47 protein-coding genes are annotated in these 50086 nt (G+C 68.8%); 17 read left to right on the forward strand and 30 right to left on the reverse strand.

Annotated elements, in window-relative coordinates; all coding sequences use genetic code 11:
- Nucleotides 1-254: 254 nt before the first annotated feature.
- Nucleotides 255-2909, forward strand: a complete 2655-nt coding sequence (locus ACZ7L4_RS42315) for an SUKH-4 family immunity protein (protein ID WP_472110530.1) — start codon at nt 255-257, stop codon at nt 2907-2909.
- Between the two features lie 43 nt (nt 2910-2952).
- On the opposite strand, the gene ACZ7L4_RS42320 is transcribed toward ACZ7L4_RS42315, so the two are convergent.
- On the reverse strand, nt 2953-4215 hold the full coding sequence (locus ACZ7L4_RS42320; RefSeq protein ID WP_472110532.1) for a hypothetical protein: 1263 nt from the start codon (nt 4213-4215) through the stop codon (nt 2953-2955).
- A 469-nt stretch (nt 4216-4684) separates the two neighbouring features.
- Here ACZ7L4_RS42320 and ACZ7L4_RS42325 point away from each other — a divergent pair, with 469 nt between their 5' ends.
- The 4 genes from ACZ7L4_RS42325 (at nt 4685) to ACZ7L4_RS42340 (ending at nt 8455) form a co-directional block, all read left to right on the forward strand.
- A complete protein-coding gene (locus ACZ7L4_RS42325; protein WP_472110534.1) occupies nt 4685-6073 on the forward strand; it encodes a hypothetical protein in 1389 nt (462 codons plus the stop codon).
- Nucleotides 6070-7590 (forward strand): outer membrane protein assembly factor BamB family protein, encoded by a 1521-nt coding sequence (locus ACZ7L4_RS42330; protein WP_472110536.1) that lies wholly within the window; start codon nt 6070-6072, stop codon nt 7588-7590. The genes ACZ7L4_RS42325 and ACZ7L4_RS42330 overlap by 4 nt, the downstream gene beginning before the upstream one ends.
- Nucleotides 7591-7805: 215 nt before the next feature.
- On the forward strand, nt 7806-8027 hold the full coding sequence (locus ACZ7L4_RS42335) for a type II toxin-antitoxin system VapB family antitoxin (protein ID WP_472110538.1): 222 nt from the start codon (nt 7806-7808) through the stop codon (nt 8025-8027).
- The gene (locus tag ACZ7L4_RS42340; RefSeq protein ID WP_472110609.1) at nt 8024-8455 is read left to right on the forward strand and encodes a PIN domain-containing protein; all 432 of its coding nucleotides are present in this window, start codon (nt 8024-8026) and stop codon (nt 8453-8455) included. Before ACZ7L4_RS42335 ends, ACZ7L4_RS42340 begins: the two co-directional genes overlap by 4 nt.
- A 131-nt stretch (nt 8456-8586) precedes the next feature.
- Here the strand turns inward: ACZ7L4_RS42340 and ACZ7L4_RS42345 are convergent, their stop codons facing one another.
- The 14 genes from ACZ7L4_RS42345 to ACZ7L4_RS42410 form a co-directional block, all read right to left on the reverse strand.
- The gene (locus ACZ7L4_RS42345) at nt 8587-9924 is read right to left on the reverse strand and encodes a S8 family serine peptidase (protein ID WP_472110540.1); all 1338 of its coding nucleotides are present in this window, start codon (nt 9922-9924) and stop codon (nt 8587-8589) included.
- A gap of 278 nt (nt 9925-10202) precedes the next feature.
- Entirely contained in the window at nt 10203-11576 is a 1374-nt protein-coding gene (locus tag ACZ7L4_RS42350) for a S8 family serine peptidase (protein ID WP_472110542.1), read from the reverse strand.
- A 93-nt stretch (nt 11577-11669) separates the two neighbouring features.
- Nucleotides 11670-13061: a WXG100 family type VII secretion target gene (locus tag ACZ7L4_RS42355; RefSeq protein WP_472110543.1), complete on the reverse strand. Its 1392-nt coding sequence runs from the start codon at nt 13059-13061 to the stop codon at nt 11670-11672.
- A 61-nt stretch (nt 13062-13122) separates the two neighbouring features.
- Nucleotides 13123-13503 carry a hypothetical protein gene (locus tag ACZ7L4_RS42360; protein WP_472110545.1) on the reverse strand — a complete coding sequence of 127 codons (381 nt, stop codon included), beginning with the start codon at nt 13501-13503 and terminating at the stop codon, nt 13123-13125.
- Between the two features lie 429 nt (nt 13504-13932).
- Nucleotides 13933-14592 (reverse strand): hypothetical protein, encoded by a 660-nt coding sequence (locus tag ACZ7L4_RS42365; protein WP_472110547.1) that lies wholly within the window; start codon nt 14590-14592, stop codon nt 13933-13935.
- Between the two features lie 60 nt (nt 14593-14652).
- Entirely contained in the window at nt 14653-15762 is a 1110-nt protein-coding gene (locus ACZ7L4_RS42370; RefSeq protein WP_472110549.1) for a hypothetical protein, read from the reverse strand.
- Between the two features lie 23 nt (nt 15763-15785).
- Nucleotides 15786-17042 carry a putative T7SS-secreted protein gene (locus ACZ7L4_RS42375; protein WP_472110551.1) on the reverse strand — a complete coding sequence of 419 codons (1257 nt, stop codon included), beginning with the start codon at nt 17040-17042 and terminating at the stop codon, nt 15786-15788.
- A gap of 24 nt (nt 17043-17066) precedes the next feature.
- Nucleotides 17067-17357, reverse strand: a complete 291-nt coding sequence (locus tag ACZ7L4_RS42380; protein ID WP_450815204.1) for a WXG100 family type VII secretion target — start codon at nt 17355-17357, stop codon at nt 17067-17069.
- Nucleotides 17358-17819: 462 nt separating this feature from the next.
- Nucleotides 17820-18461: a hypothetical protein gene (locus ACZ7L4_RS42385; protein ID WP_472110553.1), complete on the reverse strand. Its 642-nt coding sequence runs from the start codon at nt 18459-18461 to the stop codon at nt 17820-17822.
- Between the two features lie 16 nt (nt 18462-18477).
- Entirely contained in the window at nt 18478-19119 is a 642-nt protein-coding gene (locus ACZ7L4_RS42390) for an SMI1/KNR4 family protein (RefSeq protein ID WP_472110555.1), read from the reverse strand.
- A gap of 6 nt (nt 19120-19125) precedes the next feature.
- Nucleotides 19126-19935 (reverse strand): hypothetical protein, encoded by an 810-nt coding sequence (locus ACZ7L4_RS42395; protein ID WP_472110557.1) that lies wholly within the window; start codon nt 19933-19935, stop codon nt 19126-19128.
- Between the two features lie 31 nt (nt 19936-19966).
- The gene (locus ACZ7L4_RS42400; RefSeq protein ID WP_472110559.1) at nt 19967-20356 is read right to left on the reverse strand and encodes a hypothetical protein; all 390 of its coding nucleotides are present in this window, start codon (nt 20354-20356) and stop codon (nt 19967-19969) included.
- On the reverse strand, nt 20356-21606 hold the full coding sequence (locus tag ACZ7L4_RS42405) for an amidase domain-containing protein (protein ID WP_472110561.1): 1251 nt from the start codon (nt 21604-21606) through the stop codon (nt 20356-20358). Before ACZ7L4_RS42405 ends, ACZ7L4_RS42400 begins: the two co-directional genes overlap by 1 nt.
- A 2-nt stretch (nt 21607-21608) precedes the next feature.
- Nucleotides 21609-21932, reverse strand: coding sequence for a type VII secretion target (locus ACZ7L4_RS42410; protein ID WP_472110563.1), 324 nt, complete (start codon nt 21930-21932; stop codon nt 21609-21611).
- 292 nt (nt 21933-22224) lie between these two features.
- On the opposite strand from ACZ7L4_RS42410, the gene ACZ7L4_RS42415 reads away from it, so the two are divergent.
- Together ACZ7L4_RS42415 and ACZ7L4_RS42420 are read left to right on the forward strand one after the other, a co-directional pair.
- Nucleotides 22225-22581 (forward strand): hypothetical protein, encoded by a 357-nt coding sequence (locus tag ACZ7L4_RS42415; protein WP_472110565.1) that lies wholly within the window; start codon nt 22225-22227, stop codon nt 22579-22581.
- 229 nt (nt 22582-22810) lie between these two features.
- Nucleotides 22811-24136: a hypothetical protein gene (locus ACZ7L4_RS42420; RefSeq protein ID WP_472110567.1), complete on the forward strand. Its 1326-nt coding sequence runs from the start codon at nt 22811-22813 to the stop codon at nt 24134-24136.
- 16 nt (nt 24137-24152) lie between these two features.
- Here ACZ7L4_RS42420 and ACZ7L4_RS42425 read toward each other — a convergent pair whose 3' ends face one another.
- The 5 genes from ACZ7L4_RS42425 to ACZ7L4_RS42445 form a co-directional block, all read right to left on the reverse strand.
- Entirely contained in the window at nt 24153-24773 is a 621-nt protein-coding gene (locus ACZ7L4_RS42425; RefSeq protein WP_472110569.1) for a hypothetical protein, read from the reverse strand.
- Nucleotides 24774-24868: 95 nt separating this feature from the next.
- Nucleotides 24869-25159: a WXG100 family type VII secretion target gene (locus ACZ7L4_RS42430; RefSeq protein ID WP_399228447.1), complete on the reverse strand. Its 291-nt coding sequence runs from the start codon at nt 25157-25159 to the stop codon at nt 24869-24871.
- 107 nt (nt 25160-25266) lie between these two features.
- Nucleotides 25267-25593: a WXG100 family type VII secretion target gene (locus tag ACZ7L4_RS42435; RefSeq protein WP_356389436.1), complete on the reverse strand. Its 327-nt coding sequence runs from the start codon at nt 25591-25593 to the stop codon at nt 25267-25269.
- 286 nt (nt 25594-25879) lie between these two features.
- Nucleotides 25880-27091, reverse strand: a complete 1212-nt coding sequence (locus tag ACZ7L4_RS42440) for a WXG100-like domain-containing protein (protein WP_472110572.1) — start codon at nt 27089-27091, stop codon at nt 25880-25882.
- Nucleotides 27092-27165: 74 nt separating this feature from the next.
- Nucleotides 27166-27519, reverse strand: a complete 354-nt coding sequence (locus ACZ7L4_RS42445) for a WXG100 family type VII secretion target (protein WP_472110574.1) — start codon at nt 27517-27519, stop codon at nt 27166-27168.
- A 287-nt stretch (nt 27520-27806) separates the two neighbouring features.
- On the opposite strand from ACZ7L4_RS42445, the gene ACZ7L4_RS42450 reads away from it, so the two are divergent.
- The gene (locus tag ACZ7L4_RS42450) at nt 27807-28472 is read left to right on the forward strand and encodes a hypothetical protein (RefSeq protein WP_472110576.1); all 666 of its coding nucleotides are present in this window, start codon (nt 27807-27809) and stop codon (nt 28470-28472) included.
- Between the two features lie 18 nt (nt 28473-28490).
- Here ACZ7L4_RS42450 and ACZ7L4_RS42455 read toward each other — a convergent pair whose 3' ends face one another.
- From ACZ7L4_RS42455 to ACZ7L4_RS42465, 3 genes are read right to left on the reverse strand one after another with little or no spacing between them, the layout of a single operon-like run.
- Complete coding sequence (locus tag ACZ7L4_RS42455) at nt 28491-29123, reverse strand: hypothetical protein (protein ID WP_472110578.1); 633 nt, start codon at nt 29121-29123, stop codon at nt 28491-28493.
- 3 nt (nt 29124-29126) lie between these two features.
- Nucleotides 29127-29771 (reverse strand): hypothetical protein, encoded by a 645-nt coding sequence (locus tag ACZ7L4_RS42460; RefSeq protein ID WP_472110580.1) that lies wholly within the window; start codon nt 29769-29771, stop codon nt 29127-29129.
- 14 nt (nt 29772-29785) lie between these two features.
- A complete protein-coding gene (locus ACZ7L4_RS42465; RefSeq protein WP_472110582.1) occupies nt 29786-30139 on the reverse strand; it encodes a hypothetical protein in 354 nt (117 codons plus the stop codon).
- 170 nt (nt 30140-30309) lie between these two features.
- Between ACZ7L4_RS42465 and ACZ7L4_RS42470 the strand changes: the two genes are divergently transcribed.
- Nucleotides 30310-30984 carry a hypothetical protein gene (locus tag ACZ7L4_RS42470; RefSeq protein ID WP_472110584.1) on the forward strand — a complete coding sequence of 225 codons (675 nt, stop codon included), beginning with the start codon at nt 30310-30312 and terminating at the stop codon, nt 30982-30984.
- A gap of 64 nt (nt 30985-31048) precedes the next feature.
- Here ACZ7L4_RS42470 and ACZ7L4_RS42475 read toward each other — a convergent pair whose 3' ends face one another.
- From ACZ7L4_RS42475 to ACZ7L4_RS42490, 4 genes are all read right to left on the reverse strand, one after another.
- A complete protein-coding gene (locus ACZ7L4_RS42475; protein WP_472110586.1) occupies nt 31049-31687 on the reverse strand; it encodes a glycoside hydrolase family protein in 639 nt (212 codons plus the stop codon).
- A gap of 2 nt (nt 31688-31689) precedes the next feature.
- Entirely contained in the window at nt 31690-32040 is a 351-nt protein-coding gene (locus ACZ7L4_RS42480; RefSeq protein ID WP_472110588.1) for a hypothetical protein, read from the reverse strand.
- A 55-nt stretch (nt 32041-32095) separates the two neighbouring features.
- Complete coding sequence (locus tag ACZ7L4_RS42485) at nt 32096-33319, reverse strand: WXG100-like domain-containing protein (protein ID WP_472110611.1); 1224 nt, start codon at nt 33317-33319, stop codon at nt 32096-32098.
- 103 nt (nt 33320-33422) lie between these two features.
- Nucleotides 33423-33761, reverse strand: a complete 339-nt coding sequence (locus ACZ7L4_RS42490; protein WP_450815182.1) for a WXG100 family type VII secretion target — start codon at nt 33759-33761, stop codon at nt 33423-33425.
- Between the two features lie 374 nt (nt 33762-34135).
- Here ACZ7L4_RS42490 and ACZ7L4_RS42495 point away from each other — a divergent pair, with 374 nt between their 5' ends.
- Both ACZ7L4_RS42495 and ACZ7L4_RS42500 read left to right on the forward strand, forming a co-directional pair.
- A complete protein-coding gene (locus ACZ7L4_RS42495; protein ID WP_472110590.1) occupies nt 34136-34699 on the forward strand; it encodes a hypothetical protein in 564 nt (187 codons plus the stop codon).
- Nucleotides 34700-34848: 149 nt separating this feature from the next.
- Nucleotides 34849-35592 (forward strand): sporulation protein, encoded by a 744-nt coding sequence (locus ACZ7L4_RS42500; protein ID WP_472110592.1) that lies wholly within the window; start codon nt 34849-34851, stop codon nt 35590-35592.
- A gap of 85 nt (nt 35593-35677) precedes the next feature.
- Here ACZ7L4_RS42500 and ACZ7L4_RS42505 read toward each other — a convergent pair whose 3' ends face one another.
- The 3 genes from ACZ7L4_RS42505 to eccE form a co-directional block, all read right to left on the reverse strand.
- The gene (locus ACZ7L4_RS42505) at nt 35678-38254 is read right to left on the reverse strand and encodes an AAA family ATPase (protein WP_472110594.1); all 2577 of its coding nucleotides are present in this window, start codon (nt 38252-38254) and stop codon (nt 35678-35680) included.
- Between the two features lie 263 nt (nt 38255-38517).
- On the reverse strand, nt 38518-40167 hold the full coding sequence (locus ACZ7L4_RS42510) for a hypothetical protein (protein ID WP_472110596.1): 1650 nt from the start codon (nt 40165-40167) through the stop codon (nt 38518-38520).
- Nucleotides 40167-41570 (reverse strand): type VII secretion protein EccE, encoded by a 1404-nt coding sequence (gene eccE / locus ACZ7L4_RS42515; protein ID WP_472110598.1) that lies wholly within the window; start codon nt 41568-41570, stop codon nt 40167-40169. Before eccE ends, ACZ7L4_RS42510 begins: the two co-directional genes overlap by 1 nt.
- Before the next feature lie 257 nt (nt 41571-41827).
- Here eccE and eccB point away from each other — a divergent pair, with 257 nt between their 5' ends.
- The 6 genes from eccB (at nt 41828) to ACZ7L4_RS42545 (ending at nt 49841) form a co-directional block, all read left to right on the forward strand.
- Entirely contained in the window at nt 41828-43330 is a 1503-nt protein-coding gene (eccB, locus tag ACZ7L4_RS42520; RefSeq protein WP_472110600.1) for a type VII secretion protein EccB, read from the forward strand.
- Between the two features lie 82 nt (nt 43331-43412).
- Nucleotides 43413-44648, forward strand: a complete 1236-nt coding sequence (mycP, locus tag ACZ7L4_RS42525; protein ID WP_472110613.1) for a type VII secretion-associated serine protease mycosin — start codon at nt 43413-43415, stop codon at nt 44646-44648.
- A 120-nt stretch (nt 44649-44768) separates the two neighbouring features.
- Complete coding sequence (locus ACZ7L4_RS42530) at nt 44769-45113, forward strand: hypothetical protein (RefSeq protein ID WP_472110602.1); 345 nt, start codon at nt 44769-44771, stop codon at nt 45111-45113.
- 44 nt (nt 45114-45157) lie between these two features.
- Nucleotides 45158-46705 (forward strand): hypothetical protein, encoded by a 1548-nt coding sequence (locus tag ACZ7L4_RS42535; RefSeq protein ID WP_472110604.1) that lies wholly within the window; start codon nt 45158-45160, stop codon nt 46703-46705.
- An 88-nt stretch (nt 46706-46793) separates the two neighbouring features.
- Complete coding sequence (locus ACZ7L4_RS42540; protein ID WP_472110606.1) at nt 46794-48170, forward strand: S8 family peptidase; 1377 nt, start codon at nt 46794-46796, stop codon at nt 48168-48170.
- A gap of 264 nt (nt 48171-48434) precedes the next feature.
- Entirely contained in the window at nt 48435-49841 is a 1407-nt protein-coding gene (locus ACZ7L4_RS42545) for a S8 family serine peptidase (protein WP_472110608.1), read from the forward strand.
- The last annotated feature ends 245 nt before the right edge of the window (nt 49842-50086 follow it).

A 50086-nucleotide genomic window follows, 5' to 3' on the forward strand; every position in this document is an offset into this window, starting at 1 on the left:
GGCCGTCGGCCAATCGAACCCCAACATCTCCAACAACCACGCCAGCTCGTCCGGCAGCATCATCGCCATGGCGGCATCTCCCCCGTGTCGCCGAACATCCGCAGGACCACGCGTGCCTCAACAGACGTAATTTTGCGCGGAGTTTACCAAGCAACCCTGACGCCCGGGCAACCCCCGCCAGCCTCACGTACCCCGTTGTCAGAGCTCGCCCGTAGAGTGAGCAGGCACGTGAATACGGGGAACCAGGGAGAGTCGTGAGCTGGCAGAACAGCCCCATGGCGGCGCCGCAGCAGCACCCCATGGCAGCGCCGCAGCAGGTCGCCTACGAGCCGCATCCGTTCATCGGCGGCCGTGCCTCCGCCCTGCGCGCGCTCGCCGCCTGGCGGGCCGCCGTGCCGGAGGCGCCGCGCGTCGCGCTCCTCACCGGCTCCCGGGGGTGCGGCAGTTCGCGCCTGCTGACCGGTTTCCTGATGCTCTGCGACCCCGGCCACCGCGAGCGCATCGACCTCGCGCGCCTGGACCCGTGGACCGTTCCGCCGCCGCTGCCCGCGCCCGCGGTGCCGAGCGCCGCGGGGCGCACGCCCGCGCAGGTGCTGTGGCTGCTCGCCGACCATTACGGGATCGACGTCGCGCGCGACGCGGAGGTCTACGAGGCCCTGGGCGCGAGCGAACACGTGATCGTCGTGCCTGACGTGGCCGAAGCCGGTCCCGTACGGGCCGGGCGCGGGGCCGAGCGGATGGCGCGCGAGCTGCTGGTGCCGCTCGCGGGGCTCCCCTCCGTACGACTGCTCGCCGAGGTCCCGCGCGCGGTGGCCGCCGAGATCGCCGCCGCGCTCCCCGCCGGGACGGCGCAGGTCATCGATCTCGACGCCCCCGAGCACGCCGACCCGCACGGCCTCACCCTGCAGACCCAGATCGCGCTCGACCCGAACTTCGGGGCGCCCCGACTGCCGTTCACCGACGACCCGCAGATGCGGCTCTGGCTCGCGCAGGGCATCGCGTCACGGACGGCCGCGGGCCCCGGCGGCAGCCGCCTGACCGCCCAACTGACGGTCAACGCACACCTGTTGGCCCCGGAGCCGCCTCCCAACCCCGCGCTCCTCCCCGCCGGTCCGGCCGAGGCGGTCGCGATGCACGCCCAGCGCCTCGGCGCCGACCCGGCCCTGCTGACCGCGATGCTCGCACCGCTGGCCCTCGCCGAGGGCGAGGGGCTGCCGCTGCCGTTGTGGGCGCCGCTGGCCTCGGCGCTGGCCGCACGGGACCTGTCGCAGGACATCGCGGCCGGAATGCCCCTGGCGGGCCCGTTCGTCACCACGGTGAACGACGAGGACGAAGCGGAACCCACCCTCGTCGCCCTCACGCACCCGGCGCTCGCCGAGGCCCTCCGCGCCACCCTCCCCGACGTACGCGCCGCCCACCTCTGCCTCGCGATGGAGCTGGCCGACCGGGTGCCCGACGAGGGCTGGGAGCAGGCCGACCCCTACGTACGGGACGGCATCGTCGGCCACCTCCTGGGCGCGGGCGAGCTGCCGCGCCTGCTCAAGGACCCGTGGCTGCTTGTGCACGCGGACCCGGTGGTGCTGCGGGCGGCGCTGGAGGAGATCGCCCCGGACGACCGGGCGCGCGCGTCGCTGCCCGCTCCGGGGCGTACGTATCTGCGGATCGCCCCGTTGATGACGCGTTCGCAGGCGGGGCCCGCCCAGCGCGCGCGGATGCTGGCATCGGCGTTCGAGGAGGACGGGCTCACGCAGTACGCGGGCGCGCTGCGCTCGACGGCCCGCGACACGGCTGCCCCCACTGCCTCCCGGCCCACGCCCACCGTGGTGGATTACCCGCTGGCCCCGCCGGCGCCATCACCGCAGCCGCGCCAGTCGGCCCCTGCTCCGGCCCCCGCCGACCCACCACCCGGCCGCCCGGCGACCGGCCCGGGCAACACCGCCGTGTTCACCTACGTCGACCCGCGCACCGGCCAGGAGGCCTACGTCACCGCCGTCTCGGCCCCCGGCAAGCCGCCGGTCGAGTACCAGGGCATGGCGCAGCTGGGCGAGTTGCGGGTGCCCGTGGACAACGTCGTGGCGATCCACACGGACCTGTCCCCCGGCTACTTCCCGGGCGGCTACACGGCGAACGTCCTGCTGTCCACGTTCCCGAAGGCCTCCCACTCGCATGCGCACCCGTACGGCCGGGACCAGGCCTCCCGCACGGAGGGCATCACCGCGCTCACCTCTCACGCGCAGATGATGGCCCAGCTCGCGGGCCAGCAAGCACCGCCGCAACCGTCCCGGGCCCCGCTCCCCCACCCCGTACCGCCCACGCATGTCCTGCCGGACGCGGAGCTCGGCCCGCTGCTCGTCCAGGTCTTCGGCGAGCAGCAGGTACGTCGTTACGCTCCCCCGCTCCTGACCACCGCGGCCCTCCCGGACGCGGCGCGCGCAACCCTGGCCACCGCCGGCCTCCCCGCCGACGTCCCCCTCTTCTTCCTGGCGGACACGGACGCGCCCGGCGTCCCGCCGGTCATGGGCGGCATGTTCGCGGACGCACGCACCCACCTCATCGGCACGGGCGTCCAGTTGTCCCCCGACGCGGCCAACACCCTCGCGACACACACCCGCATCGGCACGGATGGCATGTGCGTGATCACGGTGCAGCGCGACACCGGCCAGGTCTGGGCGGCCCTGCCCCTGGACGGCCGCCTCCAGTACGTGAACTCCTCGGTCGCCGCCTTCGCGTACTCCCTCGCCACCCTGTACGCGACGCGCGGCCACATGATCGACGCGACCCCGCACACGGCGGGCAACATCGTCGCCGACCTCCAAACCCGCCTCCTGACCATCGACCCGAACGCCCTGTCGGAGCCGGACCATTGGTGGTCACTGGTCATCGAGCAGATGTGGCATGGGTTGTTCTGAGAACGGGGCGCCGCCGCACGGCTGCCCCGATTCGCGGCCGTATTCAGGCCTTCGTCGTGGCCGCCCCGGTCGCGGCGGAGGAACCCTTCCGAGACCTGCCGGAAGCCAAGTAACTGACGCACGCCCCCAGTAGCGCAACAGCCGCGACGAATCCCGCCGCCCAGCGAGGGCGGCCTCCCGTGTCGGTCAGAAGCAGGGCGGTGGCAACCACCGTGACTGTAAGGAACAGCACACTCCACCCACGGAGGCGCAGCGGCCAGGACGTCACCGGGAGCCACAACGACACCGCCCGGCGGGGGTCGACCGGCGCTTGCGACGTGCCCACGGCGGACGAGTCGCGATCGACCCGCGCGACCTGGGCGGTCAACACCTCACCCGGCAGGCACCATCCACCGTCACCGACCAAGGCGGCACACCGCCTCTTGCCCGCACCCTTGACGGCGTGGCTGTCGGCCACGCCCCAGCAGACCCAGACCTCCTCGGACCGCAGGGAGGCCGCGATGGCCTGGTTGTTCTGCTCCGCCCAGAAGTGGACCTCACCGTTGGCGGTACGCACCCGAAGCGCGGTGCCGCCGCCGTCCCATCGCGCAACACCCCAAACGGTCCCCCGTACCGCACGCGCACCGCCTTCGAGGCGGGAGAGCCCCCGGAAACTGCCGCCGAAGACCGACATCAGCACCACAAGGAGCGACACCCCTGCCCAGATGCCGAAGAAGACCCAGGTCGCGACGGTCGTCAAGGCGGTACCGGCCTGCAGCCGATCGAGCGTCGCCATGTCACCGTGCACGGCGCCGAGTTCGGGGCGCCCCGGGGAGTACAGGACCCTCAACTGACCGCCCTCGTGCGGCTCTTCGTGCGTACGCGCCCGGAGCGTGGTCCGGACACCCGGTTCGCCCCCTCGCCCCGGCAGGACCACCGTCAGGTCGGCTCCGAAGTCCGTATCCGAGCGACCTGCGAACCGCTCGAGTTCGCGCACCTGCACGACCCGCGCACTGCCCCGCACGGCCCCGGCCTCGACGAGGTCAGCCGCTCGCCCGGCGTCCGCGCCGTCTCCCGCGGCAACGGCCAGAATCCCGGCCAGCGCCGCCAGGAACGCGACGATGCCGACCAGTCCGCGTACCTTCACCCGCCGCCCGACGGGCAACACCGCGGGCAACCCCGGAGGCGCCCCGTCCACCGGAATCCCCGGCCTGACGGCCTTGTACTCCGCGCTCTCGCCACCGTCACCCACGGGCAGCCCGCGCCGCCCGAGCAGCAGGGCGACCAGACACCCCAGCACAACCACCAAGCACGCGACGACCACCATGCGCCGCCACGCCAGGACCGGCAGAAAGAGCCACCCCAGAAAGCCGAGCAGACACGCACTCGAAGCCGTCCAACTGGCCGGCGCCAGCCCGCGCACGCGGCACCGGACAGGCACCCCCGAAGCCCTACTCGTCACCATGCCGCCGTGACCCCGTCCCCGTTTGAGTGGCTCTTGAACAGGGCGCCGACTCTACTGAACTGCCGGTTGTCCCCAGCGTCACGGGAGTGACCAGCGTGACCGGTATAAGCATCTGATAAGAATGAGGTTCGCGTCCCCTAAGTCGGATGCATGACAAGCGTCGTCACGGGGGACGGACGTGTGTCCCCCCTATAACGAGGGATCCATGTCGTTTCAACCGCCGCAGGGATACGGGCAGTCGTATCCCCCGCAACAGCCACCCGGGCCGCCGTCCCCGCCGCCTGCGCCCCCTAGACCGCCGAACACGCCGCGGAGCGCTACGCCGCGCGGAGTGAACCCGGTCCTCAAGTGGGTGACCGTGGCCTTCGGCGGAATCGCTGTCCTCGCGCTCGGCCTGATGGTGTTCGGCATCGCGCAGGCGGTGAGCGACGACCCGTTGCCCGTGGCGGGCAAGGGCGGGCAGGCCACCGAGATCACCCAGGCCGACATGTCCGCGCTCCTCAAGAACCACTCCAAGGCGCTCACGGGCGGCGACAAGGGCGCCTACCTCGCGCCGTTCGAAGGTGGTTCTCCGGCCCTCAAGACCAAGCAGGCCTCGCTGTTCGCGAACCTTCGCAAGGTCCCGTTCGCGGTGTCCGAGTACCAGTACCTCAATATCGACGGGCGGGCCGTCGACCACTACGGGGCGGGTGCCTCCGCCACGGTCGAAGTGGCGTTCGTGCACCAGGTGAAGGGGGCTGACGCCAGCCCCGTCGCCGAGTTGTACCGCTGGACGGTCGAGAAGAAGACCGAGGACGCGGACCTGAAGGTCACCGCGGTGGGCCCGTCCACTCCGGAGATCCCCGGCTACGGCGAGATGACCAACTACCCGGCGCCCTGGGACGCGTACGACTCGATGGCCGTCACCGTCAAGCCGCACACCGTGATCATGTCGGACTCCGCCCAGGCGGCCGACGCCCGTCGCTTCGCCCCGTACATCGAGAAGGCGGCGACGGACAATCTCGCGGTCTGGGCCGCCAAGGGCCCCAAGAGCGGCCACACCATGCCCGGGTTCGTCGTCACGCTCGAGAAGAACCGCAAGGTGTACAAGCACATGTACCGGGAGGGCTCCGGCGACGAGGAGGACGAGTCGATCGCCGAGGCCGGCGTCTCGATCCAAATGCCGGCGGTGCAGGAAGGCGGAACCAAGGCCAAGGTGAACGTCCAGAACGGTGGCGCCCGCATCGTCATGGACACCGCGCAGAGCCGGTTCCAGCGCCCCGACTACGCCGCGAGCGTCCTCGAGATCAGCCACCACGAACTGGCGCACACCATGGTGGAGCCGCTGACGGGCCCTGACGGCCAGTCCCAGTTGTGGGTCGTGGAAGGCTTCGCCGAATACATGGCCATGCGGAACACCCCCTCGGCGGCGGCCAAGGAAGTGCGCAACCTGAAGAGGTACTACGCGGGCAGCTACGTCGATCCCTTCGACGGCAAGCTCCCCCTCAGCGAGGACTTCCACAGCACGATCGACGCGGAGAACAGCGCGCACTACACCCTGGGCTGGCTCGGCATCCAGTTCATCGCCGAGAAGTACGGCGAGGACAAGGCTCTCGCCTTCGTGGCCGAGCAGTACAAGAACCCCAAGGGGATGGACGCGCAGCTGACGAAGGCCACCGGTATGGGTACGGACGAGTTCCAGAGCGCCTGGGCCGACTACGTGAGGAAGCAGATCTCATGACGACGCCCGGCTACTCCAACGGCATGCCGCCCGCTCCGGGACAGCAGCCCTACAACTCTCCGTACGCCCCGCCGCAACAACAGCCCTACGCACCACCGCACCCCCAACAGGGCTTCGCACCACAGCAGTTCACGCCAATGCATCCGGCGTCCTCCGCGCCCGGGAAGAAGCGGGGCCAGGGACTCACGATCTTCCTCCTGGTCCTGAGCGTCATCATGTCGGGCGTCTTCGGCTCGGTGGCCTGGATCCTGCTCGACCCCGCCAAGACCGAGGTCGAGTGGAGCCTTCCGTACTACGGAGGCGAATCCGACACGCAGAACTACCTCGGCACGTGGTTCACGGGGAACAACGTCGTCCGCGCCCAGACGGACGGCATCAGCGCCCTCGACGCCGACAGCGGCGACCTTCAGTGGGGCATGGCCGCCCCCGGCAAGGGAGCCTCCACGATCTGCCACGCCTCCTCCGTCTCCAGCGAGAACATCGCGGTCCTCGCGGTCGGCGCGGTCCACGACTGCAACGGCCTCTTCGCCGTCGACCTCAAGACCGGCAAGAAGCTGTGGCAGCACACGGTCCCGAAGCGCCAGGACGGCCCCGCCACCGCGGTGAGCGGCGGCACGGTCGTCGTCAACGACAAGACCGCGTACGACCTGCGCACCGGCAAGGTGCTCTGGAAGGACAGCAAGAAGGAGACGTACGGCGGCAAGGCGTGCAAGGGCGAGGGCTACGTCGGCGGCAAGCAGCTGGTCCGCGTGCAGATCTGCACCACCCGCTGGGCCTACGGCTCCCCGGACGGCCAGAGCTCGACGGCGGCCGGCGTCGACCCGGCCACCGGCAAGGCGAAGTGGACCTACGCCATGGGCGACGGTGAGTGGGACTACGGCGAGGACGCGACGGTCGTGTCGACCTCTCCCGTCATCGTCGGCGTCCCGCAGGACGTGAAGAAGAACGGGTACGCCGTCCTGGAAGATGACGGCAAAGCAAGAAACACCCTGGTCCTTGGAGAGAACCTCGAGGAGTACTCCTCCGCCGACATTTACTTCTCGCAGCAAGAAGCCGCGACGGAGGGCGACCCACGGGCCGCACTGAAGGTCATCGGCAATACGCTGTACATCGCCGAAAAGCACGACGGCTCGAGCCTGGGGTCGGCGATCGACGCCTACGACCTCGACAGCGGCAAACGCGTCTGGTCCACCGGAACCAGCGAGGACGTGCAGTACTCACTCGTCCAGGGTTCCGGGAACGAGCTCCTGGCGCTGAAGCAGGACGACACCGGCTGGCGGGAGGAGACCTTCGGCGGCGACGGCTCCCCCATGTATCTCGTCAGCCTCGACCCCAAGTCCGGCTCCGAGACGCAGGAGCAGTACTACGGACACTTGGACGGGGCCCTCGGCCACGACGCCTGGGCGATGCCCTACATGCACGACGACCGCATGTTCCTGGCCTCGGTCTCCAACACCGGCAAGAGCTCGGTGGTGAGCGAGGCGCATGAGGCGTCCCTCATCAAGATGGGCGACTGACGCTTCGGGGGTGAGGCGGGCGACTTCGAGGAGGTCGTCCGCCCCACCTCACGGTCGGTGGCATGCCGTCGACCGGCGCGCCGCCGCATGGGAAGACATGACGCCACTCACCCAGGACACGCGAGCTGTGACAGCGAGTGCCATCTGGATTGCAGTCCCCACCCCCATGGAGATATCATCTCAACAAGAATTTGATATCAGCCTGGGAGGTGCGCATGTCCAGAACCGTGATCGACGTCAATGACGAACTGTTGGCCCAGGCCGCCGAGCTACTCGGTACGCAGACCAAGGTGGCGACCGTGAACGGCGCACTGGAGGAACTGATCAAGCTTCGCAAACGGGAGTCGTTCACCGAGTGGCTGAAGTCAGGGGGCCTCCCCGACCTCACCGGCCCGACGGAGAATCCGGACGGCACCGGCCGCGAACAGGTCGCCTGAGCGTGCGCTACCTCCTGGACAAGTCGGCGTTCGCCCGCTGGCCGAAGCCGAACGTCGCACCCCGCCTCGACAGTCTGTCCCGCCAAGGACTGCTGGCCATCTGCGGGGCCATCGAAATCGAGATCGCTCACAGCGCCCGCTCCAAAGCAGACGTCGATCGCATCCAGGAAGGCCTCCGCGGATTCGACTGGCTGCCCACTCCGGACGAGGTCTGGGACCGGGCAGCCGAGGTCCAGCGGACCCTCGTCGCGAACGGCAACTGGCGGGCCGTCTCCAGCACGGACCTCGTCATCGCCGCGACCGCGGAGCGCCACGGCGCGACAGTCCTCCACTACGACGGCGACTACGACATGATCGCCGAAGTAACCGGACAGCCGACGGAATGGGTAGCCCCAGCGGGTACGGCCGACCTCACGCTTCCTGGTTGATCGGCTGCACCTGAGTCACGGCTGAACGCGCCCACGACACGAAGGCTGCGACCCCGCCTCATTTCCAATCCCAAAACGCGAACCGCCCGCCCGGCACTTGGGCCAGGCGGGCGGTGGTGGTGCGAGGGCTACTACTGCTGCCCGTACGGCGGTTGCGAAGGGGCCTGAGGGTACGAACCACCCGGGGCAGGGGGCGCCTGCTGCTGATACGGGTTCGGGTGCTGCTGCCCGGGATACGGAGCCTGACCACCACCGCCCCAGCCACCGCCAGGGGGCGGGGGCGGGCCGCCGCCGTTCTTCTTGCGGCTGAGGACGATCACTACGACGACGATCACCAGGACGACCAGGACGCCGACGGCAATACCGATGATCAGGCCGGTACTCATGCCGCCGGAGTCCGAGGAGTCGGAGGCGGCATCAGGAGCCGAAGAAGAGGGCGCCGAGGCGTCGCCACTCTTGCCAATGACGGAGTTCAGCTCGTCGATCTTCAGCGGACCATTCTTGGGGCCCGCCGGAACATTCTTCGTGAGCGCGGCCAGCGGCTGGATGAAGCCGTAGCCATAGTGCTCATCGGGAAGCGACGCGCCCTTCTCGGAAGCGGGGAGGCCGGCGGTCTTGACGAGGCGGTTGACCAGTTGGCCTGCGGAGAGGTCGGGGAACTTCTGCTGGAGGAGCGCTAGGGCGGCGGAAGCGAAGGCGGCGGAGTCGGACGTACCGTTCGTCTTGCTGTATCCCGTAGATCCTGCCGCCGCGTTAACGATCGCTTCGCCGGGCGCGGACAAAAGTAGGGTCTTGCCGTAATTAGACTTTCCCCAAATCTCACCACTACTTGTCACAGCCCCTACTGAGACAACGCCAGGGTAGCTGTTGGGCAGCTTATCGTCCGCGTTCACTCCTTCATTTCCAGAAGCGACGACAATCGGGGTTCCCTTTTCGTTGGCATAGGCAATCGCCTCATGCTCCGCACGGACATCGGCGCACTGGCTGACGCCCTGCGAGATGTTGATGACCTGGGCACCGTGATCGACTGCGTAACGAATCGACCGCGCGAAGCATCCCTGGTCACCTCCGTAGTCACGAAGCGGAAGAATCTTGGCTTCTGGAGCCAGGCCCTTGGCACCCTCCGCCCCGTTCGCTCCATGGCCGTGCGCCGCGATGATGCCTGCCATGTGCGTCCCGTGATCGTCATCACCTTCGGGCGAGGCATCGTCGTCCCCGGACATAAAGTCCTTGCCTGCCAGCACGCTGCCCTTGAGGTCAGGATGGTTCGCGTCGACGCCGTCATCAATCACGGCGACCTTGACACCCTTGCCGGTTGCGACGTTCCAAATCTTGTCCGCCGAGAAGGCTGACAATGGCCACTGGGCATCTCTGACTTGGTCCGCCGACGCCGTGGGCGCGGCCGCGAAAAGCAGCGCTCCCGCCGCTGCTGCAGCGCCCACCGCGCGCAGCGCTCGCGTGAAGCTCATGCCGTAACACCTTCCCTCGCAGAGTGTGGCCACAACCCGTGCAGGCCAGCCTTGTCCCCACCGCGTACCTGACCAGCAGTCCTGACCACCTCATGCCCCTGCCTCAACCACCGGGCTCAGAGCCAGGGCAAAGGTTGCATTCCGGCACCTGTCTGTCGCTGCTCCCGCCTCAACGACAAGGGGGCAGTCCAGCTCCTGACGCACACAGACCATGCGCCCCACATCCGGAAGGAGGCAGGGCGCGTGGTACGCGCGCAGTCACACTGCTTCCAGAGGAACTACCCCTGGCCGTACGGCGGTTGCGTCGGCGTCTGGGGGTAGCCCCCCGGCGCAGGGGGCCCCTGCTGCTGGTACGGGTTCGGGTGCGGCTGCTGCCCGGGATACGGAGCCTGGCCACCGCCACCACCCCAGCCACCGCCAGGGGGCGGCGGCGGACCGCCACCGTTCTTCTTGCGGCTGAGGACGATGACTACAACGACGATCACCAGGACGACCAGGACGCCGGCCGCGATACCGATGATCATGCCCATGCTCATGCCACCGGAGTCCGAGGAATCGGAGGCGGCATCAGGAGCCGAAGAAGAGGGCGCCGAGGCGCCGCTGCCCTTGGCCTTGGCGATGGCGGAGTTCAGCTCATCGACCTTCAGCGGGCCGTTCTTGGGACCGGCCGGGATGTCCTCGGTGAGCGCGGAGTACGGCTTGATGAAGCCGTAGCCGAAGTGCTGGTCAGGAAGCGATGCCCCCTTGGCAGAGGCAGGGAGTCCAGCGGTCTTGGTGAGGCGGTTCACCAACTGACCTGCGGAGAGGTCGGGGAACTTCTGCTTGAGGAGAGCAATGGCGGCAGAGACGTAAGCGGTGGAGCCGGAGGTGCCATTGGCCTGGTCGTAGCCGTCGGCATCGATACCGGCGACTACGTTCTTCACACCGGGCGCAGCGAGCATGAGTTGAGGGCCGTAATTGGACTTGTTCCAGATCTCGCCCCCCGAATCGACTGCGCCGACAGTCACCACGCCTGGCTGGCTTGCGGGGTAGGACAGGTTGTCGACACCAGTCCTACCCTCGTTTCCAGATGCAGCTACAACTGGCACACCGTGATTCAACGCATAGGCGATGGCTTCGCGCTCTGCCTTGATCGCCTCCACCTCGCCGCTCGTATCATCCACTGCACGAGAGATATTGATGACATCCGCGCCGTGATCCACAGCATACTTAATCGGCTTCGCGAAGAATGTGGAGTCTCCGCCGATCGACTGGATGGGGAGAATCTTGGCATCAGGCGCGAGTCCCTTCACGCCACTCGCACCCCCCGCGCCATGGCCATGCCCAGCGATGATGCTGGCCATGGCGGTGCCATGCCCCGCATCCTCCTGATCCGCACCTGACGAGCCCGCCGTATCCTCAGCCAGGAAATCTTTACCCTTGAGGAATTGGCCAGTGAGGTCGCGGTGGTCAGTCTTGAAGCCAGCATCGACGACGGCGACCGTGACACCCTTTCCAGTCGCCTCACTCCAGACCTTCTCGGCGGCGAACGCCGTCAACGGCCACTGGTCATCTCTGACCTGGTCCGCCGACGCCGTCGGCGCGGCCGCGAAAAGCAGCGCTCCCACCGCTCCTGCAGCGCCGACCGCGCGCAGCGCTCGCGTGAAGCTCATGCCGTAACACCTTCCCTCGCAGGGCGGGGCCCACAGCCCTGAAGGCTGTGGGCCCCGTCTCGTCTTCACCGCATACTTAACCAGCAGGCCTGACTATTCCACGACCTTGGGGTTAACAGTGCGGTCGCTGGCCCAGGTCTGCTCGTCCTCGACCAGGTAGTCCGGACGAGAATTGTCGCGCCGCTTCTTGTCCTTGCCGCCCGTCTGGGCGCCGTGCCCACCAAGACCATTGCGGCCGGCGTTCTTGCCTGTACCGCCCGTCGCGGTCTTCGGCTTCTGGCGAAGGGCAGAGCCGCCCTGCTGCCCGGAGCCCGGCTTGACGACGGACTTCCCGATCTCGCCCCCCTTGGCGCGAGCAAGCGAGTTGCCCTTCATGCCCTTCGCCGCCCCCTTGCCCGCAGCTCCGGAACCCGCGCCGCCTGCACCGAGGCCACCGCGGCCCGCAGCACCCGCGCCAGCACGGCTTGCAGCGCCCGCGCCGAGGCCCGCACCAGCACCGATCCCGCCGCCAATCCCTGCACCGTTGGCACCGCCGGCGCCAGCACCGGAACCCGTCATGCCGCCACCGATGCTTCCAGCGCCAGCACCGGAACCCGCGCCGATACCACCGGCCCCGCCTCCCGAGCCACCGCCGAAGCTGAGGTTGCCAGCACCGATCTGTGATCCCGCCGTCGGCTTCTGCGAGCCGATACCGCCGCTGATGCCGCTGGTGGTTGGCGACTTCACACTCTTGATCGACGAGCCCGAGCCGCTGGAGCGACTGAGGTTACCTGCTCCCACACTGCTGGAAGGAGCAGTTACGGAGCCAGCGACGATCGGTACAGGAGTGACGCCGCCGGGGTCGCCCGGATAATCCACGGGGTCTTCCCGCCGATTCTTCTTGGGCCACGTGCCCATGGCCTTGGTCTGCGCGTTGTATCCAGCCCCCAGCTGCTCCATCTTCACAGCCATCTTCATCTGCGCCTCGCGTCCCTCCGACATGTCGCCTTCGCGACCGTCGACGATCTGCTGCGCAGAAACATTCTTGTTGGCGATGTCCCGGTTGAGACCGTCCTCGTCGCGACCGCCATCCGTGACCTTGTCCCAGGCGCTGCTGCCGCCGCTCGGCTTCTCCATCGCCATGACCTCAGGCCTGATCTCGCCAAGCACAGTGGCCGCGTTGGTCATCGCCTGCGAGACGTTGGTCGCGTACGAGGCCGTGTCCTGGATCTTCTTCATGATGATCTTTGCCTGGGCCTGGAACTGGTCGGCCGACTTGCCTTCCCAGTGCTGCAGCACCTCGGACACAGCCGACTCGTAGGCCGCCTTGACGTCGACGAGCTGGTCGTGGACGCCCTTCCAGCCGCGGGCCGCGTCGTGCACGTCGCCCGGCTTGGCGTTCTGGACCATGGACTTCATGGTGTCCATGTCGTGGTTCTTGAAGTTGGTCGAGTTCTCACCGACGTAGCACTGCGTCGGCGCCTGGTACCCGTTGTCCCCACTCATGCCGGAAGCCCCCGGTCCTCTCGCCCTCTGTCAATCACGAAGTTCACAAAGTCCACGTCAATCACGCCATCGATCCATGCGCCGCGCCCGTGCCGGACCCAGAGGTGGAGGACGAAGTCGACGCCGAAGCCCCGTTCACCGCACCTGCCGTGTCAGCCTCGGCGTCCTGGTACGCACCGTGAGCCTTCTTCGTCTTCGAGCCGAAGTCGTCCATCACCTTCTCCAGGTGGTCGACGACTTCCTCAAGATGCGTCTTCATCTCGTCATGCGCGCGGGACAGCTCTTCGGCCTCGTCGAACCCGGACCCCAACGCCCCCTTCGGGAGGTACGTGTTGTGCTTCGTGTCCGCGTTGGCCTTACCGAGGTCGCCGATAACCCCGTTCAGCTTCCTGATGACCTGATCGAGCGCGCTCAGATCGACCTTGTACCCATCACCGGCCATGCGCTTGGCCCTCCCCGTTCATCCCGCTAGTCCCGTTCTTCCCCTTGGGGGCGATAAGTCCGGTCCCCTGTCACAAGCCTGTCCTTAGCCTATCGAACGGCACCCACACCCCGCTCGGTGCTACCCGTCACAACTCCGCGACAGGTACGGCGGACACGCTTACTTATGGGCGCATTCGACGCAAAGCCACCCCATACGCATACCCCCGGCGACAGCAGCAACATGGAAGACACACCGACCAAGTCGCCAACCTCGGAGCCACAGTGCGACCTCGCAATCCACGTCGCATCCAGACTCGCCCCGCTTGACTGCGAGCCGCGCATGGCGCGGTCTCGTGGGTACACGTGACTTCACGGGAGCACCGAGCGTCCGGCGTTCCTCGTCGGCTCACCTGCCACACGCGCACGCCGGAAGCGGCGCCCTCCTCCTCTACGGCCTGGGCGCGCCGGCCGGAAGGATGCCCGATACCTGCGTGGTGAACGCTTTCGGGTTGGGGAGATGGAGAGTTGCCCAGGACCCGTCGGCGAAGCCGAACTCGAAGAGCTCCTCCTTCTTTTGATGACGGATCCAGGCCATTTGAGAACGGGGGCAGTGCCAGCCGGCCTCGGCACCTTCATCTGCGATGTCCGAGGGAGGCAGCTCGGCACTGGGCGCGTAGAAGACCTGCAACCTGTCGGGGGTCAGGACGAGGAACGAGTACACGTACCACCAGCGGGAGCGAGGCTGAATCGCGGTTTGCAGGTGCCCGGCCATGCTGTCCCAGCCGCCCCAGAAGCCACGGTTCCGGCGCTTGAACTTCTCACGCTTACCCGGGTCATCACAGATGTCCTTCGGTCCATTCTTCGGGGCATTCTCGTCTCCCCAGAACAGTGTCGAGGCCACCAGCTTGGTCTTCTGCCCCGTCCCCACAGGTCCGCGCTCATCACCGAACACCTCCGGGCGCCGGTCAGCCGGAGCGACGGGCTCCCTTTCCCTCCACCAATCCAGGCGATTGATGGCGAAGGGCCCGGTGACGGGAGTTCCCGGCGGGAGGAGGGCAGCGACACGCGGACGCATCGCCTCAACGTTCCCGACTGCAAAGGGATCCATGGGGTGGGTACAACTCCTGTGCTGTCGAAATGAGCGAGTTCGCGTAGTGCTGGCGTGCGGCTAGCCGAACGGTGTTGGCACTGAAGTGGCGGCTTCCCGGGCGCACTTGGTGGTGACCGTCACCGTGCACGTTCCGTCCTGGAACACGACGCTCATTCGGATACCTGTCGTGACAAGGCGCGATTCCGGCGCAGTGGCCTGCTCCGCGGCCAGAGCCATGGTCTCCTCGCTCTCCTGCTGCGACACCGCCCATCCCTGATCGTCCAGGTAAGTGGCGACATCTGCCACGGTGTCGCGTGCCGACGCCTCATCGAGACCTCGAATACGCCAAAGGTGTCGGGCGACACAAGAGGAAGGCAGACCGCGGGCGGAGCAGTCGTCGCAGGTGAGCGATGCGAGTTGGTCGTAGTTCTCATCAAGGGTGCCACGGCCAGCCATCGCCTCGAGGAGCTGGCTTGACTGTCCTCGCAGCAGGTCCTGGGTACCCGGCTCGGGCAACTGTGTCTCATGCACCGGCTGTTGTGGCTGTCTCTGCTGGGCAATCTCGGCATCCGTAGCCCAATCGATGGTGCGCAGGATTTCGGCGAACAGCTCGGAGTGCGTGTCCCAGCCTTCAAGGGTGAACAGGCTGAGCTCGAAGAGGAGCAACTCGGGGGTGCCAGGCAGCGGAACGTACGTCTGGATGACATTGCGCGGGAGCTTCACAGTCGTGCCGTCGTCGGCGTCCTGCACAGGAATGGGCGTCGCGGCCACGCGAGTGACAGCGGCTCCGCAAGGCAGGGCCACCGGGAAGATCTCATCTTGCGGGTAGGCCTCTTCCAGAGTGCCACGCAGCCGTTCATCGGCACCGGCCTCTGGCAGATCATGTTCAATCTGCGTGACAAGGATGGTGGAGGCCGTGATCGCGCCCTCGATCTCCAAAAAGCACAATCCTGCGTACAGAGCACCATCATTCTTCAGCTCGACAACCTGCGTCCCGAGCAGTTGAGCGAAGGCGAGCCGTGTGTCCTGCTCCCTATCGGGCAGCACGTCGCAAGCCAGCTCATAGAGTTCTTGCGCCGCTTCTTCATCGGATGCGGCGTCCAAGGGGAGTTCGTGCACGAACGGCGGCATGATCCAGCCGATACGCAACTCGGCCGGAGTAAGGGCGGACGGCGTGGTCGTCGTCATGCGTGTGTTCCTTCCACCACGGTTCAGGCCGCCAGCGTCTGGCGATACTTGCTGCTGTCCGGTGCGGCAGGAGCCTGAGTCTGCACATCGTTTTCGCCGGTGATCTCATGCCAAGCGCCCTTGGCTGCCGAGACCCCCTTGATGACCATCTGCGTGGGCGCAGGCGGCAGTTCCTTGCCTGCGATCTTTCCCAACGCTCCGTTGATGCCCTTCATGCTGAGAGGGTTCTCGATCGCGCCCACGATCTCCTTGCCGGCCCCCTTACTGACCATGCCCTTTCCGGCGGCGCCCACTTTCCCGATCAGGGAAGCCTCTTCCCCCGCCAACGCAGCCGTCTTGCTGGCGGCCTTCACACCTGCTGTGGCTCCCTTCACCACTCCGCCCACCCCCGGAATGACCCCCAGTGCGTCCAGCCCGATCTTCCAAGCCGGAGTCCCGTTCCCGCGGGCATTTCCCATCCAGTGCCCAGCCATCGCCCCTGCGGCGCACACGGCGGACCCGGCTCCCAGGATCACGGAGGCCGCCTGCCCGGCCACCGGAACGGCGTTCACCGCAAGAGCAGCCACGGCCAGGCCGGCGGAGATCGTGGACAGCAGATCGGCATGATCGACGAGCCAGTCCTTGAAGCCTCCCCATGCCTCCTTGAGACCATCGGCCATGCGGCTCCAGACGGACAAGTCCGGCGGGTGGTTCTCAGAGGCCTTCAGGATGGCCCGCTCGGCGTCCCCCGCTCGGTCCTTCCACGCGGCGTGGATGTCCTCCGCCTCGCGGACGAGCTGATTGAGTTTGTCCGTCGCATCCTGCGAGGCTTCGGACGCGGCGCTCATCATGCGATTGACACGCTCAGCCTCAGCAGCCTCCATGACGCGGCCCGCGTATTGGTTGTTCAGGTCCAGGAGCCGGTCACGCTTCGCATCCGCGTCCCTGCGGGCGGGGACAGCCTCGGCCTCCACGCTCTGCGCGCGCCTCTGCATACCCGTCAGGTGATCATGGTAGATCCGCAGGCCGTTCGCACAGGCCTTCATGGATTCCCCACCCTGCCTCAGGTACTTGGGCAGGTCAGCGAGCTTGGCCCGGAACTTCTCCGCCGCGTCTCCCTGCCACCAGCCGCCGTCCTTGCCGACCGAGGTCAGCAGCTCCTCCAGCTCGTCGAGTTCACGCCCGACCGAGGCGACGTGCTTGGCAAGGAGATCGACTGCATCCGCATCGCCCTTGGCCGGGTTGAACCCGACCCCGGGCCAGCCGCTGTCGTCCTCTATGAACATGCTCCGCCAGGACACGCAGCGCTCCCCCTCTCCTGCTTCCTACTTGGCACCGAAGCCCGTGGCGACGGTCTCCTCGTTCTTGCCGTAACCGTCGATCGTGGTCTTGAGCCGCTCGGCAATGTCGGACGAAGCACGCTCGATGCGGGTGATGCCGTCCTTCCACTCGCTCTGGAAGGTGTCGCAAGCGTCATCGAGCCCGTCGGTGCCGAGCGTCTTCGGTCCGACCTCCTCGAGGCGCTTACGCGCGGCCTGCATACGCTCGGCGGCTTCGCTCAGACGGTTCCAGGCGCGCTTTGCCTGGTCTTCGTCGAATTGGTAACCATCGGACATATATTGATCAGCTCCCCGGCTGCTGCTGATGGTGGGCCGGCGCCCAGTGCTCATTCGATCGATTCGGGCGAGCGTCGACAGTACCCGAGTGTTCTGTGAAAGCGATGAGGCGGCTCCGCGAGGTTGCTTCCACTGCGGTTCACCGGCGGCGAAGTGATCAGCCGGGACCGTGGCGACCTGTCGTCCCAACGGTTGAGCCCGAGGGAGAACGCGTCGTTCGCCATCACCTTCGTACGGCAGCGGTTGATCGCCGATCGCAGCCTTGGCAGCGTCTCGGCACGCAGCACAGTCGGCGGTGGGCGGTCAGGCGGGCGGCGGAGTTGGGGGCTTCGGTGGTCGTAGGGAATGACAAGGACTTCGGGGTCGCTGCCGTCAGTGCGCTTGGGGCAGTGACCGCCGTGATTGCCGTGGTGCTGTCCCGGGTCGTACGCCGCAAGCCGCGGAGCCAGGTGACGTGTCTCCCTACACCCAGCCGCCGACGATCGGGTCGCGCTCGACCAGCTCGGCAATGCCCGCCCGCCCAGCCTTCTCGATCCGGGCCGCGTCGGCTTCCGCACGCGCTTGGGCGTACTTCTCCCAGTTGGCGGGCTGCATGAACATCATGTCCTTGGTGCCAGGGACGATCATGACGCCGCCGAAGATCGGATCACCGGCGAACCAGGCGCCGCCCTCGTCGGCGCCCTCGGGCCAGCGCCGCATCGTCGTTGCGTTGACGGCCCGCATACGAGGCGCTCCGTAGCTGCCGCGGCTGGAGAGTTTGATCGTGTGGATGGTGCCGAGGTACTTCCACTCGGTCCCGTTCCCGTCCCCGTGCTTCCTCACCACTCGCGTTCGGTATTCGAGCGGATAGGTGCGCAGGACCTTCTTGCACACGTTCAAGCGCCATCCGTGTCTGAGTCGGAGCGCGAGGAACAGGAGGAGCCACATTCCCACCGGGATGGGCAGGGCCAGGAGGACGGTGTTCGGCGCCCCCAAGGAGAAGAACACCGGCGGCAGTGCCATCAGAGCAAGACTCAAGGCGAGGCGTCGGATGATGTGTCGCGTCAGCAGCCCGGAAGTGCGCTTCAGGACCTGCGGGATGTCGGGCGCCGCTGGCTGATTCATCGTGTCCATGGGTTCCTCAGCCAAGTTGGCTTTCACTCGGCAACCGCAGCGTCGCCCCGTCCGGCAGATCGAACACCTGCTGCGCGATCGGCCCCCGGATCCGCATCGCCGTCGCCGCGTCCACGGCCTTGAAGTTGTCGAAGTCGTAACCGCCGCCCGTGACGAAGAACTGGCGTGGGATCAGGCGTTCGGCCGGGTCCAGGGCCCCGTTCGCCTTCTGGTACGCGTACGCGAAGCTCGCCGTGCCGTTGACGTCGGGGTCGTCGAGGAGCCATTGGGCCCAGTCGTTCAGGCTGGTGCCGAGGGTGGTCAGTTCCGCGGATTCCGGGTTGAAGGTGACCACCTTCTCGCCCTTGACGATGCCGAATTGCGTACCGAAGATGTCCTGGCCGAAGCAGAAGACGTCGTCGGCCAGATCGTCGTAGGTGTCCTTCCACGTGTCCTCGGCGTTCCAGGACAGGAGGTCGGGGCCGAGGCCCTCGTCACCCGCGCGAAACACCTGGACGCCGGCGTTGAAGAGGAAGAAGCCGTTCATGGTGGAGAGGACCGTGCCGAGTTCGGCGAGGGGGCCGGTCTCACGGCCGAAGTCCAGGTCGATCCCCGGGCCCATGGGGCCGCGGGCGCGGCCCATGAGGTGTTCCAGTGCCTCGTCGGACATTTCGAATCACTTCGCTTCCGGGCCGATGGGCCGTGTCAGATAGTGCTCGCGCACCCAGTCCGTGACGGCGGGGCGGAGCGTGGGCTGGAGAACGGGGCACGTCGGGATCGCGTCCCACTTCTTGTACGGGTGCCAGCGGCTGTGTGCGGCGAGCAGCAGGGTTTCGCCTCGTTCGATGTCCCCCTGGTACGCGTACCAGCCCGCCAACCAGCAGCACTCGGCGTACCGGGGCGGTGTGTGCCCTTGCTGCACGAAGAGGTCGTGTGCACGCGGGAAGTCGTTGGCGGTTCTGAGTGACATCCACACGACGTGCTGTTCATCGGCGCCGAGCGTTTCGTAATCGCGCTCCACGAGGGGAGAACGGTGCTCGGCGCCCGACGGCGGAAGCGGTACGCCCCAAGGCTTGAACCCCGGCATCAGTTGTGCCAGAGGACGCTGAGCCAGCTGCTCGGAAAGCCAGGACAGCCGTTTCTCAAGCACTCGCCCGGGCGGCAGTGTCTCCGCCACCGCGACGAGGCGGTCCGCAATAGCCTCCGGCGTGACGTTCGGTGCGGCCAGGAACGCCTCGTCGAACGGCATGTCCTGGTCGCACAGCTCGCCCCCGCCCGGGCCGTCCTTGCGGATCAACGACTCGGCCAGATCCGCGGCCTCTCCGAGGCGGTCCAGCCACTGCAGGATCTGGATCGACGCGGCAGCGGCTTCCCAGACGGGGCCACGCGCGCCACCGGGCCGGTGAGCGATCTCGAGCAACTGTGGCAGTGCCTCCTGGAAGTGCCCTCCCCGGGCGTACGAGATCAGTTTCTCGGCGGAGTTCATGAAGTCCTTGTCGTTGTCGGCTTCTACGGTCCTACGCGTTCGCGTTCCATCGCTCCGTCACTGTCACCATCAACCCCGAACAGTCCCGCCCACCCGCCGGGTCCGGTGCGCACACCCAGTACAGGGCCGCCAGTTGGAGCAGGAGGAGGAGTGGGGTCGCGCACGTCGCCGCCGAGGACAGGCGCGACTGCCATGTACGGCGGCGTGGCGGCGGCAGGTGGCGGTGCAGAGAGACGTGCAGCAGGGCGCCCGCCGCCGCGCACACGGGGGCCGCCCATGCCGTCACGTACATCCGCGTCGACGGACCCACGTAGTGGCAGTTCTGGTATGTGTCGCCGTCGAAGGAGAAGTGGGCCGCCAGGAGCGCTGCCGAGGCCAGGAACAGGAGCGGGACCAGCAGGGGTACGCGGCGGGACCGCATCAGTACCAGTCCGGGCTCGGGCGGACGAAGCGCAGGTTCTGGTCGCCCTGGGTCTTCTCCGTCGAGGGGAGGCGGCCTTCCAGGCTGACGTTCTGGTACTCGTTGTTGTGCTGGGTGTACTTGATCTCGCCGTCCGGCATCACCGCCGTGACGATCGCCGCGTGGTGTGTGTTGCCCCTGTCCTCGGTGTCGGCCGTGCCGGCCTGCTCGTAGTAGATGATGTCGCCCGGCTTCGCCTCCGACTGCGGGACCTCCGAACCGCCGTGCTCCAGCATGAAGTTCTGCTGGTTCTCGGCCGCGGCCCAGCTGTCCGAGTAGGAGACACGCTTGTCGATCGCGTCGATGCCGGTACGCGGCCCGGCCATCCAGGTGTCGTCGTCCGCGGGACCCCAGAGGCTGGTCTTCTCCTTCATGCCGGCGTGCTGAAGGGCGTTGGAGACGAAGTTGGCGCAGTTGTTGCCGAAGTCGGTGGGGTCGGCCTTGTTCCAGTTGGCGAGGGCGTACTCGACCATCTTCACGCGGTCGAACTTGCCGTCGGTGCCGCGCAGTTCACGGCGTACGTCGGCGGGAATGCCGTCCAGGTTGGCGATGGCGACCGGCTGGGCCAGCATCATGTCCTTGCGCTGCTCGGACGTGAGGCCGTTCCACCACCGGCGGGCCGTCGCCTTGTCCGCGCCGACCGGGATGTCGGCGGCGAGCATCCGCATCTGGACGTGGGAGGCGTGTTCCTGGAGGTCGCCCAGCGCCTTGTCCGGGTCGGTGACGCCGGTCTGGGCGGCGAGTTTGGCGAACTCGGCGGCCGCCAACTCGTCGGCGGCGGTGACCTGTTCGACGGCCTGGTCCAGGAGGTCCCGCACCTCGGACTTGTACGAGTCCGTCCCCTCAGCCCCCGCCGACGGCTCCGTGATCGTGCCGTCGGCTGCGACCTCCAGGCCGTGGCGCGCGGCGAGGTCAAGGGCGGCGTGCAAGGTGCTCTGCGCGGTCTCGATGGTCGTCGTCATGCCGTCGGCGACCATGTTGACCGCGAGCAGGATGTCGTACGCGGACTCGAGCTGGTTCGCGAGCTTCTCGAACTCGGCCGCCGCCGTGGCACCGACCTCGTCCGTCCAGTCGTCGGCGAGCGGCTTGGCGCCGTACTCGCGCAGGTCCTTCGCCGCGCCCAGGGCGTGCTTGGCGAGGGCGTGCCACTCGTCGGCGGCGGTCGCCCAGGTCTTCGGGTGGGCACCTGCCACACCCTCGTACGCGACCATGCTCAGGCCCTCCCGAGGTCGGCGAGGCCGGCGCGCAGGCGCGATTCCGCCTCGGCGTCGGCGCGGTCGTAACTGTCCGCGGAATCCCGCAACTTCTCGCTCAGCTCGCCCATCCGCTGGGCGAGGGACACCATGTGTTCCTCCCACTGGCGCGCGCAGGCCCTCAGCTCGGCCGGGCTGCGCCAGCCGTGGCCGTGGTGGGAGGTGGGTACCTCGTCGCTGGTGTCGAGTGCGTGGCCGAGACGCTTGGCCGTCTGGCGGGCCAGGGACTCGGTGTCATCGGCCGTGGCGCGTACGCGTGCGGCATTGATGTCGATGTCTGCCATGGGCGTTGGACAACTCCCCCGTTGTGAACCGCCGTCACCGGTCGCCGGTGCCCGGTCTCCATTCACCGGTCGCCGGTTCGAATCCGGCGATCATCGTACGGGCCGCCGGACAGCGCGTCCGCCCGCGCGGAGCAGCCCCACCGCCGTCAACCAGCTGAGCTGCGCTGACCAGTGCATACGACGGTTTCACCAGGTGCGGGGGCGTGGGCGTGAGGTGTCGACATGGGCAGGGAGTGTAGGGAACCTGTCGCGTCGGCCACCGGGGAGATCGGGGGCGTTTAGGCTCCGCGACATGACTTACGGCTCGGAACTCGACGAACAGCTGAAGGCGCCCAAGACGCTGAAGACGCGGTTCCAGGGCCAGGGTGGGCCGAGAGTAGTGGCGGACCGGCGCCACGCGGCACGGCAAGCTCGCCGGATGTCCGCGGGTGTCTCGGCGCTGGTCGCCCTCGTCGCCGTCGCCGTCACGGGCGTCCGCCTCGGCCAGGGCAGCACGGCGGGGGCGTGGACGGTGCTCTACCTCGCGGGTGGTGTGGTGAGCGGGTGCGGAGTGCTGTTGGCCCGGTTCGGACGCACGCGGTGGGCTTTCGCGGCAATGTGTGTGGGAGCGGCGATCGCGTCTTTGGGGGACGGCCCGATGTTCGGGTGAGGCGTCGCTGCCGCAAGAACAAACAAGAACAAATGGGAAGGGCGCGCACAGCGTGAAGGAAAGACCTGACGCCGAAAACTCGGGACGTTCGGAAAGCCCGGGAAGTTCGGAAGTTCGGGAATCTCGGATGAGTGAAATCAGTGAAATGAGTGCGATGAGCCCGATGAATACCGCGGCCGTTCGGCTCGGGCGGTGGGTTTCTGGCCTCGGGGTCGGTGCTCTTGTCGTCATGACGGGTGGCTGGTTGTTTTTGGGGGCCGGGGTGGTCAGGGCCTCGCTCGCGTGGGCCGGGCTCGTCGTTCTCGTCGGATGTGTGGGGGCGGTCGCAGGGCAGGTGCGTTCCGGGCGGCGGGTGTCGCGCGCGGAGGCGTACGGGCTGGCGGTGGCGTCGGTTCAGGGGCCGCGTGACAGCGGGGTGCCCGCGACGGTCCACGGGACGCGTTGGGTCTGGGGCCGGGTCACCGCGGTCGCGGTCGCCGTGGTGACCACGGCGGTACTCGCCGTGTGTCTCGGGTTCGCTCAGCCCGAGCGTTCCGGGACGGCCGCCGCCATCGCGGACGCCGACTACGTGATCGAGGAGTTGCCGATCGTCTCCGTCGCCAACGTGGACGCCTCGGGGAGCAGTTCGCGGAGTTCGGCGATGGCCGACTACACCGTCAACCTGCCGTCGGCGGACGGCGGCAAGGCCACCCCGGCGACGTTCCGCGCGTACAGCGGCAAGGGCGTACGAGGCGTGGGAGACACCTACGAGGTGGCCTACGTGCCGGCGCAGCCCGGTCTCGGTGCGGTCGGTGACACCTCGGTCGACGCCGTCGAGGGGCAGCTCACCGGGCATGCCCTGCCGTCCCGCAACATCCCGTTCGTCGCCGTCGGGTGGCTGATCGCGGTCGTCCTGGCCGTGGCCGTGGGGACCGGAGTGGCAGCGCGCCCTCGTGGCGCACGGCGCGTGGACGGCGACTGGATCGCGCTGCGGACCGTCGTGACCGGGCAGGCGGAGCACGTGGAGGAGGCCGCGAGCGGCGACGGCAAGCAGGCCAACAGCGGGAAGAGCGCCAGTCGTTACGCGTGTCTGACGCTGCGGACCGATGCGGGTGCGGACGTGCCGTTGGCCGTCTCGGCGATGCTGCAGGCGGCGGCTCCCGTGCTCACCGGCGCCCAGGGGTGGCTTCTGTGGGACCCTCGCGGCGGCGGCAAGGCCAAGGTCGCCGCGGACTTCGTGGCGGACGACGGGTGGCAGCTGCCGGGGCGGGTTCCCGGTACGGTCGCGACGCGCATCGCGGCGGAAGCGGGAACAGGAGCGCGCGATGCGTTCACCGTCGACCCGGGTCGCCGCACCCGGCTCCTCGAACTCGGCGCCTTCTGGCCGCGCACGGTGCCGATGGGCCTCGTGGCCGGACTACTGGTCGCGGCGGCCGCGGTGGGTGCGCTGCTCGTACCGGCGAACGGTGGCTGGCGGGTCTGGACGGCACTCGTGGTGGTCCTCGCGCCGCTCGTCGGTCAACTCCTCGCGAAGGAGGAACGCACCCCGGCGACAGCGACGGCGACGGAGCACTGACGCGCCGACCGCCGGCTCACGGCCCCACCCGCGCCGCAAACCCCGCGGCGTACGTCGGCACCGACGCCACCAGCGCGATCCACGAACCGTCCGCGAAGGCGAGTTCGAAGCGGCCGCGTTGGACGAGGCCCTTCGGGTTCGCGCGGATCTCCGCGACGGACGCCCGGGGGGCCTCCCACAGGGGCTCGTACACCTGCTTGAACTGCCACAGCTTCGCCCGGTCGGCGAGCACCAGGACTCGGCGGTCGGTCACGGCGAGCAGAAGTGTCACGGCAGGCACGTATGCGGCGCTGTAGTGCGTCACCAGGAATTGTCCGGCCTGGCCGTCCCAGCCGCCGTGCAGGGCCTTGCCATGCGCGGCCCGCATCAGGGCGTTGTCGATCGCCCACTCGGGCGTCTCCATGGCCCTCTCGAAGCGCCCCATGGGCTTCGGCTCGCTGGGCCGCAGGAAGTTCCGCACGGGCCCGGGAAGCCGGGACTTGATCCGACGCTCGAGGTCGGTCTCCCGCCGCGGCGGGCGCCGCAGCCACAGCGGCGGGTCCGGCATTCCTGGCGCCAGTTCGCACGGGCAGGCGGCGATCAGTTCCTCGCCCGGCCGCAGGCGCGGCTCGACGTGACTTCGGTGCTCCGGCTTCATCGAGTGGCCCCCCGTACGCCCTCGTACATGCCACCGGGGGCGGCCGGTGCAAGTGCACCCGCCGCCCCCGGTCACGTATGGCTACGCGCTAAGCCTTACGACCAGACGCTGGTGTTGCGGCTCTCGGTCGCCTGGTAGTTCTGGGCGGCCGTGTCGAGCGCGCGGGCGATCGACTCGAGCGTCTGGTGCAGGGACGCGGCGCGCTGGTCCCACTCCTGCTGCTTGGCCTGGTAGCCCTCCTGGGCCGAACCTTCCCAGGTCGAAGCGATGCGCTTGACGCCGGCCTCGAGGTCGTCGAGCTGCTGGCGGACGTTGCTGGCCGTGGACTTGACGTCCTGCGAAGCCTGGGAAATGGTCTGGAAATTGACCAGAACCTGACCGGACATGATGTCTCCCCCGGGGGATGTTGGACGGAAAGGTGAAGAAGGATTACGTCGGTGACGCACTGCCCGCCGTCGGCTCCTCGCGGCGCCGGATCAGCGGTCGGGGCGGCTCATCCGAAGGGAGAGGCCTCCGCGCCCGAGGCGACGTGCGAGATCGACGAGGCCTGCTCGTCCTCGGACGTCTGGTAGTTCTGGGCGGTCGCGTCGATCGCTTCCTTGATCTCGTTCAGCACGCGGTTGAGGGCGGTGGCGTCCTCGTTCACCTGGTTCTGCAGGTTGTTGTACGCAGTGGCCGCCTGGCCCTTCCAGCCGGAGGTGATCGAGTCGACCACCGTCTGCAGTCGCTGGATCTCACCCTGGATGGACTCGTTCACCTGGGAGATACGGCCGCTGAACGCGACCATCTCCTCGTGCGTCACATTAAATTGACCGGCCATGGCCACTAGCCCCCATGAGAATTCGACATCGGTCCCCGCGCCGCTCGACTCCCGAAGGGAACTGGGGCGCGGGTGGCACTTCTCGATAGTGCCGCGACAGTACTTTAGCCACAACTGACACGGTCACCCAAGGCGGTTCCCAGGTGACCGGCCGTGCCGTGACAGGATCCACACAATGTCACGGATCGACACGGGGTCACACTGCTCACACAGGCCCCTTACGTCCGTTACATCAGTTACGACAGTTACGGTGGTTACGCCGCTTACGCGACTTACATCGGTTACGTCAGCCGAAGACCGACCTGGCGCGGGCGTCCTCCGCGGTGTGTCCGGAGCGGCCGGACGAGCCGGATGTGCCGGATGTGCCAGACGTACCGGACGCACCGCTCGCGCCATCTCCATTGCCCGGCCCGGCACTCGGATCCTCCGCCGCCGGCTGCTCACCTCTCAGGCGTCCGAGCCCGCCCTGCGCCGCGTCCCCGAGCGCCCCGGTCGCGCCCTCGACCGCGCCGTCCATCACACCCTGGGCCGTCTCGCCCGGTGACGAGACCATCGAGCGCGGGTCCAGCGCCTCCGTGACGGCGTCACCCGCACCCGGCAGGCTCTCGGCCGTGCTGTCGACGATGCCCTGGGCCGCCGCCCCGGCACCCTGACCCACGCCCTCGCCCGTCGCGTGGACACCTTCGCCGATGCCCTCACCGACCGCGCCGAGCCCGGCGCTCGCGGCTCCGCCGAGCATCTGCCCTGCTGGCCCGAACCGGCCCGCGGCCTCGTCGATGGCACCCGCGGCACCGTTGACGGTCTCCGACGCGAACGTGCCCGCGCCGACCACGGCCGCCTCGCCCCACTTCATGCCGTCCTGCGCGCCGAAGTGGTTCTGCACACCCTGCTGGAGGAGGTTCTGCCCGGCCGCCTTGCCCGCCTCGACGGCCGCTTCCTTCACGACGTCGAGGACGATCTCCTTGACCGACTGCACCGCCTGCTGCTCGACGGCCTGCGTCACCTGCTGGATGAGCTTCTGCTTCAGCTCGTCGAGGATGCGGCGCACGATGAGCCGGGTCGCCTGGGTCGCCCCGGCCGCGCCGATCTCCGAGAGACCGAACGTCACCGGTGCCGCCGCCTGCGCCGCGGCGATCTCGAAGGCCAGCGCGATGAGCTGCGCGATCACAGCGATCTTGCTGGCCACGACGATCAGGGCGACCGCGTCGAGCGCGAAGGCCAGGATCTCGGCGGCCATCGCGGCGTCGTCGAGGTAGCCGCCCCCGCCGCCCGAGAACTTCTTCCACGCGTCCTCGAAACCCTGCGCCGCGTCGCCGGAGTTCGATCCCAGTACGGCGCTCGCGGCGCTCGTACCGCCGTTCTGCGTGTCCCGTACGGCGGTGGCGAACTGCCGCCATGCCTCGGCCGCTTCGTGGATCTTGTCCTCGTCGGCGTCGGGCCAGCTGTAGCCGAGCAGGTCAAGAACCCATGCGACCTCGTCGGGCAGGGTCAGAGCCATGCCGTGTCACTCCCCCGTGGTTCGTGTGTTGGTGGTACGTGTGTGTCGGTGCAACCCGCCGACAGGTCCGACGGTCAGAACTGCATGCCCAGGCCCGGGCGGCTCGACTGCTGCCCGATCATGATCTGGGCCTGGTCGTCCTCGGTCACCTCGTACTGGGTGGCCATCACCTTCAGGTTGCCGCCGATCTTGTCGAGCTCGTCGGCGAGGTGCTCCATCGAGGTGTTCATGCCTTCGCGGACCGGCTCGTAGATGTCGTTGAAGGTGCCGATGATGTCCTCGCCCCAGTCACCCTCGGCGCTTTCGAGGGCGTCCTTGAGCGTCTTCGTCGCGGCCTTGAAGGACTTGCCCAACTCGCCGAACGTGGCTGCCTGTTCCTTGAGCACCGCCGGGTCGACGTCGAAGCTGCCCGATCCGAAACCTGCCATGTGCTCCCCCATGAATGTGCGTGCGTGTCGCTCAAGTAGGTCCCGTTGGCGCGCAGTTGACGCGCGCGGCGGCCCGAGCCCCCGAACGTAGATGTCCGACAACGCGACCTTAGTGATCCCGACACACACCACTCGCCACCAAGCGCCGGTCTTCACCGCCTCCTCGCACGATTGCCATGTACCTGCGGTAGCGTTCCGCAACTGTCCACAACCGTCTCCGTGAGGCGCGGCGACGGGCGTACCGCGAGTACCGCGATCCATTCGGCACAGGGGGAATCACCCGAAAGATGTCCCACCACCCACAGCAGCCGCCCGGCGCCCACCCGCCGCCGCAGGCGCCCGCTCCCATGCCCGTGCCGCCGAAGCACCAGGTCCCGTTCGTGGCGCGCCTCATCGGCGTCGGCGTCATGCTCGTCACGCTCATCGCGAGCGGCATCTTCGTCTGGCAGGCCACGTACGCCGCCGGGCTGCGCGGTTCGCACGGCGAGTTCACGGTGTCCAAGTGCTCGACGCAGACCGTCAGTTACCGCTCGCACGGCAAGCACCGTACGCGTGAAGAGGTGAAGTGCCAGGGGACGTTCACCGCGGACGGCGGCAAGGGCGACGACCCCCACGCCTACCTCGAGCCCGAGTCCTCGCACCCCGCCGGGTCGAAGGTCTCGGTGACGCAGACCGAATCCGCCTCGACGCTGCCGAGCGAGCGGTTCTCGTACGTCGAGGCCAACGCCTGGAACGCCGGCCTGCTGTTCACCTTCGCCTTCGGGATGCTGATCGGCACCGCCCTGGGCGCGTTCGCGATGGTGAGCGGCTACACCGGGTCGCGCAGCCGGGTGCCGTTCGGCACCGCGTGGCGCTCCACGGCGGGCGGCGCGACGCGGCCGGTCCTCTTCGGCCTTGCCGGGGTCGGGGCGCTGGGTGTGGTGGTGTCGTTGCTGCTGGGACTTGCGCTGTAGCGGTCGTCCGCCCGGACCTCAGCGGTACAGGAGCGACACGACCGCACCCCATACGGCGATGAGCACGCCGGCGCCCGCGACCCCGCAGAGGATCAGCCGCACCGGGCCCCAGCCACCAAGACCGCGCCACGCCTGTGCCAGGCCGATGCGGCCGTACGACGGGTCAGGACGCCGGTTCGTATAGCTGGGGCGCGGCGAGTACCCCGTGAGGACAGCAAACAACCCGCAGGTCACGGCGAACACCCCGGCCCCGACGAGGAAGAGGCCGCGGGACAGCTCGCTCGGCTCCAGCCCGTCGGTGGGGTACGCGGCGTACCCGTCCGACATCTTGTAGGCGTCCACTTGCTCGCCCGGTTCGGCGCGACCGATCCGCTCCATCGAGATGTCGGTCGCCGTCTCCCCGCCGATCTTGCTCTCGAACGTGCCTTTGCACACGTAGTGATCGTCAGCCAGCCGGCACGACTCGACGCGGAGCGTGCCGGGGGTTGCCGACACGGTCACATGCCCGTCGAGGGCGCCGGCCCCTGCGAGCCCGAAGAAGAGCCCCATGAGGATGACGAAGGTCCCGAGCAGCCAGCCGCCCAGGTGCCGGAGAACGTAGCCACTGCGCGACGCGAAGCGCTCCCGCAGGTCGCCGTCCTGCAACGCCATGTGTCACGCACCCCCTGCCAGCCAGCTCCCGACGAACAGCACCGGGCACAGCACCGTCACGACGGCGAGGATCGGCAGCGCCGGACCGCGCTCGTGCCGCACGACGTGCCACGCCTCCTCCAGGGTGACCCGGCCGAAGCGGCGTTCACGTTCGCGCCAGACACCGATGAACGGCCCGTAGTGGAGAGCCGGCCGTGGCTGGTAGCCGGTCAGCAGGAAGAAGGCGCCGACCAGCCAGAACAGGTCCGTGAGGCCGAGCCAGAACAGGGCCCGGGACAGCTTGCCCGTGGTGAGCTCGCCGTCGGCCGTGGCCGTGTAGCCGTCGTCCGTCTTGAACGCGGGGATCGCGGCGCTGGGGATGGCATCGCGGCTCCACGTCATGGTGGCGCCCCCGGTGCGTTCACCGGTCTTGTCGTCCTCGAAGGTGCCGGCGCAGGTGTACTCGGCGCCCGCGGGCTCGCACGACCGCACCACCAGCGAGCCGGGCCGCGCGGAGACCGAGACATGCCCGTCGAGGTACCCGACGCCCGCCCAGGCCGTGGCGCAGCCGATGGCCACGATGCCCACGCCGACGATCCAGCCGAACATGCGCCGGAAGATGTAATCGCGCCGAGCCACGTACTGCTCGGCGGCCCCCGTGGATGTCACGTGCGTGCCTGCCCTCAACGAATCCTGCGGTCGGGCCCGGGAGCGTTCTTCGGGTCCTCGTCCGGGTCGTACTCCCGCACCTTCTGCCGCTCCTGCGGGGACATGTTCCGCCACTGCTCCCGCATGCCGGCGAGTCCCTCGCCCAGGGCACGGTGCCCGGACGGCGAATCCAGCACGTCCTTCAACTCCATCCGTCCGCCAAGGAGTTGACGCGCGAGATCCTGCAGCGCGGGCGGCGCGTCCTTCATGTCACGCACCTTGCGGAGCGAGGCGGTGAGGTGCTCGTTCTGCTCTTCGGTGAGGTTCTTGTCCTCGATCGGGTACTCCCGCTCACCCTGCGGGCCGTATCCATTTCCACCACTACTCATGCTGTGGCGCCCCCTAGCTGTGTGTCATGTGTATGTGGCGAAGCGCCCTCATCGCCGGCCTCCGGCTCCCGGCCCGAACACTGGCCCAGGCGGCACATCGCGTCCCGTACCCTAACGGACCGGGCCGCCGGGCCCGCGATCGTAATACCCCCCACCGAAAGTCGGCATTCGTGAGTCAGACCGTGGCAACGCAGCCGCCGAGAACCCGCTTGCGGGACCGCGGCGCTCTCGGATTCGTCTTCATCGCGGCCTTCCTCGGGTTGACGGCCTGGTTCTCGTTCCAGGCGGTCTACTCCAGCGGGAATATCGGAACCAGCGGGACATTCACGGCGAGTTCGTGCGAACGATCCTTCGGCAGGACTCCCGGCGGCAGTTCCCACAAGAACGGCTCCTCGCACGAACCGCAGGTGACGTGCAACGGCACGTTCCGTCCCGACGGGGGCGCCGCGGGCGCCACATCCGTCCGTATGACGCTGCACCCCGACGACGCCCCGGTCCCGGACGGCGACGGCTACATCCGCAACCTGATGAACACCGGAGGCAAGGGCACAGAGCTGCACACGGCCCGCCTGAACCCCGACTCTGCCCTCGGAAACTTCGTCGGCGAGTTCAACACATCAAACCCGCAGAAGACGGAGCATTCCGCGTTGATGGCTCTGGGCGGCCTCTTCTTCCTCGCGGCCGGGATCTTCTGCCTCGCGGCCGACTGGCCGCGGGGCGGCGGCGGGAGTGCCCCGCTCAAGGTCGCCTGGCGTCAGAACGTCGGCCCCGGTACACGCGGCGCGGTGATCACTGTGGCCTCCGCCGCCGCCGTCGGCGTCATCCTGACGAAGATCTTCATCTGACCGGTCACACACGTGGGCCCCGAGTCGAGTACGGCTCGGGGCCCACGGCGTTGCTGCGCGTTCCTTACGTCAAGAAGACCACCAGCGGCCCTGTCACCAGCAGCACCAGCCCCAGGACACAGAAGCCGACGATCGGCCAGAGCAGCGGGGCGCGGGAGCGCACGACCTGCCACGCCTCCCCGAAGGGAACGCGCCCCCACCGGGACCAGCCGGCCATCCGCGGCGGACGCGGGGTGTATCCGGTCGCCAGGAAGAAGGTTCCGATGCCGACCATCAGGGCGGCGGCACCGGACGCCAGGGACGCACCACCGAGCATCCCCTTGGTGACCTCGCCCGGGTTGCCGTACGAGTAGTCACCCTCCGGCGTCCGGTACACAGACGCGAGGCCGCCCTTGAACTGCTCGGTGTGGGCCATGAAGACGGCGTCGTCGAACGTCCGTCGCTCCCCTCCGTCCTCGCGGAACGCACCCGTGCACCGGTAGTCGTCCCCGGCGGGCGCGCACGCGGTGAACCTGAACACTCCGGGCGTGCCGACCCCTTCCTGGGGAGTGACATGCCAGCCGACCCAACCGCCCGCGGAGAACAGGATCTTGACGGCGAAAACGACGAGCACGCCGCCGATGATCCAGCCCGTGCCCCGCCGGTACGTGAACGAGCGACGGTCCCGGCGGCGCTGCCACGCCTCGCTGTCGGTAGCCGACATTACTAACGAATCCTGCCGTCACGCCCCGGGGCGTTCTTCGGGTCCTCGTCCGGGTCGTAGTCCCGCACCTTCTGCCGCTCCTGCGGAGACATGTTCCGCCACTGCTCCCGCATGCCGGCGAGCCCCTCACCCAGGGCACGATGACCGGACGGCGAATCGAGCACGTCCTTCAACTCCATACGCCCACCCAGGAGTTGACGCGCGAGATCCTGCAGCGCGGGCGGCGCGTCCTTCATGTCACGCACCTTGCGGAGGGACGCGGTGAGGTGCTCGTTCTGCTCCTCGGTCAGATTCGTGTCCTCGATCGGGTACTCCCGCTCACCCTGCGGGCCGAATTGGTTTCCGGTGCTCATGCTGTGTTCGTCTCCTCGTCAGGGGGGGCGTGCGGCGGGATGTCGGTGCGGCCGGTCAGCCGAATACGGTACGGACGCGGTCGTTCTCGGGGATGCCCTCGGCGCTCGATGCCCCGCCCTCCCTGGGCTCCGGCGGCGCCTGGGCCGCGGCGGCCTCCTGCGAGGTGCCGTTGCCCGACTCCTGTGAGGTGGCGCCCTCTCCGGAACCCTCGGTCGTACCGCCGCCGGACCCCTGAGACGTCCCGCCACCGGACTCCGAAGTGGTGCCACCGGACTCCGAGGTCGTACCGCCACCACCGGACTCGGCCGTCGTGCCACCACCGGACTGCGACGTCGTCCCGCCGCCGGAACCCTCCCCGGAACCGCCGCCGGACTCCGGGGTCGTGCCGCTGCCCGACTCCGCGCCCTTCTTCTCCGTGAAGTTGTTGAAGAGCTCGCCCGAGCCCTGCGCCATCTTCGACAGGCCTTCCGAGTCGCCCTGGGCCACGCCGATCGCGCCCTCGACGACCTTGCCGCCCGCCTTCGTCTCGAAGTGGTAGCCGGAACCGTCGTCGTCTTCCTTGATCTCTCCGGCGACCTTGCCCAGCACCGGGTTGGCGGCGGCGACGCCGAGCGACGTCAGGCTCTCGCCCCAGCTGCCGCCCGCACCGAACGACGCCTTGATGCCCTGGGAGGCCAGCTCGCCGGCCACCTTCTTGCCGACGTCCTTCGCCAGGTCGACGGCCATGTCCTTGGCCTTGACGACGACGCGCTCCTTGACGGCCTTGACGACCGCCTCCTGGACCTTCTGCGCCGCCTCGGTCAGGGCGCGCTTGACCAGCATCCGGATCATGACGATGCGGCCGGCGAGCGCCGCCTCGGACGCGCCGAGCGTGACCGGGGCGGACGCCTGGGCAATGGCGAACTCGATGGCCAGGTCGATGAGTTGAACAATGACGAAGATCTTCAGGGCGATCACGGCGATCGCGCACATCTCGAGCATCAGCGACAGCACTTCACCGGCGCCGGCCAGTCCGTCGAGATAGCCGATCCCGGCCCCACCGACACCGAGACCGTTGTCGGCGAACTTGCTCCACTCCTTCATGAAGGCATCGGCGGCATCGCCGACGTGCGCGCTCATGACGAGACTGGCCGCCGCATTTCCCTGCTCCTGGTACTCGGAAACGGCCTGACCGAAGTCACGCCATTCCTGAGCGGCCTGGAAAAGCAGGTCCTCATCGATGTTCGGCCATTCGAAACCCAGCAGATCGAGAACCCAGTCGAGCTCCCCGGGCAGCATGATGGACACGGGATTTTCCCCTCAGGACACGGAGTTGCGCCGCCGTATCGGCGAACGCGGATGGGACACGGACGGGCGGCCCGACGGCCGCGCGCGGATCGGATCAGCCGTGACGCTGCTGACCTGCCTGCTTCAGCGCGTGGTAGTGATCCTCTTCGGTCTGCTCGTAGCTGCGCGCCGTGGATTCGAGCTTCTCGCCCACGCCCTTCAGGGCCTCGCCGAGGTGATCGAGGGCGCCGAGGATGCCCCCGCTCACTGGCCCGTACACATCGAGAAGCGCGCTGACGAGCTTGACGTCGTCCTCGCCCCAACCCTTCTCGAGTGCCTTCATCCGTTCCTCGAAAGCCTTCGACTTGGTGGCGAACTCGCTCGCCATCCGGTCAAAGCTCCGCGCCTGCGCCTTCAGGACGTCCGGATCGACATCGAACTGCGGGCCCGCCATGTCTTCCCCCTGCTGCCTGTAACCAACGGGACCACAGTCGAATCCCGGCCATCAGGTTAGTCGACGGCCGCATCGGCCAGAGCCGGACAAACGGCATCTTCACACGTCACACGCACCACAGTCACCGTGGTCCGTTACCGTTCTGCTGCCATTCGGCCGCCAGTGCGCCGAAACTCAGCAACTCGATTCAGCCAACCGGCAAAGATCAATTTCAAGTGGCCGCTCGCTCCGTCACCGCGGCCGCCTGGGGGAATCCGATGTCATCAGCACTTCCGCCGCAGCCACCTGCCAAGGGATTCGCGGGGGCTTCCCAGCCCGTGCCCGTGGCCGCACCACCGTCGCCCGTCGGGCGCGCGTTCGGCATCGTACTGGTGGTGGCATCCATCATCGTCGCGGTCGTCACATTCTCCGGCGCTGCCGCTGCCACCGGCCTCTTCGGTACGCAGGGGAAGTTCACCGTCCGGACGTGCGCGCCGGAGTACGGGCAGGGCAGTTCCGGTGGTTCCGTGCACAACGGATCGAAGGTCCTCAAGGGGGCGAAGTGCACCGGGAGCTTCCGCTCCTCGGACGGCGGCACCGTGGACCGGACTGCGGAGATCTCCCTGTCGGGCAAGGCCGACGCCGACGCGATCAACCGGGTCGTCCGGGAGAAGGCGTCCGACCTCGAGGTCAACCGGTCGAGCGACGGCGAGCTCTCCGTCACCAGCCTCCTGTCCGTCGCCAACAACCTGTGCGTCGGCTTCTTCTTCCTGATGGTTCTCGGCTACGGCCTGACCTGCGCGGTCGCCGGCTCCTTCCCCAAGAAGGGAGTCGGCCCGAGTCGCCGCGAGGCGGAGCAGCTGCTGCCGAGGCCCGTGAAGGCGACAGAGGAGTGGCTGTGGGTCATCGGCGGGCTCGGCCTTCTGGGTTCGATCGTCTTCCGGATCGTGCTCTGGTAGCGACGCCGTACCGGCCCGCCTTCGGCCGCGCGGATTCTTCCTGCCCCAAGTGCCACCCCGCACCGTCGCGTTAGGGTTCCCGCGGCGGGTCGGGGCGGGTTCCCGGAGAGTCCGGGTGGAGATGTCGGCGGCCCGGGGAGTGGGTATTCGTGGCTTTTCGGAAGTTCCTCAGTTCGCTCGGGGTCGGTGCGCCCGAGGTCGAGACCACGCTCAGTGCGAACGCCGTACGGCCCGGGGATCAGCTGCACTGCAATGTGCAACTGCAGGGCGGCTCCGTGGACATCGAGGTCGAGCGGGTACGGATCGAGATCGTCACCCGGTTCGAGGACCGGGAGGAGACCGAGACCCTGTGGAGCAATCCGGGTGTCGTCAAGTCCCTCGTGCTCGGTGAGAAGTTCGAGCTGAAGGCCGGGGAGACGAAGGACGGGCAGGTCACGTTCGAGGTGCCGTGGGAGACCCCGTTGACGCACGTCCTGGGCGGGCGACCGCTCAAGGGGGCGCGGGTCGCGGTGCGTACCGAGCTGACCGTCGACAACGCCGTGGACCGCGGTGACTTCGACGAGATCCAGGTGCACGCGCTGCCGGCGCAGGACGCGCTGCTGCAGGCGTACGCCAACCTCGGTTTCCGCTTCGACGAGGCGGAGGTGAAGAAGGGGACTCCGAGCGGCGGCCGGAACTCGCAGACCGATTACTGGCAGGAGATCGAGATGTGGTTCCCCTCCGACTACCGGCGTCCGGGCGGGCAGTTGGAGACGGTGTTCGTGGCGCGCCACGACTCGCTCGACCTGATCACCGGCCCGCACGGGCCGTACCCCTTCTCGTACAGCAACATCGATCTGCCCGCGTGGACCGCCTGGCTCGACCAGCATCTACGGGCCACCTTCCAGCGGTGAAGCACGCGTAACGCCGTACGAGGGAGGGGCCGCGTCCGACTCGGACGTGGCCCCTCCCTCGTTTGCGTACTCGTACCGCTGTCGCCTACTGCGGCGGCTGCTGCGTCGTCCAGCCCGACGGGAGGCCGCCGCCACCCGGCTGCTGGGGCGGCTGCTGCTGTGGCTGTTGCGGGGCCTGCGGCGGCTGTTGCTGCTGCTGCGGGTAGCCGTAGCCCTGCGGGGCCGCCGGCGGCTGCTGGCCGAAGCCCTGCTGCTGCGGCGGGAAGCCGGCCGGGGGCATGCCCGGCTGCTGCTGGCCGCCGTACATGCCGCCCGCTTGCATCTGCGCCTCGGCGCGCTGCGCGAAGTCCTCGGCGATCAGCGCCGCGATCTCGAAGTACGCCTCACGCGTCTTCGGGCGCATCATGTCGAGGTCGACCTCGGCGCCCGCCGCCAGGTGCTCGTCGAACGGGACGACGACCACGCCGCGGCAGCGCGTCTCGAAGTGGCTGACGATGTCGTCCACCTTGATCATCTTGCCGGTCTCACGGACCCCGGAGATGACCGTGAGGGAACGCTGGACGAGGTCCGCGTAGCCGTGCGCCGACAGCCAGTCGAGAGTCGTGCTGGCGCTCGAGGCACCGTCGACGGACGGCGTCGAGATGATGACCAACTGGTCGGCCAGGTCAAGGACTCCGCGCATCGCCGAGTAGAGCAGGCCGGTGCCCGAGTCCGTGAGGATGATCGGGTACTGCTTGCCCAGGACGTCGAGGGCGGAGCGGTAGTCGGCGTCGTTGAAGGACGTCGAGACGGCCGGGTCCACGTCGTTGGCGATGATCTCCAGGCCCGACGGGGCCTGCGAGGTGAACCGGCGGATGTCCATGTACGAGTGCAGGTGCGGAATGTTCTGCACCAGGTCGCGGATGGTCGCACCGGTCTCGCGACGCACACGGCGGCCGAGCGTGCCGGCGTCCGGGTTGGCGTCGATCGCCAGGATCTTGTCCTGGCGCTCCGAGGCGAGGGTCGCGCCGATCGACATCGTGGTCGTCGTCTTGCCGACGCCGCCCTTGAGGCTGATGACGGCGATCCGGTAGCAGGACATGACCGGCGTGCGCATCATCTGGAGCTTGCGCTGCCGCTCGGCCTCCGCCGCCTTGGCGCCCAACTTGAACTTGCTGGGGCCCTTGTTGTTGTTCTTGCGCTTCGGCTGGTTGCGCAGGAGGCGGTCCGAGCTGAGCTCGACCTGCGCGTTGTAGCCGAGCGGGGCGCCGGGCGCCGAACGCTGCTGGCCCGCACCCGGGTCCCAGCCCGCGCGCGGGTCGACGGCCGGCTGCGGGTACGCGTTCGGGGCGGGGGCACCGGGAGCGGCCTGCTGCCCTGGAGCGGGCTGGCCGGGGACCGGCTGACCCGGAGCGGGCTGGCCCTGCTGCGGCGGCTGACCGTACGGGGCCTGCGGCGCGGGCGGCGCCTGGGCGGCCGGGTCCTGGCCGGGAGCGGGCTGGGCCTGGGGCTGCGGCTGAGCCGGGGGCTGCTGCTGCGGCGGGTAGCCGTAACCCGGCGCGGGCTGCTGCGGATAGCCATAACCACCCGCGGCAGGCGGCTGCGGCGCGGCGGGCGCCGGCTGACCGGGAGCGGGCTGCTGCGGCGCGGGCTGACCGTAGGGGCCCGGCTGCTGCGGCGGCGCCCCGTACGGACCCGGCTGCTGAGGCGCGGGCTGCTGCGGAGCGGGCTGGCCGTACGGTCCCGGCTGCTGCGGGGGCATCGGCTGGCCCGGCTGACCGGGAGCGGGCTGAGCCTGGGGCTGCGGCTGAGCCTGAGCCGGGGGCTGCTGCTGCGGCGGGTAGCCGTAACCCGGCGCGGGCTGCTGCGGATAGCCATAACCACCCGCGGCAGGCGGCTGCGGCGCGGCAGGAGCCGGCTGACCAGGAGCGGGCTGCTGCGGCGCGGGCTGCGGATACCCGTAACCGTCGGCCGTGGGCGGCTGCGGCGCAGCGGGCGCCGGCTGACCAGGAGCAGGCTGCTGCGGCGCGGGCTGCTGCGGGTAGCCGTAACCATCGGCGGCGGGCGGCTGCGGAGCGGCAGGAGCCGGCTGGCCAGGAGCCGCCTGCGGTGCGACCGGAGCCGAACCGGCCGCGTCCGCCGCCTGGTTCACCTCGGCGGCGTCACCGGACGTCGCGGTCTCGGACGTCGCCGTCGCGGACTCCGCACCGTCCTCGGCGTCGTCATCGTCATCGTCGTCCCCCCACAGGTCACCCGTGGGATCGACGGCCCCGGAGCGGCGGCTCGACGCGGCGGGGTCGGCATCGGCGGCGGGCTGGGCCGCCGGCGGCGCGGCCGGAGCCGCCTCCCCCGAAGCCGGAGCCGAAGCCGGAGCCGAAGCCGGAGCCTGGGCCGGAGCCGCACCCGCGCCCGTACCCCCGAAAGAAGGGAACCCAGGAGCGGCCGGCGGCGGCGCGGAACCCTCGGACGAGGGAACCGGCGCCGGCGGAGGAGGAGTCGCGCCCCCTGCCGCGCCGGAGGCAGGCGGCGTCGCGGGCGTGCCGGACGGCGGCGTAGCACTGGACTCGCTCGGCTGCGCGTACCAGGACGGCGCGTCGAAATCGAGCCGGAACTCTCCCGTCAGCTCCGTCTCGATCGAACCGTCGCCGGGGTCCGGGTTCCGCTGGTCCCGGTCACTGGTCACTGTGCCTCCTGGTCTCTGCTGTGCACCTGAACGACCGGTTTCCGCGGGGCCTGGTGGGTCGCGCGTCGTCGCCCCCGACCGTCGCGGCGGCCCCGCGTCACTTGCGTCTCAGCCGTTCGTCCGGACAGCGTAAACGGTTCGGGGCGGCCCCCGTAAAGGCGGTACGTGTCACGTACCCGTCGGCACATGTCGCGTACCCGCTCTCCACGGGGCCACCCCACGCCTCTTCGGGGCCACCCGCCCCACGCCCGGTCCGCCGGGCGTCAGTCCATCCGGCGCGGGCCGCCGAGCAGCCCGGTCTCCGGTTCCGTCGGCTGCACCATGACGTACTGGTGCTTGTCGCCCGCGATCCACAGCATCGTCGCCTCGCTGAGCGTCGGCAGCGTCTGCGTGATCTGCTCCGGAAGCCGCAGCACTCGGCCGATGGCCTCGGCCTCCTGCGGGGACAGGTTCTGCAGTCCGATGACGTCGGCGCGGGCGAGCAGCCGCGGCGCGCGCGGGCCGAGGAACGGCACGACGGTGAGCGTCGACTGCCAGGGCGTCGGCGCGATCTGCGAACGGCCGGGCTGCGCGCCCAGGTCACGTACGACGAGGACCGGGCTGGCGACCGACGCACCCTGCGCGGCCATCTGGCGCGGCTCGTACACCGAGACGCACTGCAGTCCGCCGCCCGCGGCCTGCGCCATCGGCGCCCACGCGGCGGGCCGCACGGACTCGACGGCGATCCGGGCGCCGATGGCCGCGGTGCGCAGCGCGATGATCTGCGCGGTCCACATCGAGCCGACGACGACGATCTCGCGGGGCTTCGGCCGCAGCACGTCGAGGACGGCGGGGCTGCCCTGCGGGTCGACGCCGATGACGACACCGTCGTCCCCGACGCTCACGCCGAGCGAGCCGAGCGACTTCTTCGACATGACGTGCCGGCGGCGGCGCGGGCCGCGCAGCCCGTAGCCGGGGCTGGTGAACTCCTCCTCGAACTCCGCGAAGTCGTCCTCGTGCGCGGGGTCCTCGGGGAGCGCCCGGTGCGTGGGCCGGCCGGAGCCGACCTCCGGCGCGGGCGCGTACGTCATGGTGGTGCCGGTCGCGGGAGCAGCCTGCTGCGGCACCTGGGCGATGCCACCGACGACGCCCTGGGACGGATCCTGCGGCTGCTGGTCCGGGTGCGCCTGCGCGTACTGCTGCTGGGCGGCCGCCTGCTGCTGGGCCGCGAGCTGTTGCTGCTGCGCCATCTGCTGCTGGCGCTGCTGGTCCTCCCACTCGCGGCGGCGGGCCTCGGCCTCCTCCGCTCGGCGCTGTTCCTCCTGGTAGCGGGCGCGCAACTGCTGCTGCTCCGCGGCGTGCTGGGCCGCGGCGGCCTGCTGCTGGGCGGCGGCCTGCTGCTGAGCTGCCTGTTCCGCGGCGGCCTGCTGGGCGGCCGCCTGCTGCTGGGCGGCCTGCTGGTGCGCCACCTGCTCGGGGGTGGGCTGCTGTTGCTGCTGCTGGTATCCGTAGCCGCCGGCCTCGGGGACCGGCTGCTGCTGCGGGTACCCATAGCCGCCCGCCTCGGGCGTCGGCTGCTGCTGTTGCTGCGGGTACCCGTAGCCACCCGCCTCAGGAGTGGGCTGCTGCTGTTGCGGATAGCCGTAGCCGTCCGGCTGCTGGGCAGCGGCCTGCTGCGCCTCCCACTGCCTGCGCCGCTCCGCCGCCTCCGCGGCCCGACGCTCCTGCTCCGCGTGCTGCTCGGGCGTCAACTGCTGCTGTTCCTGCTGCTGTTCCTGTTGCGGGTAGCCGTACCCGCCCTGCTGCTGGGCGGCGGCCTGCTGCGCCTCCCACTGCCTGCGCCGCTCCGCCGCCTCCGCGGCCCGACGCTCCTGCTCCGCGTGCTGCTCGGGCGTCATCTGCTGGCGGGGGTCCTGGTTTCCGGGAGTGCTCATCAGCGCGTGCCTCCGAGGGGAAGGGTGGCGAGGAGGCCGGGCAGCTGTTCCCGGTCGAGACGGACGAGGCCGGCCTTGAGGCCGGAGGCGGCGCGCTCGAGTTCGCGCTTGGCCTGACCGAGTTCGTTCTCGCTCCGCGCCGAGAGGCGCACGTGCCCGCTGACCGCGACGTCCTCACGGCCCGCGCGCGCGAGGGCGACGCTGAACGTCGTCGCGAGCGTACGGGTCGTGGACAGGCCGGCGGCGAGCGCGCCGAGCGGCGTGCCACCGCGGCCGAGCTGCGGCCAGGTGCCGATCCAGTACGAGGCGTGCCAGCGGTCGTCGCACCGCCAGGCGCGCACGGTCTCCTCCGTACGCGGGCCCGAACTGCCGCGCTGCGACTGGGCGTTGAGGTTGGCGCGCGGGTTGACGCAGGTCGCGACGGAGAGCGCGGAGAGCACGGCGTTCTCGTCGAGGACCTCGGCGACGAAGCCCTGACCGTTGAGCCGGCTGATCAGCTGGTCGGCGGCGCGCAGCAGGGCGCGCTGGGCGCCGCGCAAGTCGCCGCCGCGGGCCTCGACGGCCTCCGGGCACAGCTCGGGGTCGAGCTTGAGCGCGACCCACGTCATCCGGACCGCCGGGGTGCCGGCCTGCGCCTGGAGCGCGGCGTAGGCCTGCGCGGCGAGGGCCTGCGGCGGCAGGTGCGGGGCGGGCGCGGGCTGGGTGTACTGCACCAACTGCACCGATTCGAGGTGGATGTCCTCGACGTCCAGGGCGTCGGCCAGCAGTTCGACGGGCAGCGGCCGCGCGTCACCCTGCGGGCGCAGCGGGCCGGGCGCGGAGTCCACCTGAACGAGTGCCGTCAGGAACGAGCCGTCACCGACGAAACCGACCAGGCGTCGGTCCCGGGCCTCGTACTCGTACGTCCGCAGGCTCGGGTCGGCTTCGAGGAGCGGCGCGAAGCCGCTGTCGATGTCGGCGGGCGGCGGACCGCTGAAGGCGCGGCGGCGGCGCTTGAGGGCGCGGCCGATCGCCATCCACTCGGGCAGCGGGTGGCGGCGGCGCCGGCCGAGCTGGAGGAAGACCAGCAGCCCGCCGACGATGGCGGCGGGCACCATCAGCACGGCCTTGATCGCGGCGGCCGCCACGACGAGTGCCAGCGCGATCTCGATGATCACCAAGTGGTGCGTGCTGACCGGTCCGATGCTGCCGATCTTGCGAGGCAGCTTCGGTCTCGCCGGGCCTGCGGCCTGCTGCTGCGGCTCCGGAGCGACCTGCGCGGTACGACTACCACGCCCGCCGCGTCCGCCCTGCCCGCCCGGTCGACCGGTGGGGCGGCCGCCGGAACGGCCCCCTCCGCGGCGCCCGTTCGGGGCCGGTCGCCCCTGATTGCCGCGCTGTCGGGTCCTGCTGGCGCTGGACATCCCCCGCCCTGCTCCTTCGCTCGCTGCTGTGATGATTCGTGATGGCCGGCTGGGTTGAATCGGTCGCAATCGGACCGCCCCGGGCCATCGGGACCCAACGTCGGCTGGCGCGTGGAAAAACCGTACCCGTACGCTACGGCCCGATCACCACACGGCATAGTAGAGGCCCGTGCGGCGCATGCGCCGGGGGTGGTCGAGAAGTGGGCCAGCAGCAATAGTCCAGCACGGTCCAGCGAGGACGGGGAGAAAACGTAACGATGGCATCACGTCGTGATGAGCTGAATGCCTACAATTTCGCACGCAAGCGGACCGTTGCCGCTTTTCTCAAACCACTCCCCAATGGATCGGTGGACAGCGCCCCGCGGCCGCTCAAGCACGCGGTCCCGGGCATCGTCATGGCCGTGGTGGTGCTGGCGGGCTTCGGCGCCTGCGGCATGATCAGCCCGGTGGCGCCCAAGGGTTGGGACACGCCGGAGGCCGGGATCATCGTCACGGATCCGTCGGCGACGCGATACGTCGTACTCAAGTCGGACAAGAAGGATAAGAACGGCAAGGACAAGCCCGTCCTGCACCCTGTCCTCAACCTCGCGTCCGCGAAGCTTCTGTTGAACCCGAAAAACAGCGGTGAGGGTTCCGTGAAGACCGTCAAGGAGAAGTTCCTCGACGAATCGAATATCGCCCAGGGTTCGATGGTCGGAATTCCGTACGCCCCCGACCGAATGCCGAACGACAAGGACGCGGGCACGGCCAAGGTGTGGGCCCTGTGCCAGCAGGCGATCGGCGGCGCCGACGCGATGTCCACGTCCACGCAGCAGACCGTGTTCGTCCTCGACAAGGACGACGCGAAGAAGGTCACGTCGAAGGGCTCGGGGAAGCTGGACTCCGGCAAGGCCCTGTACGTCCAGGACGAGGCCAGGACGCCGTACCTCGTGAGCAGCCGCGGCGTGGCGTACAAGCTGGAGGCCGGCCAGGGCGGCAGCCTGGACTCGCTCGTGCGCACCCTGTTCGGCAACAGCGCCCAGCCGCGCACCGTCACCGACGACTGGCTGGCCACGCTCAACCAGAGCCCCCAGCCGATCAAGCTGCCGTACGTGCCGGGCGACGGCGGGGCCTCCAGCGCGGACGGCGTTCCGCCCAAGTTCCGCACCACCGGCACGCTCCTGAAGACCAACGGCGGCGACCACTACCTGGTCGAGCAGGACAAGGTCGTCCCCGTCTCCGACTTCCAGGCGAAGCTGCTCCGGGAGACGCTGAGCGACTCCACCCCGAAGACGATCCAGGAGCCCGAGCTGTCGGTCGACCGGGGCGCGTCCATGCAGGGCGCCGACACCTGGCCCACCAAGGCCGTCGCGCTCGCCAACGGCGGTTCGAACGACACCTCCTGCTCCGTCTACAACGGCGGCAAGTCGACCAACCTGAGCGCCTGGGCCGGCTCCTCCCTGCCCATCACCTCGGTCGCGTCGAGCGCGTCCTCGTACGTGAGCCCGGGCAGCGGCCTGCTCTACCAGGAGGAGGAGGGCAAGTCCGCCAGCGGCTTCAACTACCTGGTCACGGACACCGGCCTGCGCTACTACCTCCCCGTCAACAACGACTCCGGCAAGGACTCGTCGGGCTCGGAGAAGGAAGAGGTCGGCAAGGCGCAGATCCGCCTCGGCTACGAGAAGACGCGCAAGGTGTCGGTCCCCGCACAGTGGTCCAAGCTGCTGCCGTCCGGGCCGGATCTGACGACCACGGCCGCCAAGCAGACGCAGAACTCCTGACGCGGAACTCCTGACGCCGCATCGCCGGCGCAGAACTGATGGCGCAGAACTCATAGGGGGAAGAGAGACCGTGGCACCCACCATGGCACCCATCGTCGCCGCTCGACGCACGGCCGCGGCGCTCGCGGCGACGACCGTACTCGCCTGCCTGACCGCGACGCCCGCCGTCGCGGACGACGGCACCCAACTGGCCTCCACCGACTGCCAGTTCGGCGGCAACGTCATCAAGGGCACGCCGTGGTCGCTGCAGCGCGTCATCCCCGAGCAGCTGTGGGAGGGCAAGAAGCTCAAGGGGAAGGGCGTGACCGTCGCCGTCATCGACACGGGCGTCGACACGAAGAACCCGCAGCTGACCGGGAAGGTCCTGAGCGGCAAGTCGTTCGCGAAGGGCAAGGGCAGGGCCACGACCGACGGCGTCGGCCACGGCACGAAGGTGGCCGGCATCATCGCGGCCTCCCCGATCGCCGGCTCGGGCTTCCACGGTCTGGCCCCCGACGTCAAGATCCTGCCCCTCCAGACGAGCACGGCGGAGGAGGGCGGAAATCTGGCGACCATGATCGACGCCATCAACGCCGCCGTCTCGGCCGGCGCGAAGATCATCAACATCTCGCAGGGCACGACGGCGAACGTGTCCAACCTCGGCCCCTTGCAGACCGCGGTGAACAACGCCGAGGCCAAGGGCGCCCTCATCGTCGCCTCGGCCGGCAACAGCGGCTCGTCGGGCAAGGCCACCAACACCTACCCGGCGGCCCTCAAGAACCCGAACATCCTGTCCGTCGCCGCCTCCGACCGGAACAACGAACGCGCCCCGTTCTCCACGCCGAACAAGCACGTGGACATCGCGGCCCCGGGCGTCGACATGGTCTCGACGGTCCCGCAGGGTGGCCAATGCGTCGACCAGGGAACGTCGTTCGCCGCCCCGTACGCGGCCGGGGTCGCCGCCCTCCTCAAGCAGAAGCACCCCACGTGGAAGCCCGAGCAGATCATCTGGCACCTCGAGGACACCGCGTCGCGCTCGCACGCGTACCGCGACAACAACATCGGCTGGGGCGTCATCGACCCGGTGGCGGCCATCAAGGACGAGAGCGCGCCGACCCAGCAGATCACCAACGAGGACCTGCAGGGCGCGACGGCCGCGGGCCCCGGCGGCGAAAAGATCACCGCCGCAAAGCTGACGCTCGGCGAAACCCCGGCGGAGCGCAACTCCCGCTACGGCACGTACCTGGTGATCGGCGGCGGCATCGGCCTCGCGGTGATCGCGGCGGGGGCGATGGCGCGTCGGGACTGGTTGCGGCGGCGGGGCGAGGACGTTGTGTGAGGGAACCTGTGCTCGACTTGTGAGTTCGGTGTGCGGGAAGCGATCCTAGAGAAGCTGCCTGCGTACTGAACTGCGCGCGGCACAACAGCATTTCGGGGAGAACGGGGAAGGCGGCCTGCGATGGCTGATGGTGGTTACGAGGTCGATCTTGACGCCCTTGACCAGGTGGTCAAGGAGCTGAATCAGGTCCTCAGCGATATGAGTGGACCGAAGGACAAGGCCAAGTACGGGACGTACATCCCAGAAGGTGCCTTGGGCGTTGACTTCTCTGAGGCGAGTGACCTGTACAACGCGCACGGGGACATGAAGCAGAAGATCGAAGTCGACATGATCGCGAAGATCGAGAAGCTCGTCGACAAGTTCGGCAAGAAGACGGACACGGCCCGCGGCAAGTACCAGGACGCCGAGGCCGACAACGCGGTCAAGGAGACCGGTGACTCTGGCGTCGCAAACCGCAACGCCTGAAGGGGGACGGGGAGATGGTGGCTGACGCGCCGTCGGGCGGCGGCTTGAGTGGTACCGGGTCGGGCAAGGGCTGGGACACCCACTTCAACCAGAACGACCTCGACAAACTGAAGCAGATGGTCGCGGACGCCAAACCGCAGACGGTCAAGGAGGTCGCGCAGAACTGGACCGAGGTCCACGAGCACCTCGTGGGCTCCGACGGCAGCGGCGGCCTCAAGCAACAGTTCGACAACGCGGTGAAGAAGGTCCTGGAGAAGTGGAAGGGCTCGTCCGCGGACAAGTTCAAGCAAGAGGCTGACAAGATCAGCCAGGAGATGGCCAAGGGTGGCAACTTCGCCCAGCTCGCCGGCAAGGCGATGGACAACTCTGCGGACAACCTCTACAGGATCCAGGATCAGGTCCAGAGCATCGACGTCAGTTGGTGGGACGAGGCGTGGGACACCGCGACGGACATGTTCACCAACATGTCCGCCAAGGACTTCGCCATGATGCTCGCCAACCCCGCCACGCAGCTGTACACCGAGTACCAGCTGTACCAAAGCGTCAGGAGCTCCGGAAGCAGCATCGATGCCGACCTCGCCAGCGGCATGGACACCCGGGACGTCATGGGCAAGTGGGGCGACAAGATGGGCGCCAAGAGGCAGGCGGCGCTCCAGGCTGCGACACACATGGAGGAGTTGGGGCACGTCTACAAGACGAACGCCGCGCAGCTCAATGGTGACGACACCCGCTACAAGCCGCCGGAGGTCCCCAACAAGCCCGACATCAAGGGCCCTGGTGACATGAACGTCCCCGGCGCCGGTGGCACCAATCCGGGCATCAGCGGTGGCACAGGCATCGGCGGAGGCGGAGCCGGCCAAGGCATCCCCGGCTTCGACGCGAACGGCCTGAAGCCGCCGACCGCTTCGGGCACCGCCCCGTCCCAGATCGGTACGGACCTGGACAGTGCAGCCCCCGGTCTCACCGGAGGCCCGGGTTCCGCGACCGGCGCAGGCAGCGGTCTCGGGGCCGGCGGCGGAGTCGGCGGTGGCGCCGGAGCCGGTGGAGCCGGTTTGGGCGGCGGCATGGCCGGTGGCATGGCGGGCGGACTCGCCGGCGGCGCGGCGGGGCTTGCCCGCGGGGCGGGCGGCGGTGCGGCCGGACGTTCTGGAATGGCCGGCCGAGGTACCGGCGCAGGAGCAGGTCGAGGCACGGGCGCGGGCGCGGGTCGCGGTATGGGCGGCATGGGCGGCGGCGCCCACGGCGCAGGCGGCGCGGCCGGCAAGGGTGCCCTCGGCGGCAAGAACGGCGCTGGAGCACGCCTGAAGGGCGGCGTGGTCGGCGGAGCCAAGGGCAAGACCGGCGGGGCGTTCACCCCCGGCGGCTCGGGCCTCCGCAACCGGGGCGCAGGTGCCGCGGGCGGTGCCGGCGCCGCCGGCAAGGGCCAGAACGGCCGCAACGGCTTCGGCCCCGCCGGAGCCGCCGGCGGACGCGGCGCCGGAAAGGGACGTGGCGAAGGCGGGAACGGCAGTCGTCTTCCCGATTACCTCGTCGAGGACGAGAGCACCTGGAAGCCGAAGGACCGCAAGGCGAATCCGCCCGTCATCGAGTAACCAGATAGCGTTCGTGGGGCCCACGACCATTTCCGGTCGTGGGCCCCACGCACATCAGCACGGAATTCACCACGAAAGGTGTCAGAGCATGCGCTTCGCGCACAGGACGCTACGCGCGATCGGCGGCGCGGCCATGGTGGGAGCCCTGGTGCTCGGCACCGCATCGGCCGCCTCGGCGGACGCGACCAGAAACGACCAGTGGCAGAACAAGGCGTTCGACATCGACGCCATCCACAAGGTAGCCACGGGCAAGGGTGTCACCGTCGCCGTTCTGGACGACGGTGTGGACGGCAATCAGGCCGACCTGACAGGCAGCGTTCTCCCCGGTAAGCGGTGCAAGGACGGCCAGCCCGCCAACCGCGAAATCAGCGACGACCATGGCACAGGCATGGCATCGCTGATCGCGGGCCACGGCCACGGATCAGGGAACAGCCAGGGCATGCTGGGAATGGCTCCGGACGCCAAGATTCTTCCCATCGACATCTTTTCCGCTGATGGCAGCGAGGGCGACGAATCCGGAATCGGGCGGAAGACGGCGTGCACCAAGCCGGAAGCCATTCGGTACGCCGTTGATCAGGGCGCCGACGTCGTCAGCATGTCGCTCGACCAGGGCTTTGCCGGTCAGGACTCGAAGGAAGCCGTCGCTTACGCACTCGCGCACAACGTCGTCCTGGTGCTCTCCTCCGGCAATGACGGAGTCGAGGACAACGGCGGACTCGGCTCCGTCCCTGGAGTCGTCCAGGTAGGCGCCTCGACCCAGAGCGGGACACCCTGGGAAGAGTCGAGCTACTCGAAGCACCTGCTCTTCACTGCGCCTGGCAAGGGCATCACGGTGGCCACCGCCAACGGCGACTACGTGGACGCCGACGGCAACAGCCACAAGGGCGACTACCTCACTACCGATGGCACCTCGATGTCTGCCGCCATCGCCTCCGGTGCCTTCGCCCTCCTCAAGCAGAAGTACCCGGACTACACCCCGGGCCAACTGGTCAACCGCGTCACCAAGTCGACCTACATCGCCAAGGGCGTCGACAAGACGAAACTCCCTGACAAGGTCCATGGTTACGGCGACCTGAGCCCCCTCAAGGCCCTCACCGCCAACATCCCCAAGGGCAGCGCCAACGGCCCCTGGGACCTGTCGTCCCTCCCCAAGGCCTCCGGCAGCGACAAGGGCAAGGCGGCCGGTGACGGCTCCGCCCCCAGCGCCTCTTCCTCGGACGACGACAGCTCGAACACGCTGCTCTACGTCGGCATCGGGATCGGCGCCCTCGTCATCATCGCGGTGATCGTCATCATCGTCGTCGTCTCCCGCAACAAGAACAACCGCGGCGGCCCCGGCGGACCCGGTGCCCCCGGCACCATGCCCCCGCCCGCCTACCAGCAGGGCGGCTACCCGCCCCAGCCGCAGCAGCCCGGCCCCTACGGCCAGCAGCAGCCCCCGCAGTGGGGTCCACCGCGCCAGTGAGCACCGACTGACCGCACACTGCACGCCCCCAGCAACACCGTGAGGCCCGTGACCGCCCACCCGCGGTCACGGGCCTCACGCATGAGGACGTGACCGCCGCGGGCGCGTAGCCCAACTCGACGTTGGAGGACCCGGGGTTGACGTTCCGCAACCGCTGCGTCGGCACGGGCGTTACAGGCGCAGGAAAGCAGCGCGCGCCCGGCCGTTCCCCAGTCGGGATCACACGACTTACACCTCGGACCCAAATCAGAAAGGTGTCAGAGCATGCGCTTCGCGCACAGAACGCTCCGCACAATCGGTGGCGCAGCCATGGTGGGAGCCCTGGTGCTCGGCACCGCATCGGCCGCATCGGCGGACGCGACCAGAAACAACCAGTGGCAGAACAAGGCGTTCGACATCGACGCCATCCACAAAGTCGCCACCGGCAAGGGTGTCACCGTCGCCGTCCTCGATGACGGTGTGGACGGCTCACACCCGGACCTCGTTGGCAGCGTTCTTCCTGGGAAACGCTGCAAGGACGACCAGCCGGCCAACAATGAAACGCTCGACGATCACGGCACTGCGATGTCCTCGCTCATCGCGGGCCACGGTCATGGGGCCGAGAACGGCCAGGGCGTTCTCGGGCTCGCCCCGGACGCCAAGATCCTCCCCATCGACATCTTCGAGAACGAAGGCGGCCCCGTCGGCGCCGACAATCCACATGTCTGTCAATGGGACGAGGCAATCAAGTACGCCGTCGACCAAGGCGCCGATGTCATCAACATCTCCGTCGGCCAGGACTACGCGGACGAGGTGGACAAGAGTGCCATCGCTTACGCACTCGACCACAACGTGGTTGTCGTCCAGGGATCCGGCAATGACGGGGTCGAAGAGAAGAGGGGCCTCGGCTCCGTCGCCGGAGTCGTCCAGGTCGGCGGCTCCACGCAAGACGGCAATCGCTGGGACGACGACAACGGCGCCTCGAACTACTCCAAGTCCCTGATGTTCACCGCTCCCGCGAAGAACCTCATCATGGCCACCGCGAACGGTGACTTCGAGGATGCCAACGGCAACAGCCACAAGAGCGACTACCTCACCACCGACGGCACCTCGATGTCCACCGCCATCACCTCCGGCGCCTTCGCCCTGCTCAAACAGAAGTACCCGGACTACACCCCCGGCCAACTGGTCAACCGCATCATCAAGTCGACCTACATCGCCAAGGGCATCGACAAGTCAAAGCTCCCCGACGCCTACCACGGCTACGGCGACCTGAGCCCGCTCAAGGCCCTCACCGCCAACATCCCCAAGGGCCACGCGAACGGCCCTTGGGACCTGTCCTCGCTCCCGAAGCCTTCGGACGACAAGGCCGGCGCATCCGCCTCCCCCGCCGCCGGCAACGCCTCCGACTCCTCGGACGACGACAGCTCCAACATGCTCCTCTACCTCGGCATCGGCATCGCCGCGCTCGTCGTCATCGTGGTGGTCGTCGTGATCGTCATCGTCTCCCGCAACAAGAACAACCACGGCGGCCCCGGCGGACCCGGCACCATGCCCCCACCCGCCTACCACCAAGGCGGCTACCCACCCCAACCCACCTACCAGCAGGGCGGCTACGCGCCCCAACCCCCACCGCACCCCGGCCCCTACGGCCAGCAGCAACCCCCGCAGTGGGGGCCCCCGCGCCAGTAGGCAAGACCGACGAGACCCGTGACCACTCACCCGGTCACGGGTCTCATGCGTTCTGTAGTGAACTGCGCGCCTTGGTCGCCCTGTTGTTCGATCATATTGGTAACCTACGAGCAAAATCAGGGCTGTTGGGACGCACGGGGTTGTGCGGTTTTCGGCGACACGGGGGAGATGCCGCCATGGCGATGATGCTGCCGGACGAGCTGGCGTGGTTGTTGGAGATGTTGGGGTTCGATTGGCCGACGGCC

It is taken from the genome of Streptomyces sp. NPDC107575, from assembly GCF_055657265.1.

Coding starts and splice junctions, on each gene's coding strand:
- ACZ7L4_RS42475 (WP_472110586.1), bottom strand. CDS start 31,687: ATGTCGGCTACCGACAGCGAGGCGTGGCAGCGCCGCCGGGACCGTCGC.
- ACZ7L4_RS42360 (WP_472110545.1), bottom strand. CDS start 13,503: ATGGCCGGTGATGGGTACAAGGTCGATCTGAGCGCGCTCGATCAGGTC.
- ACZ7L4_RS42420 (WP_472110567.1), top strand. CDS start 22,811: ATGACGGGTGGCTGGTTGTTTTTGGGGGCCGGGGTGGTCAGGGCCTCG.
- ACZ7L4_RS42480 (WP_472110588.1), bottom strand. CDS start 32,040: ATGAGCACCGGAAACCAATTCGGCCCGCAGGGTGAGCGGGAGTACCCG.
- ACZ7L4_RS42490 (WP_450815182.1), bottom strand. CDS start 33,761: ATGGCGGGCCCGCAGTTCGATGTCGATCCGGACGTCCTGAAGGCGCAG.
- ACZ7L4_RS42345 (WP_472110540.1), bottom strand. CDS start 9,924: ATGAGCTTCACGCGAGCGCTGCGCGCGGTGGGCGCTGCAGCAGCGGCG.
- ACZ7L4_RS42410 (WP_472110563.1), bottom strand. CDS start 21,932: ATGGCAGACATCGACATCAATGCCGCACGCGTACGCGCCACGGCCGAT.
- ACZ7L4_RS42320 (WP_472110532.1), bottom strand. CDS start 4,215: ATGGTGGTCGTCGCGTGCTTGGTGGTTGTGCTGGGGTGTCTGGTCGCC.
- ACZ7L4_RS42540 (WP_472110606.1), top strand. CDS start 46,794: ATGCGCTTCGCGCACAGGACGCTACGCGCGATCGGCGGCGCGGCCATG.
- eccE (WP_472110598.1), bottom strand. CDS start 41,570: ATGTCCAGCGCCAGCAGGACCCGACAGCGCGGCAATCAGGGGCGACCG.
- ACZ7L4_RS42400 (WP_472110559.1), bottom strand. CDS start 20,356: ATGCGGTCCCGCCGCGTACCCCTGCTGGTCCCGCTCCTGTTCCTGGCC.
- ACZ7L4_RS42510 (WP_472110596.1), bottom strand. CDS start 40,167: ATGAGCACTCCCGGAAACCAGGACCCCCGCCAGCAGATGACGCCCGAG.
- ACZ7L4_RS42335 (WP_472110538.1), top strand. CDS start 7,806: ATGTCCAGAACCGTGATCGACGTCAATGACGAACTGTTGGCCCAGGCC.
- ACZ7L4_RS42445 (WP_472110574.1), bottom strand. CDS start 27,519: ATGGCAGGTTTCGGATCGGGCAGCTTCGACGTCGACCCGGCGGTGCTC.
- ACZ7L4_RS42455 (WP_472110578.1), bottom strand. CDS start 29,123: ATGGCGTTGCAGGACGGCGACCTGCGGGAGCGCTTCGCGTCGCGCAGT.
- ACZ7L4_RS42405 (WP_472110561.1), bottom strand. CDS start 21,606: ATGGTCGCGTACGAGGGTGTGGCAGGTGCCCACCCGAAGACCTGGGCG.
- ACZ7L4_RS42395 (WP_472110557.1), bottom strand. CDS start 19,935: ATGAACTCCGCCGAGAAACTGATCTCGTACGCCCGGGGAGGGCACTTC.
- ACZ7L4_RS42440 (WP_472110572.1), bottom strand. CDS start 27,091: ATGGCTCTGACCCTGCCCGACGAGGTCGCATGGGTTCTTGACCTGCTC.
- ACZ7L4_RS42385 (WP_472110553.1), bottom strand. CDS start 18,461: ATGAATCAGCCAGCGGCGCCCGACATCCCGCAGGTCCTGAAGCGCACT.
- ACZ7L4_RS42545 (WP_472110608.1), top strand. CDS start 48,435: ATGCGCTTCGCGCACAGAACGCTCCGCACAATCGGTGGCGCAGCCATG.
- ACZ7L4_RS42450 (WP_472110576.1), top strand. CDS start 27,807: ATGTCCCACCACCCACAGCAGCCGCCCGGCGCCCACCCGCCGCCGCAG.
- mycP (WP_472110613.1), top strand. CDS start 43,413: ATGGCACCCATCGTCGCCGCTCGACGCACGGCCGCGGCGCTCGCGGCG.
- ACZ7L4_RS42365 (WP_472110547.1), bottom strand. CDS start 14,592: ATGGATCCCTTTGCAGTCGGGAACGTTGAGGCGATGCGTCCGCGTGTC.
- ACZ7L4_RS42465 (WP_472110582.1), bottom strand. CDS start 30,139: ATGAGTAGTGGTGGAAATGGATACGGCCCGCAGGGTGAGCGGGAGTAC.
- ACZ7L4_RS42330 (WP_472110536.1), top strand. CDS start 6,070: ATGACGACGCCCGGCTACTCCAACGGCATGCCGCCCGCTCCGGGACAG.
- ACZ7L4_RS42350 (WP_472110542.1), bottom strand. CDS start 11,576: ATGAGCTTCACGCGAGCGCTGCGCGCGGTCGGCGCTGCAGGAGCGGTG.
- ACZ7L4_RS42425 (WP_472110569.1), bottom strand. CDS start 24,773: ATGAAGCCGGAGCACCGAAGTCACGTCGAGCCGCGCCTGCGGCCGGGC.
- eccB (WP_472110600.1), top strand. CDS start 41,828: ATGGCATCACGTCGTGATGAGCTGAATGCCTACAATTTCGCACGCAAG.
- ACZ7L4_RS42435 (WP_356389436.1), bottom strand. CDS start 25,593: ATGGCCGGTCAATTTAATGTGACGCACGAGGAGATGGTCGCGTTCAGC.
- ACZ7L4_RS42430 (WP_399228447.1), bottom strand. CDS start 25,159: ATGTCCGGTCAGGTTCTGGTCAATTTCCAGACCATTTCCCAGGCTTCG.
- ACZ7L4_RS42485 (WP_472110611.1), bottom strand. CDS start 33,319: ATGCTGCCCGGGGAGCTCGACTGGGTTCTCGATCTGCTGGGTTTCGAA.
- ACZ7L4_RS42530 (WP_472110602.1), top strand. CDS start 44,769: ATGGCTGATGGTGGTTACGAGGTCGATCTTGACGCCCTTGACCAGGTG.
- ACZ7L4_RS42380 (WP_450815204.1), bottom strand. CDS start 17,357: ATGTCCGATGGTTACCAATTCGACGAAGACCAGGCAAAGCGCGCCTGG.
- ACZ7L4_RS42355 (WP_472110543.1), bottom strand. CDS start 13,061: ATGAGTGGGGACAACGGGTACCAGGCGCCGACGCAGTGCTACGTCGGT.
- ACZ7L4_RS42415 (WP_472110565.1), top strand. CDS start 22,225: ATGACTTACGGCTCGGAACTCGACGAACAGCTGAAGGCGCCCAAGACG.
- ACZ7L4_RS42370 (WP_472110549.1), bottom strand. CDS start 15,762: ATGACGACGACCACGCCGTCCGCCCTTACTCCGGCCGAGTTGCGTATC.
- ACZ7L4_RS42390 (WP_472110555.1), bottom strand. CDS start 19,119: ATGTCCGACGAGGCACTGGAACACCTCATGGGCCGCGCCCGCGGCCCC.